This is a genomic window from Achromobacter sp. UBA2119 (assembly GCF_002331005.1).
In the GTDB taxonomy this organism is placed as follows: Bacteria; Pseudomonadota; Gammaproteobacteria; order Burkholderiales; family Burkholderiaceae_B; genus Achromobacter; species Achromobacter animicus.
Genome location: NZ_DCYD01000009.1, coordinates 567,981 through 624,703, shown reverse-complemented (window position 1 = coordinate 624,703; position 56,723 = coordinate 567,981). Strand labels below are relative to the sequence as shown.

Genomic DNA, 56,723 nt, shown 5'->3' with positions numbered 1-56,723 from the left:
TCGTGGCGCAAGAGCCTGAGCTGTTCGTCGATATGACCAAGAACTTCTATCTGCTGCCCATTCTTGGCGGCGAAGAGGTGATGACGGAACAAAACATGCGCGTGCGGGTGCTGAACGTGGCGTCCGTCAGTGCGGCGGATCCCGGGGCCGCAGCCAATGGAAGCCCGGATCAATCGACCGAGCAGGAACGCACGAAACAGATCAAGGAATTCAGTTCGGCGGTGGTCTTTGTCATCGATTCCACCATTTCCATGGATCCGTACATTGAGCGTACGCGCGAGGCGATTCGCAAGGTCTATGCAAAGGTCGAAGCCGAGAAACTGGGCGACAAGGTCAAGTTCGGCCTGGTGGCTTTCCGCTCCAGCACCAAGGCCGTGCCGGGTCTGGAGTACGTGAGCAAGATCTACGCGGATCCGAACAATATCAAGGACGGTGCGGATTTCATGGCCAAGGTGGCCGAATTGAGGCAGGCCAAGGTCTCCAGCAGCCTGTTTGATGAGGATTCGTACGCAGGTGTCATGGACGCCATCAACAGCATCGACTGGCGTCCGTATGGCGCGCGATATGTCGTCCTGATCACCGACGCCGGCGCTATCGATGGCGGCGACAAATTGTCGTCCACGGGCATGAGCGCTAGCCAAGTCCGGCTGGAGGCGGCCAAGCCGGGCGTTGCCATCTACACGCTGCACCTGAAGACGCCTTCGGGTTCCAAGAACCACGCAGCTGCCGAGGCGCAGTATCGCAACCTCTCGACGTATGGCAACAGCAACCTGTCCCTGTACTACCCGGTGAATGCGGGAGATGTGAACGAATTCGGCAAGAAGGTGGATGCCTTGTCGGAGGCGATTACGCAGCAGGTGAAGTCGGCCTATCAAGGCGAGGATGCTGTCGGCAGCGCCGCCAACGCCACGGACCCGGGCAAGAAGCCGGCCAATGCTGACGAAAAGATGCTGCAGGATGCGGATCTTATTGGCAATGCGATGAAGCTGGCTTATCTCGGTGAACGCATCGGCGCCAAGGCCCCTCCGGTGTTCGAGGCATGGATCAGCGATCGCGATCTGATCAAGCAGACCGTACCGACGACCGACGTGCGGGTGTTGTTGACGAAGGGGCAATTGAGCGACCTGAACGACATCATGAAGACGATCGTGGACGCGGCGAATCAGGGCTTGATTTCGCCGACCGACATGTTCAACCAATTGCGCAATGTCGCTGCCACGATGGGCGCGGATCCCAATCAATTGCAGAAGTCCGACAAGAAGCTGGCGGAAATGGGATTCATGGCGGAGTACCTGGAGGGACTGCCCTATCAGAGCGAGGTCCTGAATCTTGACGAGGCGACCTGGAAGAGCTGGGACGGCTTGGCCCAAGAAAAGTTCATCCGCAATTTGTCCATCAAGCTTCGGCACTATCAGGTCTACAACGCCGATGTCGATCGCTGGGTATCGCTTGCGCCAGACAGTGATCCACGTGATTTCGTCTACCCGGTGCCTCTGGAAATGATGCCCTGAGCGGTCGGATGATGCTGGCTATTGACGATTTGCGGTTGCAGCGAGGGCGGGGCGATTCCACCTACGAGGTTCGGCTTCCGCGGTTACGCCTCGCGCGCGGCGAGGTGATGGCGGTCGTGGGAGGCAGCGGATGCGGAAAGAGCACGCTGCTGGAAGGTATCGGCCTGCTCTTGTCACCCGTGCAGATTCAAACCTACACCCTTGGCGACCAGCGTGACGTGGCCGCGTTGATGATGCGCGATGACGAGTCTGCGCTGGCGGCCGTGCGTGCGTCCAGGATCGGCTTCGTGCTGCAGACCGGCGGGCTGTTGCCTTACCTGACGGTGCTGGAAAACATCCTTCTGCCGCGCCAGCTTCTTGGTCTGCCCGCGCACAGTGCGCGCGTCCGTCATGCAATCGAATTGCTCGCCCTTGACGGCTTGCTTGATAAGCGGCCATCCCGATTGTCCATTGGCGAGCGGCAGCGCGTTGCGGTGGTGCGGGCACTTTCGCACGACCCGGATGTGCTGTTGGCCGATGAGCCCACGTCTGCGCTGGATCCGGATAACGCGCGCAAGCTCTTCCAGCTTCTCCTCGACCTGGCGCGCGACGAAAGCATGGCTACGCTGGTCGTCTCGCACGATTGGGACCTGGTCCGCCAATTTGGGCTGCCTTGCTTGACGGCGGAGTTGGAGCCAGGCTTGAGCGTGTTCGGTCTGCGCGAGGCATTTTGATGCGCACCTGGCAGATATCTCGACTGGCAATCAGAGACCTTTGGCATGACCGATTGGTGTCGCTCTGCATGATCGCTACGCTCGTGGCGGTGATTGCGCCACTGTTGCTCCTATTCGGGCTGAAACATGGGGTTGTGAGCGCCATGCAGGACGAGTTGATGCGCGACCCTCGCAATCTGGAAATCCGGATGCTCACCAGCGGCAGCTATGACCAGGCGTGGATTGACGAACTAGCTGGCCAGCCCGGTGTCGGCTTCACGGTGGGTATGACCCGTTCCCTGAATACACAGGCGGACTTCATCCGTAGCGCCTCGAACTTCCTGGAGAATGTGGAAGTCCTGCCCACTGCCCCTGGCGATCCACTGATGAGCGGCGTGGACGTTCTCGCCTTGCCGCATTTCGGCGTGATCTTCAGCGCACAAGCCGCGCAGCGCTTGAAAGCCGTTTCAGGAGATGTACTGCGCATGCAGATCGCGCGTCGCCTGAACGGCGTGGATCAGCGCGCCGTGGTCGAGCTCACCGTCCTGGCCGTGCTGCCGGGTCCAGCCTACGAGCGTGCTGCCGCATTTGTGCAACCCGCCCTGTTGCGAGACATGGAGTGGTACCGCGACGGTTACGCCGTCGCCGCCTTGGGCGCTGCGGACGGCAATGACGTGGAAGCCGCGAAGGTGCGTTTCGCGCGTGCTCGCATGTATGCGAAGGACCTGGACGCCGTGGAAGGCCTGGAGAAGCGCTTGAACGACCGCCGCATCGAAACCAGCAGCCGCCTGGCCGACATACGCAACGTCAAGGCCATCAACCATCTTCTGACGACCGTGTTCGGTGTGATTTCCATCACCGCGGTTGCAGGGTGCGTGGCGGCCTTGGTGGGGGCGTTCCTGGCCAGTGTCCGGCGCAAGCGGCGCGACATCTCGACGCTGCGCCTGTTGGGACTGGGTAGCCGGGACGTCGCCGTCCTGCTTGCGGTGCAGGCAATCGCTTTGACCGTCGTGGCGATGGGCGCAGGTCTCGCCATTTACTTCACGGGAAGCGCGGTGTTCAACGACATGTTGGGCGGCGTCCGGGAGGCTGGCCAATTCGCCTGCCAGATCACGCCGCTGCATGGCGGCATGGCGTTCATGCTTGCCCTAGGCGTAGCGCTGCTGGCGTCGATGATCGGCGCGGCGAGCGCCAAACGAATTCAACCCGCGGAGAGTTTGCGTGAAATTTGAACTGCTGGGCCGTTGCGCCGCACTTGTCCTGCTGGCGTGGCCCTCAAGCCAAGCGGCGCTTGCCGCGGATGCGCCGGCGTCACCCTCGAAATGGGATGCGCGTTTCTATAACCCCAAGCCGGAAGCTGGTGACATTGAATTGCCGCTGCCGTGCAATGGCGCCATCGTCTTCCGAAAAATCGTCGTCCCGGTGGGGGGGCCGCTGGCCGACCTGCCCATTCAGGTGGGCCAGGAAGGGGGAGCCTACTCTTTTGTCGAAAAGAGCAGGCCGGCGTACATCGCAGGCGGCTTCACCGAAATCTCGGCAGACAAGAAGTCCCGATCCAGCTATTACCTGATGGCAAAGTATGAGCTGACCACCAGCCAATATCTTGCTCTGGCGACGCTGGCCAACGGCGATTCGACCAAGTGTCCGGATCCACAGGCCGGCGATGGCCGGTTCCCCATTACAGGGGCGAACTGGTTCGACGCGATGCGGACTGCCCATCTTTACAACATTTGGCTGCGGCAGCATGCCAAGGGGTTGCTACCTCAGGAAGACAAGATCTCCGGCTTCGTGCGCCTGCCCACCGAGGTCGAATGGGAGTTTGCCGCCCGGGGCGGCATCAACGTCAATGCCGCGGAGTTCGCTGAACCGCGTTATCCCATGCGCGACGGGAAGATCACGGAGTATGAATGGTTCGGCGGCACGCAGTCGTCGAACAGCAAGATCAACCGTATTGGCGTGCTTCTTCCGAACCCGCTGGGACTGCACGACATGCTGGGCAACGTGTCAGAGATGACGCTTGATGCATTCCGGCTCAACAAGTTCGATCGCCAGAACGGCTCGGCCGGCAGTTTCGTCATTCGCGGTTCAGACTTCATGCAGCCGGAGTCGGAGCTTCGTGCCGCGCTGCGGCGCGAGGGGAATCTCTACGACGAGGACGGCGAGATCAAGGACAAGACGGTGGGCCTGCGATGGGTGATCGCATCGCGCGAGATGACCAGCGCGAACCATGTCAAGGCGCTTGAAGAAAGCTACAGCAAGCTGGGAGACGGCCAAGTTTCTTCGGACGCAACCAAAAAGGGCGCTTCGGCAGTCAAGGAATTGAACGCGTTGGCAGGCACTGTCACGGATAAGAAACTGAAGGATCAACTGGCTGGCTTGGAAGGCAAGCTCCGCGCAAGCAACCAGCAACAGGAAGAGGCGCGTGACCAGGCAATTCGCGCGAGTCTTAACCTCGGCGCGTTTCTGTGCACCAAGCTCAAGGATGACGGTGAGCACCGCAATCTGCTGCGCAGTGTCTACAAGTCCAATTGCGAGGACGGCAATTCCGACGCCACTTGCGAACGCCGCAAGCAACTGCTTACCAGCCACGAAAGCCGGGTCGAGGGCGTCACACAGTACTACGCCAGCAGCCTTGTCGACGCGGCCACCCTGTACGGCGCCAACAACCTTACCAAGCAGGTGCCGGTCCTGGACAAGATGTTCGAGCAGAACAAGCAGCTTAACGGGTTGCGGCCCTACTTGACGACATATTGGTCGCAACAGAAGGCATACCTGAGCAATAAGAAGATCGACCGCTCGGCGTGGCTGGATTCGTGCATGGCAGTCAACAAATAACAATCAAGGAGTTCTCATGGCTTTATTTGCAAGGAAGTGGAATCGCATTCCGGTCGTTCTCATGATGGTCTGTTCTTTGGCCATTAGTGGGTGCGCCAGCACGGGCAGCTCCTTCCTCAACAATGGCGTGAAGCCCGACCCGCGTCTGACGCAGGGCAGTGATGCCAAGTTTTTCAGCCAGTCTGGTCTGCAGGCCTGCATGATGGGCGCAGCTGCGGGATTGGCGGTAGGGTTGCTGGCCGGAGGCAAGAACAAGGCAACGGCTGCCGTCGTCGGCGCCGTTGCGGCCTGCGGCGTGGGAATGGGCGCGAATTACTATCTGGACGTCCGCCGCAGTCAGTACAAGAACACCTCGGATCAGCTCAAGGCGATGGGCGATGACATCAAGACCGATACGCAAAAAGTCCAGGACCGCAGCAACTCCATCGTGGCAGTGATGGCCGACGACAAGAAGAAGCTTGTGCAGTTGCAAGCCGAGATTGCAACCAAGTCCGCAGACCAGACCGCCGCTCGAAAAGATCTTGCGCAGATCGACGCCAACATCGGCCTCATCAAGAGCGACCTCGATCGGATGAAGGGCGTCGCAGATCAATACCGGCAGGCTGGCGAGCAAACTGGCGGCAGCGCGAAGGACACCAAGGAAATGCAAAAGGAATTGGCCGTACTCGAGAGCAAGATTGCGAAGCTCAACAAAGAGGCGGATAGCTACTTTGCCTTGCGCGGCGCCATCGATCTTGGGGAGCAAAAGGCATGAAGCGCTTGATGACGCGAGTTGCGCAGGTTGCTCCGATCCTGGCGCTGGTCGTTCTGGCCGGTTGCGCAACGACGGCAGCCGATTGTGATCCATCGAACACGAACGCCGGTTTCATCACCAAAATGAACTGCGACGTGGGCGGAGGCTATGGCAAACACGTGGCACAGCGCGAAGACGACATACGGGCGGCTCAAGCCGAAAATGCGCAAGCCAGGCTGGTGCTAGCCGATCTGGAGGCGCAACGGGCGTCAATTGGCAAGTCCTTGGCGGAAAAGACCAAGGCGCGTAACGCGCTGTCAGCATCGGTCCAGAAGTTGCTGGATCAGGCGCGGGCCAAGTCGAAGAACAGCGAGGAGCTCAAGCGGCAATTGGCACAGTCGGAACGGGCACTGAAGACGCCCATCAACGTCAATGTTTCGGATGCCGCCCTGGAAGCGCAGATCAAGGCCAAGCAGGCCGAAGTGCTCAGGCTGCAAAAGAGCATGGGCCTCGTTCCTTGACGCCTCCGTAAGCCCAAACTTCGAGACTATCCATGCAACGCTTCTTGCGGGACCCGCGAGGGAACATGTCGGAGGCGTCGCTGTCCGGCACCTACGGCGAGCTGATCGAGTTGATCCGCAAGCATTTCGCGCCGGGTGTGGCGGCGACGTACGCCGTGCCCCGGCTTGGCGCGGACGGGGTGCTCGAGTGGTGGACTTCCCAGCAGGGGGCGGTGACGCAGTATGCCGCCCTGTCTGAGGACGCCCAGCAGGCGCTGCTTCGCGCCTACGATGCGCATGTCGCCACCCTTGGTGGCCTGGCGGAGGCCATGCGAGCGCGCGGGATGGAGCACCAGGCACAGCAGATAGAGGCGCTGCGGGTTCCGCCCGATCTGGACAAGCTGTATGGGGTGGACGGGCGCCTGCTGATTCGCCTGCAGGAGGCGGCGCCCGCGCTTCCAGCTGCGGGCGGCGCGCCGGCGCCGTCCTTCGCTTTCTGGCGCTGGCTTGCGGTGGGAGGGGCGCTGTTGCTCGCGCTGCTCCTGGCTGGCGCATGGTGGTGGTACCGGCAGCCGGCATCTCCAGGCGTCCCAGCTTTGCCTGCATCCAGCCCTGAGCCCAAAGCAGAGCCGGTTCGCACGCCGGAATGGCCCACGGAACTGGTGTTCGTGCTGGAAACGGCAGCGCGTATGAAGGCAGCGCCGGAAAAGATCGGCGGGCCTGAACGCCGTGTCATTGGCCACGATGAGATTCGACGGATCGTCGACCGATTGCCGGACGTCACCGATACGCGTCTCGTCACGTTCCCAGCAATGCAGTGTGGAATGCCACACAGTCAGGGCGCTTTCCCATCGGCGAACCGAGCGGAACTCCTGCAGGCTCTGAAATCCACGCAGAACGAGGGCAAGGCGGCGTTGGCCGACGGATTGAAGATCGCGGCAGCGACCGTCGATGGCGTCAAGCGCGATGCCCTGATATTCCTGTTCCTGGCCGGCGCGGACGAATGCGGCCAGGATATCTGTGCAACGGCTGTGCAGCTCTCCCGGGACAAGCCGCGGCTGCGGATCAACATCGTGGACTTGAGCGGTACGCACGCGGTGGCGGCCTGCCTCTCCGATCAGTCACGCGTGGGCTCGTACGCCTGGACGAGGTCCAAGCCAGATGGAAAAGGAGTGGATCTGTCACGAGAGGCGTCCAGGATGCTCTGGCCCGCAACGGATTCAGCTGGGTCATCCCAAGGCGCCGCTTCAGCCAAGTAAGCAGCTGGCGCGGCGCCACATCATTACGCCCCCTTCAACCGCTCCGGCACGTCCTCCATATCGCTGCACACGGCCAGCACCTCGGCCGGCTTTCTGCTCAGCGACAGATAAACGTGGCCGATGCTGCTGTCGAAGTACGCCGATTCCAGCCGGTTCAGCACGACGCTGTCGCCGTTTTCGAACTGGATGCGAACCTTGCCCGACAGGACCACGACGAACTCCTGGCCCGGATGGCGGATGTAGTCTTCAAACTCCACGACCTTGCGCGAATCGATCATGGCGACCATCGGCAGCATCTTCTTGCCGGGGTATTCGCCCATCAGCAGGCGATAGTGATAGTTCTCGGTGATGTAGTCGCGGGCGTCGCTGAGCCGGTTCTTGACGAAGGTGGGGGCGACCGCGGCCTGCGCGGCGTCGCGCAGCATGAACATGCGGGTCATGTCGATGTCGAGCGCGCGGGCCAGCGCGGCGAATTTTTCGTAACTGAGGGCGATCTGGCCGAGTTCGGCCTTCGATAGCGTCGACACCGCGATGCCGCTGGCCTTGGACAGCGCCTGCAAGGTCATCTTCCTGGCCTTGCGCTCGGCGCGCAGGCGGGCGCCCATTTCTTCCTTGCCCACGATTTCGGGCGGGGATGTGTTGCCGGTTGGGGCCATGTAGCGGTCTGGCTTATAGGGTTGAGGGCAGGGGCAGGGCCCGCAAGCCCCGCCGCGTGTAGCCGGATTGTACGGGGTGGGCCGGGTCAGGCGGGAGGCTGGGCGCCGGTGCGTTCGACGATCATCCGGTAGTGCTCGGGCCGGCGGTGGGCGGCGAAGTTGAAGATGTTGGCGCGGTAGTGATCCGACACCGACAGGTCGCAGACGAAGTTGATGACCTCGTCCTCCTCGGAGAACGTGCGCACCATGATTTCGCCGGTGGGCGCGACGATGCAGGATCCGCCGATCATGGGATTGCCTTCCTCGACGCCGGCCTTGGCGGCGGCGGCCACCCAGCAGGCGTTCTGGTAGGCGCCGGCCTGCAGCGACAGCAGGTGGTGGTGCATGCGCAGGTGGATCGGCTCGTTCCATTGCACGTAGCCGGAGGGCGTGTTGTACCCGGCCATGACGACCTCCACGCCTTGCAGTCCCATGACGCGGAACGTCTCGGGCCAGCGCCGGTCGTTGCAGATGCACATGCCGATGGCGGCGTCCGGGGTCTGCCAGACGGGAAACCCCAGGTCGCCGACCGCGAAATACTTCTTCTCAAGATGCTGCAAGGGCGCGCCGTCGACGGCCTGCGCGTCGCCGGGGATATGGATCTTGCGGTACTTGCCCACGATCTGGCCGTCGCGACCGACCAGGATGCTGGTGTTGTACTGCACGCCGTCCGCCAGCTCGGCGTAGCCCAGATAGAAGCCGATGCCCTTGTCGCGGGCTGCGTCGAACAGGGGGCGGGTCAGGGGGCCCGGCATTTCGGTTTCGAAGAACGCCTGGACCTCGGCCGGATCGTCGATGGACCAGCGCGGAAAGAACGTGGTCAGCGCCAGCTCCGGAAACGTCACCCAGGCCGCGCCGCGGCTGTGGGCGTCTTCCAGCAGGTCGATCAGCCGGCGAACGACCTGGACCCGGGTGTCGCTGCGCTGGACGGGGCCAAGCTGCGCGACGGCAAGGTGGAGCTTGCGGGCGGTCATGCGGCGCTCCCGGCGTTGCCTGGAGCGGCGATCCCAACGGCGCTCCGCGCCAGGACGCGGCCGGCGTGCTGACCGGTGAAGGCCTGCTCCTCCCATACGGGCGCGCCGTTCACGTAGACCGAGTGAATGCCGGCCGCGCGTTCGGTGGGGCGCTCGAAAGTGGCGGCGTCGGCCACCGTGGCCGGATCGAAGACCACGAGGTCGGCAAAGTAGCCTGGCTGCACCTGCCCGCGTTCGGCCAGGCCGAACTTGGCGGCGGTCAGGCCGGTCATTTTCCAGACCGCGGTTTCCAGCGGGAAGAGACCCAGGTCGCGGGAATAATGGCCCAGCACGCGCGGGAAGGTGCCCCACAGGCGCGGATGCGGGCGCTCGTCGTGGGGCAGGCCGTCCGAGCCGATCATGGTGGGGCCGAACTTCAAAATGCGCTGCACGTCGGGCTCGTCCATCATGAAGTAGATGGCGCCGGCCGGTTGCAGCTCGGGCACCACGTCGAATTTGGACTTGCCGCGCTCGGCGGCGACCTCGTCCAGGTCGCGCCCGCTGAGTTCCGGAAAGGGCTTGCACCAGGTGATGATGGTGCGGCCTGCCAGCAGCACGCGGTCCTGCTTGAGCATGGTGGAGCCGGCCACGTAGGGATAGGCGTCCAGCGAGACGTCCTGCTTGGCCATTGCGGCCTCAATCAGCGGCAGGGTCTCGGCGGAGCGGCCGAAGTTGGGCTGGCCCATGACCTTGTGATGCGAGATCACGACCGGCACGTCCAGTTCGCGGCCGATGCGGAAGGTCTCTTCCAGCGCCGCCACAATGTGTTCGCCCTCGTCGCGCATGTGGGTGGCGTAGATGCCGCCGTGCGTGTTGAGCGGGCGGCAGACTTCGATGATTTCCTCGGTGGTGGCCTGGGCGGCCGGCGGGTAGAACGTGCCGGTGGAGATGCCGATGGCGCCGCTGGCCAGCGCGTCGTCGGCCAGCGTCTGCATGGCCTGCACCTCATCCGGCGTGGCGGCGCGCTGCAGGTCGGGCATGACGGCCGCGCGCAGCGTGGAGTGGCCGACCATGCAGGCGGCGTTGACGGCAGCGGGCGTGGCGCGCAGGGCGTCCAGGTAATCGGAGAAACGTTCGAAGCGATACGAGCCGCCTTCGTCCAGCAGGTCCAGCGGCGCGGGCGGGCTGGCGTGGGCATGCGCCAGCGGCGCCAGGCTGATGCCGCAGTTGCCCGTGACGACGGTGGTGACGCCCTGCGAGATCTTGGGCGTCATGTCGCGGCGCTTGAGCAGGTAGTTGTCGTCGTGGGTGTGCGAGTCGATGAAGCCGGGCGCCACCACTTTGCCCGTCACGTCGATGCGGCGTTGCGCGGCGCTGCCGGACAGGTCGCCCACGGCGGCGATGCGGTCGCCGCGCACGCCCACGTCGGCGCGCTGGCCGGGGGCGTTGGTGCCGTCGATGACGGTGCCGCCGGCGAGGATGTAGTCAAACGGGGTGGCGTCAGGCTGGGACATGCGGTTCTCCGGCTGAGTGGGATCAGGCAATGGGGCAATCAGGCAATGCGGGGATCAGGCAAAGTGGCAGGCGACCTGCTGTTCGGCAGCGACCTGGCGGGGCTGGGGCGTTTCTTCGGCGCAGCGCGGCTGCGCCATCGGACAGCGCGTGCGGAACGCGCAGCCGGATGGAGGCGACAGCGGGCTGGGGATTTCCCCCTTCAGGACCTCGACCGGATTGCGCTCTCCCTGGCGCGCGGACGGCACGGCGGCCAGCAGCGCGCGCGTGTACGGATGTGCCGGGCGGTCAAAGATCGCGTCGCGCGTGCCGATCTCGACGATCTTGCCCAGGTACATCACGGCCACGCGGTGGCTGATGTGGCGCACGACGCTCAGATCGTGCGAGATGAACACGTAGGTCAGGCCCAGGTCGCGCTGCAGGTCCATCAGCAGGTTGATGACCTGCGCCTGCACCGACACGTCCAGCGCTGACACCGGCTCGTCGCAGACGATGAGGCCAGGGTCCAGCGCCAGGGCGCGCGCGATCACGATGCGCTGGCGCTGGCCGCCCGAGAATTCGTGCGGATACTTGTCGGCCGCGTCGGGCCGCAGGCTGACGCGCGCCAGCAGCTGCGCCACGCGCTCGCGGATGGCCTCGCGGCCGTGTCCGAAGTTGCGCAGCGGCTCGCCGATGATGTCGCGCACCCGCATGCGCGGGTTCATCGACGAAAACGGGTCCTGGAAAATGAACTGCATGCGGCGGCGCATGGCGCGCAGCTGGTTGCTGTTCATCTTGGCCAGGTCCTCGCCTTCCAGCAGGATGCGGCCTTCGGTCGGATCGGTCAGGCGGATCAGGCACTTGCCCGTCGTGGACTTGCCGCAGCCGGACTCGCCGACCAGGCTGAGCGTCTGGCCGCGCGGCACCGATAGCGAGATGCCATCGACGGCGCGCAGCACCTTGGCGCCGCGTCCGCTGTCCACAGGAAAGTGCTTCTTCAAGCCGATGACTTCCAGCATGGGCACCGCGGTGGCCGCGGGCGCGGAAGACGCGAGGGGAATGTCGTGCAGATTCATGGCGGGTCTCATGCGTCTCAGGCAGTCAGGGCGGCGGGCGCGGGGGCGTCCTGGCGCGCCCAGCACCAGACGCGGTGGCGCGCGCCGGCGTCGGTGGCGGACGGCGCTTCCTCGGTGCAGCGCGGCAGGGCCTCGGGGCAACGCGCGGCAAAGGCGCAGCCGCGCGACGCGGGTGTGCGCACCGGGACGATGCCGGGCAGCTCGGCCAGCCGGGCAGTGTGGTCCTGGCCGTCGACGAAGTCGGGCAGCGAACGGATCAGCGCCTGGGTGTACGGATGTTGCGGGCGGTCCAGCACGTCGTCCACGCTGCCTTCCTCGACCTTGCGGCCGGCATACATGACGATGACGCGCTGGCACATCTGCGCGACCACGCCCAGGTCGTGCGTGATCAGCACGATGGCCGTGCCAAGCCGCGCCTGGATGTCGCGCAACAGGTGCAAAATCTGCGCCTGGATGGTGACGTCCAGCGCCGTGGTGGGTTCGTCGGCGATCAGCACCTTGGGCTGACAGGCCAGCGCCATGGCGATCATGGCGCGCTGGCGCATGCCGCCCGAGAGCTGGTAGGGATACTCGCGCACGCGGCGCGCGGGGTCGGAGATCTGCACCAGGTCCAGCAACGCCTCTGCCTGCACCAGCGCCTCTTTGCGCGACAGGCCCTGGTGCAGCATGAGCGATTCACTGATCTGCTTGCCCACCGTGATGACGGGGTTCAGCGACGTCATGGGCTCCTGGAAGATCATCGAGATCTGGTTGCCGCGGATGGCGCGCATCGATTTTTCCGGCAGCGCCAGGAGGTCGCGGCCGTCGAATTCGATGCTGCCGCCCGCGACGCGGCCAGGGGCGCGCAAGAGCCGCATGATGGACAGGGACGTGACGCTCTTGCCGCAGCCCGATTCGCCGACCAGACCCAGCGTTTCGCCGGGCAGGAGGTCGAACGAGAGCTTGTCGACAGCCAGCACGGTGGTGTCGTCGCCGTCGAAACAGGTGGTGAGGTCTTGCACGCGCAGGACGGGTTGGGTTTGCATGTGCGCTCCTACAGCTTCTTGGCCAGACGGGGATCGAGCATGTCGCGCAGCCCGTCGCCGACCAGGTTGACGGCCAGCACGGCCACGCCCAGGAAGAGGCCCGGATACAGGATGATGTGGAACGCCACGGCTACGAAGTTGCGGCCTTCGGCCATGATGTTGCCCCAGCTCGGAATGTGCGGCGGGATGCCCACGCCCAGGAAGCTGAGCACCGCTTCGGTCAGGATGGCCGAGGCCGCGATGAACGTGGCCTGCACCATCAGCGGCGCGAAGAGGTTGGGCAGGATATGGCGCATCAGGATCGACGGCACGCGGGTGCCGACCGAGACGGCGGCCTCGATGTACGGCTGTTCGCGGATGGTGAGCACCAGCGCGCGCACCAGGCGCACGACGCGCGGCACTTCGGGCACGACGATGGCGATGATGACGGTACCCAGTCCCCCTTTTAGCGTGGCCATCAGCGCAATGGCCAGCAGCACGCCGGGAATGGCCATCAGGCCGTCCATGATGCGCATGATGAGGGCGTCGATGCGGCGGAAGTAGCCGGCCATCATCCCCAGCACCACGCCGGCCGCGGTGGAGACGACCGCCACCACGATGCCGACCAGCAGCGAGATGCGGGCGCCCCAGACGGTGCGCGAGTAGACGTCGCGGCCCAGCGCATCCGTGCCGAACAGGTGCTCCGCTGACGGCGGCTTCATGCGCGCCATGGGATTGATCTCCTGCGGATCGACGGTGGCCAGCCACGGTGCGGCCAGCGCGATGGCGGCCAGCAGCAGGAGGATGACGCCGCCCGCATACAGCATGGGATGGCGGCGCACGGATCGGAAGGCACGCCGCAGGCGCGGGCGCGCGGCGGGAAGCGGCAGGGTGGTCGTGTTCATGCGTTGCCTCTTCTCAGTAGCGGATGCGCGGATCGAAGAGCCGGTAGCTCAGGTCGACCAGCAGGTTGATCAGCACGTAGATGCCCGAGGCCACCAGCAGCACGCCCTGGATGACCGGGTAGTCGTGACGCAGCACGGCGTCGATGGTCAGGCGGCCCAGGCCGGGGATCGCAAACACTGTCTCGGTCACGACGACGCCGCCGATCAGGAGCGCCACGCCCACGCCGATAGTGGTGACGATGGGGTTGGCGGCGTTCTTCAGCGCATGCCAGACGATGGGGCCGGACGACAGGCCTTTGGCGCGCGCGGTGCGGATGTAGTCTTCGGACAGGGCTTCCAGCATGGTCGCGCGCGTCATCCGCGTGAGCAGCGCCATGTAGACCAGGCCCAGCGACAGACAGGGCAGCACGAGGTGGCGCAGGTAGGGCACGAGGCCGTCGGCCAGCGGCTTGTAGCCCTGCACCGGCAGCCAGCCGAGCTTGATCGAAAAGCCGTACACCAGGCTGTAGCCGATCAGGAACACCGGGACCGAGAACGCACAGACCGCGCCCACCATCACCAGCCTGTCCAGCCATTTGCCGGCGTTCCACGCGGCCAGCACGCCCAGCGGAATCGCGGCCAGCACGGCAAACAGCATCGTGAAGAGCGCGATCGAGATCGTGGGACCCATGCGCTGCGCGATGAGCTGCGACACGGGCATCTGCGTGGACATCGACGTGCCCAGGTCGCCGACGGCGATATGGCTGATCCAGATGACGAACTGCTGCAGGAGCGGCTTGTCCAGTCCCAGGTTCTGCCGGATTTTTTCGACGTCGTCGGCGGTGGCGTTGTCGCCCGCGATGACCGCCGCGGGATCGCCCGGCGACAGGTGTATCAGCAGGAACACCACGACGGCCACGACGGCCATGACGGGTATGACGGCCGCGATGCGGCGCAGGATGAATTTCACGCTGGATTCCCCCCGGCTTGCGGCCGGGCGCGCGCGGCGCCCGGCGTCTGCCTTACGGTTTCTCGATGTTCCACATCACCGGGATGCCGGACTTGATCAGGTCGGTCTGCTTCAGGCCGCGCACCGCGAAGACGGGCTTGAACTCGCCCCACATCACGTAGGGCACCGTCTGGTAGGCGCGCGCCTGGATCTGCGCCGCGATGTCCTTGCGCTTGGCGGCGTCCGTTTCGCGGATCCAGCTGGTGCGCAGCGTGTCCAGTTCCTTGTCGCACGGCCAACCGGGCAGGCTGTTGCCGCAGGCGGCGGACAGCCACGGGTTGGTCACCGGCGTGCTGGCGTCGAAGTAGCCGCCCCAGGTCAGGAAGATGTTCCAGCCGCCCTGGGCGGGCGGATCCTTCTTCAGGCGGCGGCCGGCCAGCGAGGCCCAGTCCATCGACTGCACGTCCACGTTCACGCCGGCCTTCTTCAGGTTCTGCGCCAGCACCATGACGGCGGGGGCGCTCAGGTGATCAGTCGGGTACAGCAGCACCACCTTCTCGCCCTTGTAGCCGGCTTCCTGCAGCAGTTGCTTGGCGCGTGCGGGATCGGTCTTGGCGTAGGGCGCGGCGCCCGCGTCCGTGGCCAGGGGCGAACCGCAGATGTACATGGTGGCGCAGTAGTCCACGCGGTACTTGTCCGGGTAGCCCATCGCGGTCAGCATTTCCTTCTGGCTGACCAGGTAGTACACCGCCTGGCGCGCGAGCGGGTTGTTGAACGGCGGATGCAGCGAATTCAGGATCACCATGCCTTGCGAGGCCACCGACGTGCTCAGCGTGATGTCCGGGTTGGATTCCAGCACCGACAGGAAGTCGGGCGTGACCTGTTCGATCATGTCGACCTCGCCGTTCATCAGCGCGGCCGTCGAGGTGTTGCCGTCGGGGATGTAGACCCATTCCACGCGGTCCACCTTCACGTTCTTGCCGCCCGCCAGGCCGTCCGGCGCTTCGGAGCGCGGCACGTAGGCCGGGTTCTTGACGTACACGACCTTGTTGCCGGGCACCCATTCATCCCGCTTGAAGAGGAACGGGCCCGAGCCGACCATCTCGGTGACCTGGGTGTTCGGATCAGTAGCGGCCAGCCGCTTGGGCATGATGAAGGGCGGCATGCCCGAAGGCTTGGACAGCGCGTCCAGCACGAGGCCGAAGGGCTCTTTCAGCGTCAGCGTGAACGTGTTTTCGTTGGTGGCGGCAAATTCTGCGCCGGCCGCCATCATGGTCTGGCCCAGCGTGTCCTTCTTTGCCCAGCGCTGGATCGACGCAATGCAGTCCTCGGCCGTCACCGGCGTGCCGTCGTTGAACTTCAGACCGGGACGCAGGGTGAAGGTCCAGGTCTTGCCGTCTTCGGACGTGGTCCAGGTGTCCACCATCTGCGGCTTGACCTGGCCCTTGCTGTCCTGCGCGAACAGGGTGTCGAACACCATGTAGCCGTGGTTGCGCGTGATGTAGGCGGTGTTGAAGAGCGGGTCCAGCGTTTTCAGGTCCGCGTGCGGCACGAGGCGCAGCGTCTTGGTCTGGGCGAGTGCACCGGTCGCGGCGCTCATGGCCAGGAGCGCGGCGGCTCCCAGCAGGCTGAAACGTCTGATCATGGATTTCCCCTTGTTGGTTCTATGTGCCCGGGCAGGGCGGCAATGGTTGTCGGATCGGCCCCCGGCTGCGGGGCATGGGCCTCAGCCCTTGAAGGGCCACTTGGGCAACTTGCGTTTAACAAACGGCAGCGTGTTGAGGTCATTCGTGATGGCGCCCGGCGTTTCGACGTAGATGACGTGGCGGCCGACCTTCGAATACGAGGCATAGAAATGCTGCGAAGACTTCACGATGATGAGTTTCATCGCGGCCAGGTCCACGCCGAACTGCGTGAACAGGTCGGTGCCCATGGCCTGGGTGCGCGAGGTGGTCATGACGAGGGTGACGCCGCCGGTGCGCACGACGGCCACGTCGCCCAGCAGCGCGGGCGTGCCGGCCAGACCAGTCATGAGGGCGTCGCGCTTGAGCGCCAGGATCTCGCAGTCCAGGTCCAGCGGCTGGCCGGACACCGGCGCCACCTTGCCGCCCACGCGCAGCTTGATCTGCGCGCCTTCGCCGGCCTCGAAGCACAGTTGCACGGCAACCGGATCCCAGAACGGGCCGGTGGCGACATCGGTGATGCCGCGCGCCAGCACCCGTTCCAGGATGAAGGTCGCGTCGCTGGGCGCGCCGCCGCCGGCGTTGTCGGCCGAATCGGCCAGCACCACCGGGAATTCCTTGTGCGCCAGCGCCTGGTCCAGCGCTTCGTCCGCGCCGGGGTAGGGCGGCGCCAGCTGATCGCGGAAACCGATGATCTCTTCGCCCAGCGTGCGCGCCAGCGCCTCGGCCTGCGCGGCGTCGCCGTCGGTATAGACCAGCACCTTCGAACCCATGTCCGGCGTGTCGCCCCACGGAAAGCCGTGGGCGATGGACACGGACAGCACGCCTTCCTTGCCTTCCATCGCGAGCAGGCGGTCCACGAAGCTGCGCATCGGCTCGCGGCTGGTGTGCATGATGGAGATCATTTCGCAGTCGTAGACCGCACGCGTGGGGTTGATGCGGCCCTCGGCGCGCGCCACGCACAGGTCGACCAGGTCGAACGCGCGTTCCAGGATGTCGGTGTGCGGGTATTCCTTGAAACAGACCAGGAAGTCGGCGCTCTCTACCATCGCGACCGTCAGGTGGCAGTGCGGATCGAGTTCGGCGCCGATCACGGCGTCCGGGCCGACGATCTCCCGCGCGCGGCGCAGCAGGTCGCCTTCGCAGTCGTCGTAGCCGTCGGCGACCATCGCGCCATGCAGGCCGAAGAGCGCGATATCCACCTTGCCCGCGCGGCGCAGGTCGTCCAGCAGCTCATCGCGCAGCGTCTCGTAGGCGTGGCGGGTGGTGATGCCGGCCGGCGTCGCGCCTGCGGTCAAGCCTTCGATCAGCGTCCAGTCCTTGCCCGCGGCGCGCTGGCGCGCGGCCCACAGCGGACCCGAAAACATCTGCATGCGGTCCGGATGCTGGCCGGCGGGGAAGTAGCCGCGCGCCCGGTAGGAAGCCAGGCCGGTCGGAATGGGGGAGAAGGTGTTCGTCTCGGTCGCCAGGGACCCGGAAAAGATCTTCATGAATGACGCTCCGCGCTAGAGAGGGGTTTTGAGGGCGCGGGCAGCGGGGCGCGCGCTGGGGGGTGTCGCCCCGCCAGGCGTGGGCCTGGCGGTGTCATGCAATCGAACGAATACGGCGTCAGGCGGCTGCGGGACCCTTGGGCTGGCTGTCGCCCAGCCAGGCCTGCACTTCGATCTCGACGTCCACGTCCATGGCCAGCTTGGCCTCGACGGTGGAACGCGTGGGGAAATCGGAGGAGAAATGGCTGCGGTAGGCCTCGTTGAACTGCGCGAACAGCGCCAGATCGGTCAACCACACGGTCACGCGAACCACGTCCTTCAGGCTGGCGCCGGCCAGTGCGAGCGTGTCCTTGATGCGCTCGATGGCGGCATTCGTCTGGGCGGTGATATCGCCACGCACGACCTGGCCGTCGGCATCCAGCGGGATCTGCCCGGACAGGAACAAAAAGCCGCCCGCCTGAGTGGCGCGCGAGAAGGGCAGGGGCAGGCTGCTGGGGTATCGGGTGATGGCGGTCATGTCGGGGTCTCGGTTAACGGTGACTGGATCAGCGCAAGCGCTCGGGCCGCACGGCGTCGGCATTGACGCCGTGCGCGTGCAGGTGATCGGGTAGGGGCTGGCGCGTCAGCAGCGCGGCGGCAAGCTCGGACGTGGCGGCGGCGGTCTGAATGCCGTAGCCGCCTTGCGCGGCCAGCCAGAAGAAGGCCGGCGTGGCCGCGTCCCAGCCCACCACGAAATCGCCATCGCGCACGAACGAGCGCAGGCCGGCCCAGATGTGCTTCGGGCGGCGGATCGTCAGCGACGTGGCGGTTTCGATGCGGTAGATGCCGGTTGCGACATCCAGCTCTTCGGGCACGACGTCGTGCGCGTCGACCGGATCGGCATTGGCGGGCGAGCCCAGAAGTTGTCCGGCGTCCGGCTTGAAGTAATAGCTTTCGTCCACGCCGACTACGGCGGGCCAGTGCGAGAAATCGACGTCGTCCGGACCGCTGAAGGTGAAGGCGGTGCGGCGGCAGGGTTGCAGGCCGACGGGGGCGGCTCCGCACAGCGTTGCCGTGTGGTCGGCCCACGCGCCCGCGGCGTTGACGACGGCGCGCGCTCGGATCTGGCGCCCGTCGGCCAGCGTCAGCGTCCAGACCTCGTTCTCGAACGCGGCGCCGGTCAATTCGGCATTGTTGTGCAGCACCGCGCCCTGGCGGCTCATGCCGCGCAGAAAGCCCTGATGCAGGGCATGCACGTCGATGTCGCGCGCGTCGGGTTCCTCGATCGCGCCGCAGAGCTGGTCTTCGCGCAGGCAGGACACGCGGGCCACCGCTTGCGCGGCGTCGATCAGCGTGACGTTGGGCGACTGGCGATGGAAGTCTTCGAACACTTCCTGCAGCAGATCCTTCTGGTCCGGCGTTGCGATGTACAGCACGCCGCGCGGGCTAAGCAGCGGATGCTCGCAGAAGCCTTCGGGCGGATGCTCGTAGAAGGCGCGGCTGGCGCGCGTAAGCGCCTTGATCTGCGTGGTGCCGTAGGTCTCCATGAACATGGCTGCGGAGCGGCCGGTGGAGTGATAACCGGGTTGGGACTCGCGTTCCAGCACTGCCACGGACGCCGAGGCGCTGAGGCGGTAGGCCACGGAGGCGCCGGCGATCCCGGCGCCGACCACGGCAAAGTCGTATAGGGTTTCAGCAGTCATTTTGTCGGAAGCGAGAATTCTCTTATTTGATAATTCTCGAATACGATAGTTTTTTGACGCGGCTGGAGTAATAGGGGAATGCCCGCATGGGCGCAAAAGGCGCGCGCGATGCGGCGCAGCCTTGCGCGGAGAGGGAAGCCGCGCTACCTGTCCATGGGTGCGCGATGGCGGGCCGCGCTACCCCAGCTTGCCCAGCAGCCCGATCAGTTTTCGCCGATCCGCCGCGCCCAGCTTCCCGCTGATACGCGCGTCGTGCGCCTGCACGGCCTCGGTGATGGCGGCCAGCGCGGTGTGGCCGGCCGGCGTCATGGCCAGCGCGTAGGCGCGCCGGTCGCGTTCGGCTTCCTGGCGCTCCACGTAGCCCAGGTCCTGCAACTGGTTGACGATCTGCACCGCGCCCGAGCGCGCAATGCCCAGGATGCGCGCCAGGTCGGTGAGCTTGAGGTTTTCATTGGCGGCGATCAGCGTCAGTGCCGAATAACGCTGCGGCGTGATGTCCCACGGCGCCAGCGCGGCCAGGAAGTCCTCGTAGATCAGGATCTGCGCGCGGCGGATGGCGTAGCCCACCAGATCGTCCAGCGCGCCGTACTGAATGCCGGGCACATGCGGATCGAAGTGTTCGCCGCGGGCAGCAGGGCGGCGAGGGCGTGGGGCGGAGGCTCTGGACATCGGGGGCAGATCGTGAAACGGGGCCTCAACACTAATGCACGCGTCGCCGCCGCGCCACCGGATTGCGGGAAATCCCTCGTGCGAAACGCGGGGCGATTTTGTTATGTTGCATAACAAATAAGACCAGGAGTAGACATGCAAATCGTCATTGCCGGGGCCGGGATCGGCGGGCTGACCCTTGCGCTGATGCTGCATCGGCGCGGCATCGGCTGCCGCATCTATGAAAGCGCGCAGGAATTGCGGCCATTGGGCGTCGGCATCAATCTGCTGCCTCATGCGGTCAGCGAGATCGAACAATTGGGCCTCATGCCCCAGTTGGCCGAACGCGCCATCGAGACCTCGCAGCTTCACTACTACAACAAGCTCGGCCAGCCGATCTGGCGCGAGCCGCGCGGCCTCGAGGCCGGTTATCCGCTGCCGCAGTTTTCGGTGCATCGCGGCGAATTCCAGATGCTGCTGGCAGAGGCCGTGCGCGACCGGCTCGGCCCGGATGCCATCGTGCCGGGCATGGTGCTGGAATCGGCCAGCCAGGATGCGGCGGGCGTGCACGCGCAGTTCCGCCGCCGCGCGGACAACGCGCTGCAGGCCGTGCGCGGCGACATCCTGGTGGGCGCCGATGGCATCCACTCGGCACTGCGCCGTCAGCTTCATCCCGTCGGGGACGAGCCCCGGTTTTCCGGGCGCATGCTGTGGCGCGCCGTGACCGAGGCGCCGCCGTATCTGGACGGGCGCAGCATGTTCATGGCGGGTCACCAGGACCAGAAATTCGTCTGCTATCCGATCTCCGAACCGCTGCGCAAACAAGGCCGTTCGCTCATCAACTGGATCGCCGAGCTGTCGATCCCCGGCGCGGAACTGCCCGCCACCGACTGGAATCGCAAGGTCGATAAGTCCGTCTTCGCGGACCGCTTTGCCGATTGGCGCTGGGACTGGATCGACATCCCTGCCATCATCGACGGCGCCCAGGCAATCTACGAGTTTCCGCTGGTGGACCGCGATCCCTTGCCGCGCTGGACGCGCGGGCGCTTTACGCTGCTGGGCGACGCGGCGCATCCGATGTATCCCATCGGCTCGAACGGATCGGCCCAGGCGATCCTGGACGCGCGCTCCCTGGCCGACTGGCTGGATCAGGCGGTGCAGGGCAAGGCGCGTTCAGCAGAGATCGCGCTGCTGGAGTACGAAGCCGAACGTCTGCCGCGCACCGCCGGCATCGTGCTGCGCAATCGTTTGAACGGCCCCGAGCAGGTGATGCAGTTTGCCGAAGAGCGCGCGCCCCAAGGCTTTGCGAACATCAACGACGTGATATCGGGCGAGGAGCTGGCGGCGGTGTCGCTGCGCTACAAGCAGCTGGCGGGTTTTGACCCCGCCGCGCTGCGCCTTGCCCGCGGAGAAAAGCCATGAGCGGCGCCGATGCCATCAACGAACCCCACGCGCCCCGGCTGGAACACGTGACCACCGTGGTGGTCGACGTGGGCGCGCCGCAGGAAGTGGGCGATACACCGCAGGGCCGGCGCCGCGTGATCCCGATCACAGGCGGCACGGTAGAAGGCCCGCGCCTGTCCGGCAAGGTGCTGCCCGGCGGCGCGGACTTCCAGATCATCCGCTCGGCCACATTCACGGACATCCACGCACGCTATGTGATCGAGACGCCCGAAGGCGAGCGCGTGTATGTCGAGAACACCGGCATCCGCACGGGCAGCGCCGAGGACATCGCGCGGCTGGCGCGCGGCGAAGCCGTCGATCCGGCGCGCATCTACTTTCGCAGCTATCCCCGCTTTGAAACGTCGTCGCCCGCGCTGGGCTGGATGAACGAAAGCCTGTTCATCGGCACCGGTGCGCGCTATCCCGACCGCGTCGAATTGCGCTTCTATCGCATTTGCTGAACCCGCGGCAGCCGCCGCGGCATTAAAAAAACCAGGAGACAACCATGCAAACGATGCTGCGCCGCCTGCTGGGCGGCTTCATGCTGTGCCTGCCGCTTGCGGCAGCCGCCCAGTTTCCCAATGGGCCGGTGCGCCTGAACGTGGGCTTTCCGCCCGGCACGGGGCCGGACATCGTGGCCCGCACGTTGTCCCAGCACATGGGACCGCTGCTGGGCGAAAGCGTGGTGGTGGAGAACAAGGTTGGTGCGGGCGGGCAGATTGCCGCCCAGAACGTCGCGCGCAGTCCGGCGGACGGCCAGACGCTGCTGCTGGGCGAGGTCGGCTCGATCAGCATTTCGCCTGCCACGTACCGCAACCTGAACTACGATCCGCCGCGCGACTTCGCGCCGATCTCCGAGGTGGTGCGTGCCGACTTCGTGCTGGTGGTGCCGGCCAGCTCGCCGTACAAGGACCTGCCGGCGTTTATCGACGCCGCGAAGAAGGCGCCGGACCGCGTGAACTTCGCCACCTTCGGCGCGGGTACGCCCGGCCATTTCGGCGCGGAGCTTTTCGCGCGCGAGGCGGGCCTGAAGATCGAAGCCATCCATTACCGGTCGACGGGCGATGCCGTGTCGGGACTAGTGTCCGGCGGCGTGCAGGCGGCCTTCGTGACAACGGCCCTGGCCGCGCCCCAGGTGCAGGGCGGCAAGCTGCGCGCGCTGGCCACCACCGGCGCGAAGCGCTCGTCCGCGTTGGCTGACGTGCCGACCTTCGCGGAGGGCGGCCTGCCCGCGGTCAATTTCGGCGCCTGGTTCGCGTTGTTCGCGCCGGCCGGCACGCCGGAGGCTGTGCTGACTCGCTTGCAGGCTGACAGCGCCGCCGCGCTGCGCCAGCCTGCCGCCGTGAAGACGCTTGGCGAAGCGGGATTTGTCGTCGTGGGCTCGGACCGGCAGGCGCTGCAGGCCTTGCTGACCGCGGAGTCCAAGCGCTGGGCCGATGTGGTGAAGGCGACGGGGTTCCGCGCCGACTGATGGACCGAGGGATCTGGCCGGCCGTACGTCGCCGGCCATACGTCGCCGGCCACAGCGATTGCTATAGTCTCGCGCTCATCAATCTTCGCGCTTCACTGGAGACCCGCTGCATGTCCGATCCCACGTTCGATCACGTTCTGTCCCACCCGCCACGCTGTCTGGATGGCGTGCGCGTGACACCCGCGCCCTTGATCGTGGAAGACCGTGGCGAGGTTGCGGTCGCATTCCGCCTGCTGGGCGCCGGCGGCGCGCAGACGGGCGAAATCCTGGGCTTTGACCTGCGCGACTACAACGAACACGTCCAGGACTACGAATTCGTGTCGCCGCTGGCCGTGAAATGGGACGACGCATCGGAGGATGTCGTGGTGTTCGACAGCGACATCCACGGCTATCACGGCGAGCTGGATTGCTCAGCCAAGATCCGCGGCGAGGGGGCGGCGCAGGCCTTTGCCTGCCCCGCCTGCCAGGGCACGCGGTTCAGCGTCTTCGCCCAGTTCGACTACGACGGCACGGACGAACTCTGGGACGAAGATCCGGACACCGTGCAGAACTTCTTCAGCAATCTCATCGTGGCGGGCCAATGCACGTCCTGCAACACGGTGACGCGCGTCCTGGACATGGACCTCTGACCAAATCAAACGTTTGAACGCGGCCGTCTGAAGGCGGCCGATTGCTCGCGCGGATCGCACAATTCGGCCGCTTTGGCACCATCAGTGGAACAGTATGTTCCAGCCAAAGTGCGTTTGAACGGGTATTCGCGTCATGGTCGAGCCGGTAGAATGCCTCCCATCGTCATCTCTATCTACTGGTCGAAAGGTCAAATAATGAGCAACGCATATCTCGAAGCGCTCAAGCAGCGCCGCACGCAGTATTCGCTGGGCCGCAACCTGTCGGCCTCCAAGGAAGAACTGACCACGCTGATCCAGGAAGCGATCAAGCACAGCCCGTCCTCCTTCAACTCGCAAAGCTCGCGCGCCGTGATCCTGTTTGGCGCCGAAAGCGACAAGCTCTGGAACCTGGCTACGGAAGAAGTGCGCAAGGTTGCGCCCGCCGAAGGTTTCGACAAGACCGAAGCCAAGCTCAAGAGCTTTGCCGCCGGCGTGGGCACCATCCTGTTCTTTGAAGACCAGGACGTCGTGCGCAGCCTGCAGGAAAAGTTTGCGCTGTACGCCGACAACTTCCCCGTCTGGTCCGAGCAATCGGGCGGCATGGCCCAGTTGTCCGTGTGGACCGCGCTGGCCAACGCCGGTGTCGGCGCCAGCCTGCAGCACTACAACCCGCTGATCGACGCCGCCGTCGCGCGCGAATGGAACGTTCCCGCCTACTGGAAGCTGCGCGCGCAGATGCCGTTTGGCTCGAACGAAGCCGGTTTCGGCGACAAGGCTTTCATGGACGACGCCGAGCGCTTCCGCGTGTTTGGCTGATCGAATCTGGGGGCGTGCCGCGCACGCCCCGCATGACCGCGGTATTCAGGCCCGCATTGCCCCACACGGCAATGCGGGCCTTGTCATTGGCGGGCTGGCTGAATGGGCAAGCCGGCAATGCGTTCCGGTGGTATCCGTTTGACCGAGCCCCCATATCGCCTGCAGCGGATGGCGCTATAGTCGACCGATCCCCACCAGTAAGGAGATGTCATGCAGACCAACGAGATCCATCGCGGCCGTCTGATCGATCACATCCAGCTTGTCGTGCGCGATCTGCCGGCCAGTCAGCGCTTCTACCAGGCGGTGTTCGATGCCCTGGAGGTGCCGATGGGCGGCACGGCCGACGACTACTTCTGGGCGGACGAGCTCTTTGTCTCGTCGGCTGACAGCCAGGCCGCACTGGGTCAGTTGACGGGACGTCAACATCTGGCGTTCCAGGCGCGAGATCAGGCGATGGTCGACGCGTTTTACAAAGCGGCGCTGGCTCACGGCGGCAAGGACAACGGCGCGCCGGGATTCCGCGAATACCATCCCGGCTACTACGGCGCCTTCGTGCTGGATCCGGACGGCAACAACATCGAAGCCGTGTTCCATGGCGAGGCCCGGCGCAGCGCGCCGTCAGTCAAGGTGACGTTCTGACCGGAGCGTTTCCGTGCAACTGCGCCATCTCCGGTACTTCGTGAAGATCGTCGAGGCGGGCAGTTTTTCCCGCGCGGCGGCGCTCATTCCGGTGGCGCAGCCGGCGCTCAGCCAGCAGATCGCGGCGCTGGAAGAAGAGCTGGGCGTGACGCTGCTGCATCGCAGCGCGCGGGGCGCGCGTCCCACGGCCGCGGGCGCCGCGCTCTACACCGAAGCCGCTTCCATCCTGAGCCGCATGGAGCGCATTCCGCAGATCGTGCGCTCGCTCAGCGGCGACATCCAGGGCGTCGTGCGCATCGGCATGTCGTCCACGCTGGCGTCGTTTCTGGCGGGCGAACTGATGGAAAAATGCCGGGCGGCGCTGCCCAAGATCAGCCTGCGTTTCAGCAGCGATGCCAGCGGCCAGCTGGGCGCCCGCATCCGCGACAGCTCGCTGGATCTGGCGCTGGTGTTCGAGGACGAACCGACCACGGGTTTTGCGCGTCAACCGTTGTTCCGGCAGCGGCTTTTTGTGATCAGCCCGCGCAAGCCGGGGCGCCGGCCGTCCGCCATGCGCTTCGAGCAACTGGCCGACATGCCGCTCATCCTGCCCGCGCATCCCAACATGACGCGCAATCTGCTGGACCGGCTGTTTTCCGAGGCTGGAATCGCGCCGCAGGTGGTGGCGGAAACCGAAGTCTTTTCCGGCATGCTGTCGGCGGTGCAGGCGGGCATCGGCCATACCATCCTGCCGCTGGGCGATTTCTCGGGGCAGCCGGGAAACGCGATGGTGTCCGCCGTGCTGATCGAGCCGCCCGTCTATCTGACGGCGGCAGTCATCGCGTCCAGCGACGTGCCGCTGGCGCCGCCCGCCGAGGCGGTGCGCACACTGCTCAGCGAGTTCGTGATGCAGCAGGTGCAGGAAAAAGGACTGGCCGGCGCGGAGCCGCTGCCTTCCTGACGCGCCGCTAAAGGCCATATCCGCGGGCGATACCCGCATATCGACATAGTATTTTTCCAGCTTCGCCGGCAGGCGCAATCTTCACTCCCATGCAGCAACCGCAATGTCTGCGGCCTGCAGAACTGGAGAGTGATGATGGCAAAGCTGGTTTATCGCGTGGTGTCCGCGTGCGGCGCGTTGGGATATGGATTTCCCCGTGAATCGCTGCAAAAGGCGCTGGAAGGGCGGATCGACGCCGTGATCTCGGATGCGGGATCGATGGATGCCGGCCCCTATTACCTGGGCACGGGAACCGAGTACTTCGAACGCGAGGCCGTGAAGGCGGACTTTCGCCACATGGTCGAGGCGGGCGAACGCATTGAGGGTCCGGTCATCCTGGGAAGCTGCGGCATGGCGGGCGGCAACCGCAACCTGGATTGGATGATCGACGTCGCCAAGGAAGTGTTTGACGAGCTGGGCGTGAAGGACCGCGCCGTGGCTGTCATCCGGTCCGAGCTGGACCCGGCCAGTGTGATCCGCGAATTCCGCGCGGTTGCGCTTCGGCCCACGGGCGCCGGGCCGGAGCTGGATGCAGCGGCGCTCGAAGAGAGCACCATCGTGGGTCAGATGGGCGTGCATCCGCTCATCACTGCGCTGGAAAGCGGCGCGAAGTACGTGCTGGCCGGCCGCTCGTGCGACATTGCACTGTTCGCGTCCGACATGATCCGCCGCGGTATCGATCCGGGTCTGGCGTACCACGTGGGCCACGTGCTGGAATGCGGCGCGCTGGCCTGCGACCCGGGCTCGCCGTCGGATTGCCTGATCGCCGAAATCTACGACGACGGCACGGCGCTTTTCGTGGCGCCGGACTCGGGACGGCGCTGCACGCCGTATTCGATTGCGGCGCATTCGCTGTACGAGGAAAGCCATCCGCAACTGCAGTTCTATCCCGAAGGCATCCTGGCGATGGAACACACGGAATTCTTCGCGCGCGACGCCCGCACCGCCGGCATCCGCAACAGCCAGTTCGTGCATGCGGGCAAGCCATGGCCGTGGAGCATCAAGCTGGAAGGCGCGCGGCGGCTGGGCAAACGCAAGGTGTCGCTGGTTCATCTGGATCCCGCGGACCTGCCGCGTGTGCCTGGCGACGTGCTGGTCTATGGCCGCAACGGCGTCCAGGCCGTGCCGCTGCGCGAGGGCGAAAAGGAGCTGGGTCTGATCGTGGAAACCTGCGCGGCGACGCCGCAGGCGGCCGAAACGCTCGCCAGCCTGCTGACCCACTATCTGATCCATTACGGTTACGCGGGGCGCAAGGCCACCGCCGGCAACATTGCCTATCCGCTGTCGCCCAATCTGGTGAGCTTCCGGCATGAAGATGGGCAGTACGGCGCGGTGGTTCCCAGCGGCACGCGCGATCCGGTGTTCCAGGCCAATTACCCGATGATCAAGGACGCGGTCATCACGCTGGTTCAGGCGGAATTTCCGGACGCGCTGCGCGCCGCCACCTGGAAAATCCATGAGGCCGACGCGAGCCATCCGGTCGCGCTCGTGCGCACCATCGACCGCGATCCTCGTGTGCTCGCCGACCGCCATCACGCCGAGCTGCAACGCCTGCTGTCGCTGGCCGCCGCGCGCGACGGCTCGCGGCTGGACATGGATGCGGGCGATGCCTACGAATGGACGCTCTACCACCTGCTGCTGAACGAGGACATCATCAAGAACCGCATGTTCCCGATCACGTACTTCCGCGCAAACGGCGCGGCGTGGACGGAAAGCGGATCCGCCCGGCCGCGGTATTACGACATCGGCATCACGGACTACACGGGCAACCTGGACGATCGCACGCTGTCCCTGATCGCCGACGTGCCCCCTGAAGGCACGCCCCAGCGCGAACAGCCGCTGCTCGACATGGCCGTGGTGGTCCGCAGCAAGGACGCGGGCATCAACCGGCTGACGTTCGACATCGTGTTCAACTCGGCCGCCGATTACGAGGCCGCGCTGCGCTCGAACGTGTTCTGCCCGGCCAATGTGGCGCGGGTGCTGGGCGTGGCGCCCGAGCGCGTGGTTGGCACGTTCTTCGTGGATAGCTGCAACGCCATCAAGCTGACCATCGACCGTCCGAACATTTCTGCTTCGCCGGATGAGCGCGACGTGTTCGGGGCGCAGCAGCAGGCCGTCATCGAGCGTCTGTCGATACCGCATTACGCGGAGCGGCTGGCGATGGCCTCGGCGCTGTAGCGCGCGTTGAGGCCGCCGCCGATCGCGAACGGGAAGGGCGATCGGCGGCGTGCGTCTGTGGGGTCGTCCCCGGTTTCGTGCCAGAATTGCAGGCTGTTCAACCGCCATCGAACCCGAGAAGAATCAGATGAAACCTGGAATTCCCGCCCTACGGTTGTTGTCCCTGGCTGGCTTGTTCGCCTTGTCCGCGCCCGCGCTGGCCATCGATTGCAAGAAGGCATCCACCGGCGTCGAGAAGCTGATCTGCGCCGACCGCGGCGCGGTGTCCGCCGACGCGGAATTGAATCGCAGCTACAGCGCACTGTTGAAAGCCGCGCCCGATGCCGAGATCCGCGCCATGCTGGTCGACGGCCAGAAGCGTTGGCTGGCGGCGCGCGACAACGCACTGGAAAGATTGATCGAGTCGCCCGACCTCCTGCCCGACGGCAAGACCCCCGCGCAGGCCGCGCGCAGCCTGATCCAGGCGCGCAGCGCCCAGTTCAAGGAAAAGGCCAAGGGGTCTGATACGCCGGTCCTGATCGCTCGGGCGCTGGATCAGCGCAAGTTCCGGGCGCAATTCACCGGCGGTCCGTTTGCCGGGTTTGCGTCGTCGTGCGACGTGCTGCCGCCCGACTACAACAACTACTCCTGCTTCGCGACCCGCCACTACCAGCACAATGACCGCGTCTGCTCGGTGGACGAGTATTGGGCGTCCGGCGGCGTCTACACAAAACGGTTCGTGGCCGACGTGGTGAACGGCAAGCCCAAGGTCATCGCGTCGTGCTCGTTCAGCAGCGCCGACGAGGCGTGCGACGACGGCAATGGCAAGACCCACTGGAACCGGTCGCCGGCAGCGCCCGATTTCAGTTATGCCGACAAGCCCCTGCCGAAGATCGACGGCGAAATATTCGATACCGACGACTACGAATGGGCGCAGGCTTGCCTGGCAAGCCCGGTGTATCCCGCTGCCAAGTAGCGCGTTCAGGCCTGCGCGGCCGTGCGTGGGCCTGACGGGGAAGGTGTCAGACTGTAATCGCGCCCGCGCTGGCCGTGAGGGCTGGACCGCGCCCGCCGGATGACAATTTCCCATGCGGGGCACACGGCGCGCGGACGGTTCGATCACGCCGCCCGGGGCTTGTCGGCCGCAAGATTTGGAAACGGACTGCGCCGCGCAGCGGTAATTTCGTCCACGGCACGGACGTAGAATCCCGCTTTTCGTCAATGCCACGCGGCCGTCAGGAACCAATCATGAAAAAAACCATCCTTCTTGCATCCGTCTGCGCGGCGCTGCTGTCTGCCTGCGCGCCCACGACCTCACCCCGCGAAGGATCGTCCGCCATGCCTGATTCCGCCACCACGTCCGCCGAAGCTCAGGCCGGCCTGAGCGCCTACCATTGGCGCCTGACCGCCGCCACCGATGCCGCGGGCAAGTCCATCGCGGCGCTGCAAAAGGGCGTCGAGCATCAGGTGCGCCTGACGTTCAAGGACGACGGCGTGAACATCCGCGGCGGCTGCAATGCGCAATTCGGCGGGTACACGTACAAGAACGGCGTGCTGACCATCGCGAATCTCGCGTCGACGATGAAGGCCTGCGAACAAAGCCTGATGCAACTCGATGCCGAGATCGCCCAGCGCCTGAAAGGCGATCTGCGCGTGTCGATGTCGGGCGACAAGGCCGAGCCGACGCTGGACCTCACGACGCAGGACGGCAGCGTGCTGAAGTTCGTCGGCGAACCCACGCCGGAAACGCTGTACGGCAGCGCGAGCCAGATCATGTTCCTGGAAGTGGCGGCCAAGCGCGCCGAATGCAGCCATCCGATGATTCCGCACTACCAGTGCCTGATGGTGCGCGAACGCAAGTTCAATGACGCGGGCATCGCGCTGCCGGCGCCGGACAAGTGGCAGCCGCTGTACCAGTCGATCGAAGGGTTTGAGCACCAGGAGGGCGTGCGCACCGTGCTGCGCGTCAAGCGCTACGACTGGAAGAACCCGCCCGCCGATGCGCCCTCCAAGGTCTACGTGCTGGACATGGTGGTGGAGCAGGACGCCTCGGGCAAGCGCAAGTAAACGGGGAGTTCGCGTGGAGGTTCGCGTGGAGGGGCGTTAGCGCGATCCGCGCGGTTATCGCCCTGTTCGCGGTTAGCGCCCTTGGCCCGGTCACCAGGTGACGTAGAACATCGCCTTGGCCAGCACGACGATGGCCAGCATGTGGCAGAACACGCTCAGGTGCAGACGCCCTTGCAGCGCGCCGGTGAGCTTGCGCTGCCTGGCCAGCACCAGCGCGGTCGCCACATGAATCAGCACGCTGATGGCCAGCGCGATCTTGATGGACAGCAGCAGGCCGAACGATGAGGCCAGCGGCGCGGACAGCGCGCCGCGGTGCTGCCACGCCAGCCCCAACCCCGCCAGATACAGCACTACCACCGACCACGGCACTACCGAACGCACGCGCGGCCCGAGCTGGCTGCCCAGCGCCTTGCGCACGTCGGGTGGCAGACGCCGGTGCACCGGTTCAAGAAACAGCACCTCGAACGTGACAGTGCCGACGAACAGGAAGGCGGCAAGCAGGTGCAGGATGAGCAGCACGGGGTAGAGGGTCATGAGGGCATTCTCCGCCCGCGGATCGCGGCGCGAAATGACAAACATCAAGGGTGCAAGGTCCGGGTTGAGTCCAGCGCATCATCGACCCAAGCAAGCAGCCCGATAAAAAAGCCGGGCCGCGCTCCCTCGCAGGAAGTCGCAGCCCGGCTTGTCCATCCCCGGAACTCAGGTCACTTGCCCGCCGGCTGCAGCGTCAGCGTATCCGACCGCTGGCTATCCACCTTGGCCCGGCTGAAGGCCATCGGGAAGTACTCGCCCGTCGCCCAGCCCTTGATCAGGTCCTGGTAATGCGGGCTGCGCGGATCCGCCGATTGGCCCGGCACGTTCTGCACGCGCGAGTTGTCCCAGTCGGACACGTCGATCACCTGGCGGTACGACGCACCGCTGGTCACGCGGTAGTCGCTCTTGCGGAACGTCGCGCGATGCACCGTGTCGTTGTCGCCGCCGACCGGATAGCGCGGCGTGCCCCACGCCTTGGCGGTGTCGGGCGGCAGCAGGCTGGCCAGGCTGTGATCGAACTGGATGTGGTGCAGCTTGCCCCACTGCCACTGCTTCGAATCCGGCCCCATCTTGGCGGTGAGCTGCGTCAGACCATCGGCCAGCGCCTGCAACAGCAGGGCGTCGCGGCCCTGATCCGGGCGAGGTCCAAAGGCGGCATCGGGCGTGGCCAGCTTTTCCAGTGTCTTGCGGGTGGAAAGCTCGCCGAATGCCGCGCGCCCGTTTGCCGGCACATACAGGTCGGTTACGCGCTTGACGACCTCGGGCAGCCAGAACGCATAGACGGTGGCAGCCCGGGAGTCCGTGGCCATGCGGTAGTCCCAGTCCTTCAGCAGGCTCAGCGCTTCGCCGACCTTCGCGTCCGCCGAGTTCAACGACTTGGCGTAGCCGCCCAGCGTGCGGGCAGGAATCGACAGATTGTCGAACTGCAAGTCCTGCGACTGCTGCACGGTCAGCCCCTTGCCGTCAGCCACCACCTCGCGGATTCGCTGGATGCGGAAGGGCTCGGCCCAGGTGCGCGCCGACATGTCCTTGTACGGATAGTTGGCGGGCAGGTTGTACTCGTTGGCCGTGGCGACATAGCCTTCGGGCGGATTGAAGACGCGGGGCAGGGCGTTGCCGGGCAGCACGCCGCGCCATTCGAAGTCGCCATTGCCCGGCACGGGCAGCATGCCGGACCAGTCGTTGCGCGGACGGATGGGCGCGATGCTGCCGCCGAACCAGCCGATGTTGCCGTCCACGTCCGCGTAGACCATGTTCTCGCTGGGCGTGTAGTGCTTTTCCATGCCGGCCACGAACTCGTTCCAGTTCTGCGCCTGATTCAAGCGCAGGCTGGCCAGATAGGCGGCCGTACCCGGGAATTCCAGGTAGGCGGCGCGCAGGGCGTAGGCCTTGCGGCGCACCGGGTCTTCGTGGATGACGGGACCATGACGCGTGAACTTCAGGCTGCGCATGGCAGGCGACGCGCCGCGCACCGGAATGCTCTCGTCGATCTGGCGCATCTTTTCCCAGCGGCCCTGGTAGCGGTATTCGCCGGGGTTCGCGGGGTTGGTGTCGTAGACGTACAGGTCTTCCTCGTCGCCGAACGCGAAGATCGTCAGGCCGAACGCGATGCGGTCGTTGTGGCCCATCGACACCCCGGGCAATGCCGGTTCGCCCGCGCCGATCACGTTCCAGCCCGGCGCATTCAGGTGGACCATGTAGCGCAGCGACGGCATGGTGATGGACCGGTGCGGGTCGCCTGCCAGGATGGGCTTGCCGGTGGCGGTGCGCTCGCCGCTCAGCGTCCAGTTGTTGCTTTCGTAGCGCGGCGCCAGCGGATCGAAGGCCGGGTCCAGCGACGCAAGCCGCCCCTCGGACAACGCGCTCGCCAGCTTGGCGCGTTCCTCCGCGGCAAGCGGGCTGCGCGGGAAGTCGCCCGCCTCGAACTTCTGGCCGTCACGCGCCAGCCGGTAGGTGGCCAGGACGGACTTGTTGATCTGGCGCACGTCCAGGCCGGCAGGCACCTGCAGCGCCAACGGCGGCTCGAAGGTGCTCAGCCCCTGCACGTTGTTCAGGCCCAATGCGGCGATCTGCTCGGACATCCGCACTTCCTCGCTGACGTTGCGCGTCAGGCCGTAGATGCGGATCAGGGACGTCTCCGGACTCCAGTAGCCCGGCTCGGTGCCGGTCAGCTTGAACTCCGGCGGAAGCTGGTCGGGATTGGCCTTGACCCAGTTCACGTAGGCGTTGATGCCGTTGGCGAACGCGGTGAGGATGGCCTGGCCTTCGGGGTGGTAGCTGGCGAATTCCGCCTGCATGTCGCCCCGGTACAGGAAGAGACGCGCGGCGCGGTCCTGTTCGATGAAGCGCGGGCCGAACTGTTCGGCCATCTTGCCTTCGCCCTGGCGGCGCCACAGATCCAGTTGCCACAGGCGGTCGCGCGCGGCCGAAAAGCCCTGGGCAAAGAACAGGTCCGCCTGGTTCTTGGCGTAGATGTGAGACACGCCGTGCTTGTCCCTGACGATTTCCACGGGCTGCGAGAGCCCGGGCATGGCAATCGTGTCCTTCTTGCCGCCTGGCGAGGCGCAACCCGCCAGCACTGCGATCAGGCCGCTTGCCAGGAATGCGGCGGCCCTGCGCTTGAACGTACGCATAGACTTCTCCTCCGGTTATTGATCTTTTCTCTGCCGGCAGTACGTCAAACGCTGGAAGCCGCGCCGAACGCAACACCATGCAGCGACTAGAACTAAAGCAGAAGCGTGGGGAGAACTGTTTTATTTGATTAGATCTGGCAGGACTTGTAACGCTTCGTTGAAGTCTGACCGCTATGGGAAAGCGCACCTGGCCGACATCACGTCGTTTAAAGCCGCGATCAGGCATGAAATTTTTGGTCACGACATCGCGCTGCGGCCGGTAAACTCGGGCGCCCTGAATACCGCGGGCGCGCTTGCTGTTCGCCGTCCTCACCCATAGCCGTACCTTCATGCCGATCTCCGACCTCGCACGCAGCCTGTCCCGTCCCATTCTTGCCGCCGATGACCTGGCGTCGATGGAGCAATTCTTCAGCCGGCCCGAGGTTGGCGCCTTTCTGACCCATGCCCGCAACCCGGCGAACACTGCTGCGGCCCTGCGGGATTGCGCCGATCTTCTGCCGCAACTGCATCCCTCCCATGCCGCAGCGCTGGCGCTGATGGGCGGTTCGCTGGTGGAGGGCGGCGCCGATCCGGCCATTCTGTTTCCCACGCTGCACGCGCTGCTGCGCGACTGGCTGCAACGCCTGCGCCCGTTCTGCGCGCAGGAAGTCGAAGAAGACGACGACGAGGTCGAGGAGACCGACCGCCAGGCTTGGACGGACGCGCAGGCCAGGTTGGCAGCGGTGCCGCAGGACGCGTTCTGGGAGGTCGAAGCCCTGCAGGCCGCCGTGGACGTGCTGGTGCTGCCCATGATGACCATGCTCTTGCGTCACCGCGCCAATCACCAGGCGTTCATCGCCGACGACGCGCTGATGGCCTTGCTGTATGCCATGACCTCGCTCAACGACAGCCTGCCTTTCGACCAGCTGCATTTCCTGTGGCTGGCGTCGCGCGTGAGCTACGAAGACGAACTGGTGGTCGTGCTCCCAGCGTCCGGGACGGGCTTCATTGCCGAGGCGCATGCCATCAACAACACCTTCCACGCCCTCACGCTGCTGCAGATCCTGATCCGCGAACACGCGCAGGCGCTGGGCGTGCGGCGGGACCTCGCGCCGCGCACGCCGGACATGGATGGCGACACGGCCGACTTCCAGTGGTTGCAGGCCGGCGCCTATGCCGGAGGCGAACTGAAGAACATGCTGAAGTGGGCATGGGGCGAGGCCGCGCTGCGCGACCATCCGTCCCGCCACGGCAAGCGTGTGCTGATTGCGTTGGAAACGGACGAGGGCACCAAACGCAACTGGTCGGGATTCAACGGCGTGATCCACGAGGCGCAGCAGCCGTCGATGACATTCAAGCGCTATCTGACGCCGGAGGAAGTGGCGTCGTACCTGGCGTGAGCCGGCGCTCGCCCGCCTGCAGCACGCAGTTCCAGCGGCGCAGCAGGCGCGTCAGTACGCTGTCCGATGGGTTGGCCGCAATGGCGGCGTCCTTGCGGGCGCGCGCCATGGTGTCCGCCAGCAGGCGCGCAAGGTCTTCGTCCAGCGTCTGGATCAGGATGTCGGCGGCGAGTTTCTTCAGCGCCTGGGCGTGGGTGATGGCAGTCATGGTGTCGGTCATGGCCGCGCCGCCGGAGCCGGCGCGGGCCGAGCGGGCGGCGGAGGATCAAGCCCGCAGCGTGTCCCGCACCTGCATGAGCGCGAAGCCCAGCAGGTTCAGGCCGCGCCACAGGTTGGGATTGGCGATGTGTTCGGCGTCCTGCGCCATGCCCACGCCCCAGATGCGGTCAACAGGGCTGGCTTCGACCAGGACGCGGTTGCCGGTCTGGAGCAGGAACTCGCGCAATTCGGGGTTCTGGCCGAATTTCGCCTCGTTGGCGCGCACGACGATGGCATAGCGGTTTGCCAGCCAGGTCTCGTCGTTAAAGCCCATGACCTGCCGGCCCAGCGCCTTGGCCGCGCCGGGATTGGGCGCCGCGAACACGAGCGCGCGTGTCGCCTCGTCGCCAAAGAGCCGGGCCTTCTCGGCCATCATGTAGTGTTCCGCGGTGGGGTAGCGCTGGCCTTCGATCTCGAAGGGCGCGCCGTACCACTGGCTGAAGCACGAGGCCGTGATGCCGTGCTTGGCGGGCTGGTGGCCCCAGAAATTGACGAACTTGAGTTTGGCGCCCGCGTTGTAGCGGCGGCGCAGGTCTTCGATGTAGCGGGTGTCGGTCATGCCGGAAGGCGGGGTCCGGATAAGGAAGAGGCTGGAGGATAAAGGGGATGGTATCCCGCTCGTTACCAGATGCAAGCCGATCCGCCGATTATTTGCCAAATGGCGTCGCGCGGCGGGGCAGGCAGCCCCGTTGCCGCGCGAGGTCATCGTGCTGCAGACATCACCACCTGCGCTCCGACCCGCTTGTGGGCTGCGCTGCCGATTGGCCCATGCCGCCGGTCCGGACGGTGGATTCGTATTTCTTGTAGTCCTCGATGTACGTGGGCGAGTTGACGTTCGGGCTTTCCTCGCCAGCCCATTGTTCTTCCAGCCCGGCTTCGCGCCATGCGGCCAGGTCGCGTTCGACGTCGGCCCGGGTGGGCGTGAAGTCAGAGGAAGGCGCCGCGGTGGCCGGCGCCGTTGAGGCGGATTGCGCACCCGCGGGGCTGGACAGCAGGGCAAATGCCGCCAGCGCAGCGGGGATGAGGGCGCGGAATGGCAGGACAGGGTTCATGAATGGCTCCTTGGGGATGCGTGGGGGCGCAGCGTTGGGACCGGTGCCGTTCGGGGCGCGCGCGATAGCGCTACGCGGCCGAGAGCAGCTGCGGGACCGGATGGGCGAAGTCATGGTCCGGCGGGCTCAGGCGCCGGTTTGCGGGCCTGCGGATCGCGAGCGCAGACGGGGTGGTGACCCGACAGGCGCTTGGAGGCCCGGGTCTCATGCCTTCGTGCTCATCGTAGGGCCGCATGGGTTCAGGCCGCATACTCAAATCTGAGTACACCAAGCGGCGCACAGGCCTACAACAACGACGCCAGGCGGACCAGTTCGGATTGGCGGCTGCACTCCATCTTGGTCAGCAGAGACGCCACCTGCTTGCGCACCGTCAGGACCGAGGCGTGGCGCAGCGTGGCCACTTCCTCGACGCTGTGACCGGCGGCCAGTCCGGCCAGCACCGCGGCTTCGGCATGCGTGATGGAGAACACCGATTGGAGCTTGGTGACGTCCGGCATGGCGAATGCGCTCTTCTTGCGCATCCGCATCAGCAGCATCCGGCCGCCGATGAGGCTGAGCGCAGGCGGCGCGGCGCTGATGTCGACCCAGAACAGCTCGCCCCAACCCGAGGCCGTGGCCATCGAACGCATCTGGCCGTCACGCGCCACGGCGGCACAGTGCGCATCCAACAGCCGCTGCACCTTGGCGTCCGCGTGGCGCAGCCGGCGGCCATGTAGCGTCCAGCCGTTGACGTCGTCGAGAAAACCCACGGCAAGCGGCGACAGTTTGTCGACGATGCAATCCACGCTGATCAGCAGCACGGCTTCGTTGACATCGGAAAACGCGCTTTCCAGCGACTTCCATCCGATTGCGCGGTTGCGCTCGCGTTGCGACAAGTGGTGGCGCAGCGCGCGGAAATAGCGGGCGTAGTCGCCGGATTGCAGCCGGTCGCTGGCCTTCGCGTCGATGGACGAACGCTGAAAGCCGATCGCGGCGTGCAGCACGGTGTTCGATTCGATGATGAGCGACAGCACTTGCGCCATGCGATGCCGGGCCATGAAGTCCGCATAGAACTCGGTGCGCTGCAACTGCGCGGGTTCGTACATTCGAGTGGTGTCCAGCCAGGTGCCGGCGGGGGCATTGCGCCCCTCCTGCTCAACGATGTCGCAGTTGCAGTAGTGCTCCTGGTAATCCGAGACGCACGCGTCGGCAAAACCGATGGCGGTCAGGGTCAGCAGCTTGTTCCTGGCGTCGAACACGATAAGCGCGCCGCTGTCGGCCCCGACAAGATCGCGGGCGGTGCCCAGGATGTCGCGCCACGGCGGTTCGGGGTCGGTCAGGTGGTCGACGGCCTCGACGGCGCGGCGCAATGCGATTCGATGATCGGGCATGGCGAGCCTCCAACTCTGGTTCAAACGTAATCGCTGCTACGTGTCACAGATGGTGGTAGGTGGCGCCGGCCGGCAAGACATGGCGGCGCACCGCTGCTGCGGATCAAAGCGGAGAGCGCGTCGCAGGGAGCGTACAGGGATAGCGGCGGGCCCAGCGCAGATTATCGTCGCAAATTTGCGGGCGATGATGATTTTGCTGCGCTTTCCCGCAAGGAAAATGGCGTGTTGATGCGGCGATACCAGGAAAATTCAACTGGCGCGAAACCCCTGCATATCGCCGCGTGACACCGCCGCGCTTATTGCGCCAGCAGTTGCAGCAGCAGCGCCTTTTTCGGTTCGTCCGCTTTGCGCGCCAGTGCCGCCAGCTTCTTGTCGGATCCGAACAGCCGTTCGCGCACATGCGCCCTCAGGTGCTCGGGCAGTGCGGCCAGTGCGTCAGCCAGCAGCGCAAGCAATGGCGCATCTTCAATCGTGAACCCCGCGGGCGGCTTGAAGCCGTCGGTGCAGACGCACAGGCATGTCACGACGGTGGCAAGGGTCTGCGGCGTCAGCCCATGCTGTTCGAGGAACACGGTGGTGTAGCGGTCCTGCACTGACTGATGTTCGTCGTCCACCAGATCCATGTAATGGCGCAGCAGCGCAAAGTGGCTGGCGTCGGCCAGACCCAGCGCAAACGCCGCATACGTGCCGGACAGGCAGGCCTTTTCGGCCTCCGCATCCGAATACCATTCGTAGGGCTGGATGGCGGCGTGCGCATAGCGCGCCAGCGCATCGTGCGCCTCGGGATGCTGCGCGGCGTTGGCAAAAAAGCGATGCGTGTCGGACTTGGCCAGGCCCTTGATGGGCAGGTAGTGGCGTGCACGGCTTTTCAGTTCGATGCGGTAGCCGGCCGGAAAGCCCGCGCGCAACAGGCTGGCGAGAAAGTCCAACGCCTGGCAGTAGGCCGCCGGCGACTCCTGCCGGATCGCAATGGACACGGTGGCTAGTACGTCGTTGGCGGCGCAGGTGACGGTGTCGGTCGCCAGGCGTGCGCGATCGGCGGGAATGGCGCCGCTGCCGCTGGCCAGCATGGTTTCGGCGCGCGCGCTGCCGACGTCGCGCGCCAGTTCCAGAAAGGTCAGGCCAAGCGGCCGCGCATAGCCGGGTTCAAAGCGCAGGATCAGCGTTGCCGCGTACAGCAGCAGGTCGATGCCGCGGTCGTTGGCATCCAGCGTTGCGCCGGGCTTGAGCGTGTAGGTGTTCGTGCGGAAGGCGTTCTGCGACACGTCGAAATAACGCGGCAGATACTGTTCCTCGGACCAGCGGCGCAGCGCGTGGATGATGGAGCCCCGCTGCTCGGCCAGCGACTCCTGGCCCGCGTTCAGCGCCAGCACGCGCGTGAAGACGGCAATCAGCCAGGGGTAATCGAACTTGGGAAACAGGCGTTCGTCCAGCAGATGGCGGCACAGCAGGCTGATGTGCAGGCGGCCGGTGGGTTGGGCGCCGTTCAGCACTTCCTGGTCTACGTATTGCGCGACGCGTTCGCGCAGGCCTTGCTGCTTGGCCTCGTCGGTGTGGTCCACCAGCGTCAGGCGCAGCCGGCCCTCGGTGGTGGGGAACTGCGCGCGAAAGCGGAAGTGGTGGTCCAGGTGCGGTTTGCCGGCAAGCCGGGCGATGCGTTCAAGCACGGCCTCGCGCAGCACGGGCGCCAGCGATTCGTGGACGGCATCGGGACTGAGCGGGCCGTTACGGCCTTCGGCGCGCAGGCCGTCTTCGTCGTCGGGCTCCCAGCTGGGCATGACGTCGAACATGATGCGCGAGGGCTCGTACTCCAGCAGGATCTCGCTGTGGATGCCGGCCTGCAGCGGTGTGCGGGCCACGATCGCGTCGATGTCGTCGCGCGCTTCCAGCTTGTCGAACCATCCATGAATGGCGGCCAGCGTTTCATCCTGGATCTGCTGGGCGGTCTTGTGATGCAGGCCAATGGCGCGGGACTCGTGGGACATCGTGATTCTTGAGGGTGGCAACAGGTGCGCCGAATGCTACACGATGAGGCGCCGCGCCCGCGTCAGTGCCGGGACGCGAAATCGCCGATGGCGGCCGCGGGCGACAGCGCGAACGACGCCTTCATATCGCGCACTTCCTCCACAGGCGTGCGGCCAAAGAATCGCTTGAACTCGCGGCTGAATTGCGATGCGCTTTCGTAGCCGACGCGGGCCGAGGCCGACGCGGCGGTCAGGCCGTCGCGGATCATCATGAGGCGCGCCTGATGCAGCCGCGTGGACTTGATGTACTGAATGGGCGAGGTCTGCGTCACCGCCTTGAAATTGACGTGAAACGCGGGGACGCTCATGCCGGCCTCCTGCGCCAGGTGCGTCACGTCGAGCGGCTGGGAATAGTCGGTATGGATGCGGCGCAGCGCGCGGGCAACGCGGCCGAAGCGGCCCGGATGCGCCAGGGCGGCGCGCAAGGCGCCGCCCTGTTCGCCGCTCAGGACGCGAAAGCAGATTTCGCGCACCAGCGCCGGGCCGAGGATCTCGGCATCGAGCGGATGGCACAGCGCGCGCAAGAGGCGCACGGTGGCGTCGGCCAGTTCATGGGACAGGGGGGTCGAGGCGATGCCGAGCGGCGCGTCGCCGTTGTGGGCGCCCGCAGCGGCTTCGGGACCTGCGCCCGAGCGGTTATCGATCGCCACCACCAGATCGGCCACCGTCGCCAGATCCATCCGTATCGACACCGCGAGCATGGGCTCTTCCTTGCTGGCCTGCGTCTCCGTGGAAAAGGGCAGGGGCACGGACAGCACCAGAAAGTGCTGGGCGTCGTAGACGTAGGTTTCGTCGCCCAGAAAGCCGAGCTTGCGACCCTGGCACACGATGACGATGCCGGGCTCGTAAAGCACCGGCGTTCGGCCCAGCGGCCGGTCCGAGCGCATGAAGCGTACGCCGTCCAGCGCGGACAGGCTGTAGCCCTCGTTGGGCGCCAGGCGGTCGATGAGGGCAATCATTTCGCGCGACAGCGGATTGGACGGCAGCGTCATGGGGCATCCGTGGTTCGGTTCCGGTGGGGGACATTCTACCGGCGCCCATCGGGGCGGAACAGGGTGCGCAATAGGAATGGGCAAGGGTGCGATAGACGCAGGTATTCGCGCGCGGGGCCGCAATCCTTAGCATTTCAGTCACGTCAACGACTTGGAGAAATGACCATGACTGCAACACAGAACCGGCAATCCAAAGTGGTGCTGATCACCGGCGCCAGCAGCGGCATCGGCGAGGCCACGGCGCGGCTGCTGGCCGCGCAGGGCCACCGCGTGTACGTCGGGGCGCGCCGCACGGACCGGCTGGAAACACTGGTGCAAGAGATTCGGGCAAACGGCGGTACGGCAGCGTTTCGCGCGCTGGACGTCACGTCGGCCGAGGACATGCGGGACTTCGTGCGCGGCGCCGAGGCGGCTTACGGGCAGGTGGACGTGATCGTCAACAACGCGGGCGTGATGCCGCTGTCGCCGCTGAGTTCGCTGAAGGTGGACGAGTGGGACCGGATGATCGACGTGAACATCCGCGGCGTGCTGCACGGCATCGCCGCCGTGTTGCCAGGCATGGAGCGCCAGGGACACGGACAGGTGATCAACGTGTCTTCCATCGGCGGACTCGCCGTGTCGCCGACGGCGGCGGTGTACTGCGCGACCAAGTTTGCGGTGCGCGCGATCTCGGACGGCTTGCGCCAGGAGACCGACAAGATTCGCGTAACCGTGGTTTGCCCCGGCGTCGTTGAATCGGAGCTGGCCGACACGATTACCGACGACACAGCGCGCGTGGCGATGCAGTCGTTCCGCCGCGTTGCTCTGCACCCGGACGCCATCGCCCGCGCCATTGCCTACGCCATCGAACAGCCCGACGACGTGGACGTCAGCGAAGTGGTGGTGCGCCCGACGGCCAGCCCGCATTGAACCTGCAACCATAAGGAATCGAACCATGACGGCAACGACTATTTCTGACCAACCCTTTTCAGACCAACCCTTTTCCGGCCAGACCGCCGTTGTGACCGGCGCCGCCAGCGGCATCGGCCTGGCCACCCTGGAACTCCTGCACGCGCAGGGCGCCCGCGTCGTGGCGGTGGACCGGGATGAGGCCGTGCGCGCGCTGGCGCGGCCCGGCGTCGAGCCCCTGGTGGCCGATATCTCGCGGGAAGACAGCGCCGAACGGGCGGTCAAGATAGCGATGGACCGCTTCGGCAGGCTGGACATCCTGGTGAACAACGCGGGCGTCATCATCAACAAGCCGGTGATCGACATGACGCTGGACGACTGGGAAGGCATTCTTGCGGTGAACGCCACGGGCGCTTTCCTGTTTTCCCGTGAAGCGATGCGCGTGATGGTGCCGGCGGGCCGTGGCGCGATCGTCAACGTCGGCTCGTACGCCTGCTACCAGGCCTTTCCGACCATCGCGGCCTACGCGGCTTCCAAAGGCGCGCTGGCGCAGCTGACGCGCGCGTTGTCGCTGGAGGCCATCGAGCACGGCATCCGGGTGAACGCCGTGGGGTCGGGCGACGTGGTCACCAACATCACCAACCACATCCATGCGGACGGTCCGGGCTTCCTGGCCGAGCACGGCAAGAACGCGCCGATCCGGCGGGCGGCCGAGCCGCGCGAGATCGCGGAGGTGATTGCGTTCCTGGCATCGGACAAAGCCAGCTATATCGTGGGCGCGGTGGTGATGGCCGACGGCGGCATGAGCGTGGCGCTGCGCTAGGCGCAAAGCGTGTGCGGGGTCAGCGCGGCGGAAAGATCGCCACGCGCCACAGGTCCAGGAAGTGACGCTTTTTCAGCGGGTCCAGGTACACCAGCAGGCCGACGCCCAATGCCACGGGCCGCACGCCGGCCGCGGGCACGACCGATGCGCTGACCGGCCGCATGCCGGACTCGCGTGCCAGCGCATCCTGCCCGCGCGCCGACAGCAGATAGTCCAGGAACAGCGCGCCCAGGTCGCCGCGCGGCGCCTGCTTCGGAATGATGGCCGAGCGCGACAGCATCAGCGTGTAGTCCTGCGGGTAGATGATGGCGAGCGGCGCGCCGTTGTCGATGCGGTGCCGGGTATAGGACTCCAGCAGGTTGTAGGCCAACGTAACGTCGCCGCTTTCCAGCTTGTCCAGCGCGTGTTCGGTGGACTCGTGGATGGACACGCCGTTGCGGCCGAAGGCGCCAAGCAGCGCGCCCGCCATGCTGTCCAGCCGCGTGTCCTGCGTGGCCGCCAGATAGCCGATGCCGCTGCCCTGCACGTCGTAGGTGGAGATGCGGCCGGCGAGCGGCTGGTCGGGCGCCTGCAGCAGCGACAACAGTTCGCGGCGGGTGTGCGGCACGCGCGCGGCATCGAGCTTGCGCGTGTTGTAGACCATCACGATGGGGTCGGTGCCGATGCTGAAGACCTCATCGCGCCAGTTGGCCCAGCCGGGCAGGGCGCGCGTCTGCGGCGATATGTGCACGCGCGCGTAGCCGTCGTTGACCAGCTTGGTCTGCAGGTCCATGGCGCTGCTGATGACGATGTCCGGCCCTGACGGGACGCCGGGCGCCGTGGCAGCGCGGGCCACGGTGTCGCTGTAGAGATCCTGCGTCGACAGCTCGGTGTATTCCAGCCGGACAGATGGGTTCAACCTGCTGAAGTCTTCCAGCACGCCGCGAAACACCTGCACGCTGTTGGACGCGTGCACGACCAGCACGTTGCTGCTGTCGGCCGGTCCCAGCGTGAGGCCGCTGCCGCTCACTTCGGCGGCGTGGCTGATCGCGGACAGCGTCAGCGCGGCGGTCGCGGCCAGGCCGCGCAGGATGGAGCGGGCGTCATGCATGATCGGCTTTCGCGGGCAAAGCGGTTGCGGGCAACGTGATGACGGCGTCCAGCCCGCCGCCCACGCGGTTGCTCAGGCTGAGCGTGCCGCCGTGGATGTCGACGACGCGCTTGATGATGGACAGACCCAGGCCGGCGCCTGGCGAGCGGGGATTGGGGCCTCGCGCAAACCGTTCGAAGGCCGTGTTGGCCAGGGCCGGCGGAATCCCCGGCCCCTGATCGGACACCGTGACGCGCCAGCCACCGTCGTGCGGATCCAGCCGCACGTCGATGTGGCCATCGTCATTGGCGCCGTGCCGCAAGGCGTTGTCGATGAGGTTCTTGAAGGCCTCGCGCAGCATCAGGTTGTCGCCCATGACGCGCGGCGGATTGCCGCCGTTGGCGGACGGCAGATGCAGCCGGACATCAGGCTGCGGGTCCGCCTGCGGGACGGTGTCGTACACGGCCTGGCTCAGCAGCTCGGCCACGTCGACGGGCTGGAACTGCCGGACGTTGCTGCGATGGATGACGCTGGCGTCGCTGAGCAGCTGGTTGACCAGGCGCGACAGCTTTTCGGCGTTGCGCAGCACGGCCAGCAGGCTGCGCCGCTGTTCGGCCGGATCGTCCTCATCCAGTGCAAGCTCCATCTGCGCATGCAGCGCGGCAAGCGGGGTGCGCAGCTGGTGTGCGGCCTCGGCGATGAACAGGCGCAGGGTGTCCAGGTTTTCCGACAGCCGGCCCATGAATCCGTCCAGCGAGTGAACCAGCATGTCCAGTTCCTCGGGCACCGGCGCAGCAATGGGATGCAGGTCCGATGCGGTGCGGCCGGCCAGTTCGCGCTCGACCCGCTGGATGGGCGACAGCGACCGCTGCAAACCCCAATACGCCAGCGCCAGCGCAGCGGCGGTAAAGCCAATCAACGCCAGTGTGCCTTGCCACAGGATGCGGTCGGCTAGCGCATTGCGCGCCTCGCGCGTCTGGGCGACCTGGATGATCGCGGTCTCGGTCTCTTGCGGGCCGGCTACCTTGCGTTCCATCCAGGCGACGCGCACCGGTTCGCCCTGGTATTCGGTTGCATAGAGCTGCGGCGTGCTGGGGTCGGCATTGCCGCGCGCGGGCGGCGCGGGCAGGTCACCGTACCCCGAGATAAGCGCCCCGCGCGCCGAGGCCACCCGGTAGAACACGCGGTCGCGCGGCGCCTGTTCCAGCAGCGCAAGCGCCGCGTAGGGCATGTCCATTTGCCACTCTCCCTGCACGAGCTGCAGGCTGTCGGCCATGGACAGCACCGAGGCGCGCAGCAACTGGTCGTACGTGGTGTCGGCGGTGTGATGCGCATAGCCGCGCACCAGCAGGTAGATCGCCCCCAGCCCCACCGCGAACAGCGCGCCGAGCACGGTCAGCAGGCGGCGGCGCACGGAAATGCGGCGGGGCTGCTCGGAACGCGGCCGGTTCATGGCGTGGCGGACCGCTACGGTAGCGGCGGGGCCGAGGGCTCGCCGTCCGTACCTTCCGCCGCCGTCAGCAGGTAGCCGGTGCCGCGCTGCGTCTCGATGCGCAACGGCGAGCCTTCCAGCTTGCGGCGCAGCCGGGCGATGTAGACCTCGATGGCGTTGGGCGCGGCGTCGTCGTCAAACGCGAACAGCTTGTTTGCGATCTCCGACTTGCTGACGGCGCGGTTCATGCCGGCCAGCAAGATTTCAAGCAGGCTGAATTCACGCTTGGGCAGGTCGATGCGCCGGCCGGCCAGCGTGACCTGCCGCGCCGCGCTGTCGATGACCAGGTCGCCAAAGCGCAGGGTGCCGGTGGCTTGCGGGCTGGGACGGCGCAGCAGCGCGCGGCAGCGGGCTTCCAGTTCACGGAAATCGAAGGGCTTGGCCAGGTAGTCGTCCGCGCCGGTATCCAGGGCGTGCACGCGGTCTTCGATGTCGATGCGCGCGGTCAGCGCCAGGACGGGCGTCTTGCTGCCGCGATCGCGCAGCCGGTGCAGGATGTCAAAGCCCGACATGCGCGGCAGGCCGATGTCCAGGATGACGAGATCGAAGGTCTCGTACTGCAGCACGCCGTCGGCGTTCAGGCCATCGTTTTGGCTGTCGACGGCATGGCCGAGACGGCGCAGCCGGCGCACAAGTGCGTCGGACAAATCCTCATCGTCTTCGATTACCAGGATGCGCATCAGGCGATTGTCGCATGGCAAGTTGACGGGGCGCGCCCAACAAAAACGACAGGTTCCAGACAGCTTTTCTTCCTAGTCTTGCGTACCCGCTTCCCCAGCCGGAGGCAGGCACACATAACAACGACTAGCTGGAGATAACCCTCATGCTTCTGACCCTGCTTGGCTTCGGCATGGTGATCACGTTCATGACGCTGATCATGACCAAGCGCCTGTCGCCGCTTGTCGCCCTCATCCTTGTTCCCATTATCTTTGCGCTGCTGGGCGGTTTTGGCGCGGGCATCGACAAGATGATGCTGGACGGCATCCGCAAGATCGCGCCGACCGGCGTGATGCTGATGTTCGCCATCCTGTATTTCGGCGTGATGATCGATGCGGGCCTGTTCGACCCCATCGTCGGCCGCATTCTGCGCGCGGTGAAGGGCGATCCGCTGAAGATCGTGGTGGGCACGACCGTGCTGGCGCTGGTGATCTCGCTGGACGGCGACGGCTCCACCACCTACATGATCGTGGTGGCGTCGATGCTGCCGCTGTACCGCCGCCTGAAGATGAACGCGCTGTCCATGACCTGCCTGGCGATGCTGGCCAGCGGCGTCATGAACCTGACGCCATGGGGCGGACCGACCGCGCGCGCCGCCAGCGCCCTGCACGTGGACGCGGGCGACATCTTCGTGCCGCTGGTGCCGGTGATGGGCGTGTCCATCGTGGCGATCCTGATCCTGGCGTTCTTCCTGGGCCTGCGCGAGCGCCGCCGGCTGGGCGTGCTGGCGCTGCCGGAGGGCGCGTCGCTGCATGCCGGCTACGACGAGGACGGTCCGAAGAACCTGCCCGAGATCGAGGTCGACCACGACCTGCGCCGTCCCAAGCTGTTGTGGGTGAACGCCGGCCTGACGCTGGCGCTGATGGTGAGCCTGGTGCTGGGCGTGCTGCCGCTGCCCGTGCTGTTCATGATCGCCTTCGCGATTGCGCTGATCATCAACTATCCGAACCTGGCCGAGCAGCGCCGCCGCGTGGCGCAGCATGCCGGCAACGTGCTGTCGGTGGTGTCGCTGATCTTCGCGGCGGGCATCTTCACAGGCATCCTGTCCGGCACCGGCATGGTCGAAGCCATGTCGCGCAGCCTGCTCGCCGTCATTCCCGACGCGCTGGGACCGTATCTGGCGGGCATCACCGCGCTGGTCAGCCTGCCGTTCACATTCTTCATGTCGAACGACGCCTTCTACTTCGGCGTGCTGCCCATCCTGAGCGAAGCCGCGCAAGGCTACGGCATCACGCCCGTCGAGATGGCGCGCGCCTCGCTGATCGGCCAGCCGGTCCATCTGCTCAGCCCGCTCGTGCCGTCCACCTACTTGCTCGTCGGCCTGGCCGGCGTGGAGTTCGGCGACCACCAGCGTTATGCGCTGAAGTGGGCCACGATGGTCTGCATGGTGATGCTTGCGGCCGCCCTGGCGTTCGGCCTGTTCCCCCTGGTGGGCGCGGCCGCCTGATTCCCCGCGGCGCCAGCCGCATGACTTTGAAAGGAAGCACCATGGCTTTGCGCATCGCTTACGTCACCAGCGGCATGGGACACACCGGCACCGCGATCTGCCAGGCGCTGCACCGCGCCGGCCATCGCGTGGTCGCCGGCTGCGGTCCGCGCTCGTCCCGCAAGGACCACTGGTTGAAGGAACAGAAGTCGCTGGGTTACGACTTCATCGCCTCGGAAGGCGACGCCACCGACTGGGCGTCGACCGAGGCGGCCTTTGCCAAGGTCCGGCGCGAGGTCGGCCAGATCGACGTGCTGGTCAACAACGCCGGTTCGATGCTGGACATGCGTTTTCGGCAGATGAGCCACGCGGACTGGTCGGCCGTCCTGCGCAGCAATCTGGATACGCTCTTCAACAGCACCAAGCAGGTCGTCGACAGCATGGCGGACCGCGGCTGGGGGCGCATCATCAACATCGGATCGGTGGCAGCCGAGAAAGGCCAGATCGGCCAGATCAACTTTGCGACCGCCAAGGGTGCGGTTATCGGCTTCACGCGCTCGCTCGCGCAGGAAGTCGCGGCGCGCGGCGTGACGGTGAACCTGGTGTCGCCGGGCTTCATCGCCGACGACACGGTCCGCGCCTTCCCGCCCGCGCTGCTGGACCGCATCGTGGAAAGCGTGCCGGTGGGCAGGCTGGGCACCGCGCAGGACCTGGCCGGGTTGTGCGTTTGGCTGGCCTCGGACGAAGCTGCGTTTGTCACCGGCGCCAATTACGCCATCAATGGCGGCGTTTACATGAGCTGATTCCGGGACAGCGGGAGGCCGCCAGCGGCCGCTCGCGCCCGGCATTGTTTACATCATTGCCGCGCAGTTCGTCCGCACTTCAGTTCGTCACCACCTCAGTTCGCCAGCTTCACCGCGCCGCTGTCGATCAGGGCCTTCCATTTGGCGTTGTCCGCCTGGATGAATTTCAGCAGGTCTTCCCGCGACCCGCCGCCGGCCAGCATGCCTGCGTTGTCGACCGCCGCCTTGAATGCGGGCGTGGCGACGGCGGCGCGCAGCGCGGCGTTGATGGGTTCAAGCTGGTCGCTCGTGATGGCATTGCTGGCCGCCACCGAAAACCATTGTGTCGCGGCGTAGCCCTTGAACCCTGATTCCTCCACTGTGGGTACGTCGGGCAGGCTGTCCAGGCGATAGGGCGTGGTCACGGCGTAAGCCTTCAGTGCGCCGGACTTGATCTGCGGCATGACCGGCGCGGATCCCAGGATGGCCAGCGGAATCTGTCCGCCGGCAACGTCGGCCACCGCCTGGCCGCCGCCCTTGTAGGGCACATGCACGATGCGGGTGCCGACGTATTGGTTCAGCAACTCGCCCGCCAGATTCTGCGAGGTGCCGTTGCCCGAGCTGCCATAGCTCCAGGCTTCGGGTTGGCGGCGGGCATCGGCCAACACGTCCTGCAGGCTGTTCTTGGCGTTGCGGGCCGGGCCCACGATGACCATGGGGCCTTGCGCCATCAGCATCACGGGGGCCAGCTCGCGGCCGATGTCGGGTTGCGGCGTCGGGTAGATGAGCGGTCCCGGCACGGTGAGCAGATGGCCGTCGGCGGCCTTGCTGCGCGCGACCAGTTGAAGCGCGATCGCACCCGAGGCTCCGGGACGGTTCTCCACGATGACGTTCAGGCCGGTCTGGCGCGCCAGCTCCTGCGCCGCGATGCGGGTCAGCACGTCCGCCGTGCCGCCGGGCACGAAGCCCACCACCCACGTGATCTGTTTGGCCGGCCATTGAGAATTGCTGTCGGCCGCCGTGGCGGCCGCGGCGGGCATGGCGATGCTTAGAAGCATCGCGCAGCATTGGATAGCGAATTTCATGTTTTCCCCTTGATTTCTGCTATCGGTGATTCGTCTTTCGCTCAGCCGGGATCCCGCTTGCCGGGCGGCGTGTTCGGATGTTCGGCGCACGACTGGTTGAACGCCTGCACCATTTTCAGGATGGGGCCGAGCACCCACGTATTGAAGATGAGAATGTCGCTCTCCTCCTTGGGGTCCTGTAGCAGATTGAACAGGTACGGGGATTCCAGTTTGCCCTTGCCCTCGTTGACCTCGGGCTCCCAGTAGAAGTGCAGCTTCCAGTCGCGCCATTTCACGGCGCGCAGGTCGCCCTTGATGTAGAACAGGAACCCCTCGCGCAGGGATTTCGGGCTGGCTCCGGTAAAGAAGTCGGTCTGGTCGATGCCGTCGATGGGCCGGTCCTGCGGAATATCTGCGCCGCCAATGCGGGACAGCGTCGTGTACAGATCGGTCACGTGGACCATCTCGTTGGACACCTGACCCGGCTGCACGCGGCCCGGCCAGCGGATGATGAAGGGCACGCGCAGGCTGCCTTCCATGGCGGTATGGTAGGTGCCGCTCCAGGGCCCTGCGGTGCCGCGATAAGGCTTGCGGTATTCGGGGCCGTTGTCGCTGCAGAAGATGAACACGGTGTCCTCGCGCAGGTTCAGCTCGTCTACGGCCTGCACGATCTGGCCGACGCGATGGTCCATTTCGACCATGGAGTCCGCGAAGTCGCCCGCGCCCGTGCGCCCGGCAAAGTCGGGGTGCGGCAGGGTGGGAAAGTGCAGATGCACCAGCGGCAGATACAGGAAGAACGGGCGCGCCGCCTCGGCATGCTTGCGCATGAATCCGATGGATCGGTCCACCAGTTCGGCGTCGATGCCGCGCCGCGTGTCCAGATCGTAGACCTTGACGTTCTCCGACGGCCCGCCGGCTTCGCCTTGCATGATGTGCGGAATGTCCGCCACCGTGGGATCGAAGCCGATCGACGACGTGAACTGGCTTTCGTCGGTGGTGCGCGGGATGCCGTACCACTCGTCAAAACCCCTGTCGCTGGGATAGCGGCCGGGGATGTCGCCCAGATGCCATTTGCCGAAATGCGCGGTGGCGTAGCCCTGGCCCGACAGTTGTTGCGCCAGCGTGATCTCGTCGCGCGCAAGCCCTTGGGGCAGGCCGGGCGGGACGGATTGCAGGCAGCCCGTCCGGATGGGGTGACGCCCGCTCATCAGCGCCGAGCGCGTGGGCACGCAGTCGCTTTCCACGTTGAAGTTCTGCAGCAGCAGGCCCTCGGTGGCCAGGCGGTCGATGTTCGGGGTGGGTGCGCCGCGCAGAGCGCCGCCGCCATAACAGCCAAGTTCTCCCCATCCCAGATTGTCGGCCACGATCAAGACGATGTTCGGCTTGTGTTCCATTGTGCTCTCGCCTCGGTGAATGCTCGGGTTGATCCCAGGATTCTAGGAGGGCAAGGTCGCCGTTATATTCCCGAAAGTACGTAAATGAATGAACTTTGGTTATGAATCTGTCGCTGCGGGATATCGAATATTTCCTCGCCGCCGTCGAGTACGGCAACCTGGAACGCGCCGCCGCGTCGTTCGGCGTCAGCCAGCCGGCGCTGTCGAAATCGCTGCAGCGCCTGGAGGCCGATACGGGGCTGGCGTTGCTGGACCGCAGCGGCCGTGGGCTGCGCCTGACGTCCGCCGGGCTGGTGTTCCTGGAGCATGCCAAACGGCTGTGGGCCGAGTACCGGGACGCCATGCGCCACGCCGCGGAATTGCGGGTGGGCCAGGCGGGTTTGCTGCGCGTGGGGGTAACGGGCGCGACCGTCGACAGCGTGGCGATGCCCGCGATGCGGCACCTGCTGCCGCGCCGGCCGGCGCTGCGGGTGCAATTGACGCAGGGGTTATCGGATGACCTGAACGAGCAGGTCGCCAGCGGCAAGCTGGACCTGGCCGTGACGCCCATCTATGCGGACGTGCCTTCGACCCTGCACCATGAACCGATCATGGAAGACCGCCTTTGCGTGGCGGCCAGCCGCCACCATCCGCTGGCCACGCGCCGCAAACTGGCATTGCGCGATCTGGCGGACCTGCGGTGGATTCTGCCCAAGCCTTCCTCGATTGCCCGCAAGGCCCTGGATTCGCGGTACGCGGAAAGCAATCTGCCGTTGCCCGCCGCGGCGCTGGAGGTCGAGCACTTTTCCAAGGGCACGCTCGAGCTGCTGGCGCAGACGGATCTGCTGGCGCTGCTGCCGCAAAGCGCGTTGGAGACTGAGGCGGACGTCGTCGCGCTACCGGTGGCGCTTGGCCGGCCGCTGCCCCGCGCCATTGCGCTGATCTCCCGGCAGGGGACCGCCTGGTCGCCGCTGATGCATGAATTCCGGCGCGCCATTCTGGATTGCGCAGCGGGCATGGCCTGAGCACGGCGACTGGCGCAATGGCGGTTTTCGGCTGTGCCACAATGGTCCGCTTTCAATTCATCAGGAGCGGGGTTCATGGCTGGAACGTCATTGCGGGTTGCGGCGGGCGCGGGGCTGCTGTCGCTGGCGGCGCTTGCCGCGTGCGGCAAGAAAGACGCCTATCCGCCCGAGGTCCAGCGCGAGACCTACAGTTCGTGCGTCGCCGGTTTTAAATCCCGGGTCCAGGCGTCGCCGGAAGTCGACGCGAAGGCCGCCAGTTATTGCAATTGCATGGTCGACGGCTTGCAGAAATCCGTGCCCTACGAGGAATTCAAGCAGCTGGACCAGCTGCTGGCGACCAAGAGCGCCACGCCGGACAGCGAAAGGCTGAGCAAAGGCGTGACCGATGTGGTCAATGCCTGCTTGAAGCGCGAAATGCCCAAGGGCTGACGGCCCGAAATGCCCAGGGGCTGACGGCCCTATTACCGAATGCAGTTGCCGAGCGGGCGTCAGGTGCACTGCCAAAGGTGCCCGCTGACGCGGCAGGCGGCGCACCAGAAGGTGTAGTTGCCGCCGCCGCTGCCCCACAGCCATTCACCGCCGTCCTCTTGCGGCAGGCCGGAGTCCAACTGCATGGCCAGGGGCATGTCCTCGCCGCAGTCGGGACACGCCGGGTAGTCGGCGGATTGCACCCAGCTCGGTGCGCCGCCGACCCGGCTGAGGTTCTGGCGGCCATTGGACTCGCCCCAGTCTTGCCAATGCCAGCGCGCCGGCGCCTTGAACAGCGTCACGTCGGCTTCCAGCAGCGGACTTGCGACGAAGTCCGGCGTCAAGGGGGCGTCGCGCTGCTGGCCGGGGTGCATAAGCGGCGCGCCGTCCTCGGCGTGGCGAAAGAAAAGGGCGCCGTCGGTTTCCCAACCCTGGCACGACAGGCAGGTCGAGAATTCGATGGCGCTGTGACTATCGATACCTGCTGCGGCGGCATCCTGAATCGCCAGCAGCCGGTGCAAAGGGCTGTGGCACAAGCCGCAGCGGCTTGCCGACGTGCCGCCCATGCGCGCTTGCACACAATCCGTTGATTCGGGCTTCCAGGTGGGATGCGCGCGCTGCACCTCGCGCCGCCATGCCGGCTGTTGCGCCAGCATGGATTTTCTTTGCGCAGCGCTGAAGCCGATGTGCAGCGGCTGTTCGCCGTGCAACGCGCGCAAGCTCCCTTCGTGTTCCGCGAAGCCCGTTTGCTGCAAGCACGATGCGGCATCGGGGTGGCCGTCGTCTGGGAACAGTCGACGCCAGGCGGCGTACACCGTCTGCGGCCGGCGCGACCGCAGCAACGCAATGGCGCGCGCGCGGCCTGGACTGCCTTCGGCGAGTTCGTCGTCCAGCCGGTGCAGCCAATCGTGCAGCGTGGCGTCGTCAAGGGCGCGCCATGCGTGATCGGCCGCGTACTCCGGGCTGCCGTCGTCGTCTTGCACGGCGGTCAGCAGCCGCTCCCATTCCGGAGCAAAGGCTTCGGGATGCTGGACCGCTGCGGAATCCAGGATCGCGCGCGCCAGTTCGGAATCCGCGCCGCGCCGCCAGACTTCGCCAACCGTAGCCACGTAGGCCGCGTCGTCCATCATGTCCAGCGCGGCGTCGACGAAGGTGGCGTGCTTGATCGGCCTGTCCAGCGCCTGCAGGACCAGATCGGCCAACGCGGCGGGCGCATCCCGCCGCAATTGCAGCATTTGCGCCATGGGGTCGTTGTTCTTCCAGCCCAGGCGCTCATAGGCGTCAAGAATCTCGGTGGCGGTTTTCATCGGCCGGTCCAGAATTGATCGAGCGGGGAGGGTATCCGATGGCATCGCTTGCCGCGGACCCGGTGACGCAGGCCGGAATTCCGCTCGGGGTTTAATTGGTTACTCATTAAGCACAAAGCGCGTTGACTTCGCCCTGCGCGCCGACCATAGTGGCTTTGAGTCTTTTCGAGCATCGTGATTTTCGTCCGGTCTTGCACCCTTCGTGGGGCGCCTCATTGTTCGCGATCCTTTCCTTGACGGGTCTCATGTCGCGGGATTACCCGCATTAAAAGGAAAGCATCAATGGAAACCGGAGTTGAAAATCAGCGTGTCAGCTATGTGACCGCGCAAGGCGCCAAGGGCCCTCACGCGACGCAGATCCGCGCATTGTGACCGGCGGCCGCAAGGCTTATCGGTCAGACATTGGAGGTTCCATGTTTCAGAACAATATGGTCTACAAGGGCTATCGGCTCACCGCGAGCGTCTCCCGGGTTGCAATCGGGAACGCGCGCCGGCCGGCTTTTACGGCAACCGTGGCCGTGGAATTGGCGGGCAATCATGATCGGCTCAGCGAGCCGCATGCCGTGCCGCTTTTCGTCTCCGGCGGGTTCGTCGCCACGCCCGGCATGGCGGTCGATGCGGCGATCACCCATGGCCGCTTGATGGTGGATGCGCATTCCCGGGCAGATTGACGGCGCGGTGCGCGCAGCCGGGCAGCGCCCGTCGCTGCCGATGAACGGCGCAATAGTCAGACAGGGCCGCCCTCGTTACGTGGGGCGGCCCGTTTTCATGTTGGGCCGCGGTGGTGTCAGCGTGAGTCGGTGCGCACAGACGCTTGAGGACGCTCTCCGGCCAACACGCCGGCCGCCAAAAAAATACGGTGAGCCGCCTCAGGCCTTCAAGCCCAGCCGCCTTGCCAGCTTGTGCAGGTTGCTGGGGTCCACATCCAGCGCCCGCGCCGCCACCGCCCAATTGCCTTGGTTTGCATCCAGCGCCCGCCGGATGACCTGACGCTGGCAGGCGTCCACCGCGTCCCGCAGCGATTGCAAGGGCGCGCTTGCATCGGGCGTCTCGGCCGCATCATCCTCCAGCGACGCCGGCATGTCGCCATCGGACAAATCCAGCAGCTTGGCCCCCAGCGTGACAATCTCGTTGCGGCTGGCGCCGTGGCTGACGGCCTTGATGGCCGCGCGGCTGATGACGTGTTCCAGTTCGCGCACGTTGCCTGGCCAGCGGTAGCGCCGCATCATTTCCTCGGCCTCGGGCGACAGCCGCAGGCTGCGCAGACCGAGCCGCGCGCGGTTCAGTTCCAGATAGCGTCCGGCCAGCAGCAGGATGTCGTTGCCGCGGTCGCGCAGGGGCGGGATGGGAATGGGATAGACCGACAGCCGGTGATAGAGGTCGGCGCGGAAGTCGCCCGCGCGCACCAGGTCGCGCAGGCTGCGGTTGGTGGCCGCCACGATGCGCACGTCCACGGTGCGCGGGCGGTCGTCGCCCAGCCGCTGGATCTCGCCGTTCTGCAGGGTGCGCAGCAGCTTGGCCTGCACCAGCAGCGGCAGTTCGCCGACTTCGTCCAGGAACAGGGTGCCGCCATTGGCGGCTTCGAAGCGGCCGGGGCGGTCAGCGACGGCGCCTGAAAAGGCGCCTTTCGCGTGGCCGAACAGTTCGCTTTCGGCCAGCGATTCGGGCAGCGCGGCGCAGTTTACGTGCACCAGCGGCCGGTCGCGGCGGCGCGACAACCCGTGCACGCGATGCGCGAACAGCTCCTTGCCCACACCGGTCTCGCCCAGCAGCAGGATGGGCAGCTCTGAATCGGCCACGACTTCGATCTCGTGCAGCAGCCGGCCGATGGATTCGCTTTGGCCCAGGATGTCGCTGCTGGCCGGGGCGGCGCTGTCGGCCGGCGCCTGCCCGCGCGCCACGCGCAGGGCACGGATCTCGGCTTCAAGGCGCGTGGTGCGGAGCGCCGCTTCGAGCAGCACGATGTAATCGCGCAGGTCGGCCTGCGCCTCCATGTCGAACGTGCCGACCTCCAGCGCGTCCAGCGTCAGCACGCCCCAGGTCTTGCCCTCGATGTGCAGGCTGGTGCCCATGCAGTCGTGCACCGGCAGCGGTTCGCCCGCCATGCCATTGATGAGTCCGTCATAGGGATCCGGCAGCGTGCTGTCGTGGTGAAAGCAGGTGACGCCGCGCCGTCCCAGGATGGCCGCCAGCCGCGGATGCTGCTGCACGGCGAAGCGGCGGCCCAGTGCGTCCTGGGTCAGGCCATCCACCGCGATGGGGCGCAGATGGTCTTCTTCAAGCTGCAAGAGTGCGACCGCGCCGCAACGGAAATGGGTGCGAAGGCTGGAGACCAGTCGCTGAAGCCGGATGGCGGGCGGCAGGTCGGCGACCAGGTCCGCAAGCAGGAGATTTTGCATGGGGTGAATTCTACCGTTGCAAGGTGAATAGAACCCTCCTGTTGAAGGGTGATATCTACCCTTTAAATCGCAGGTGGTTGATAAATCGCAAGTTTTTCCTGGCACGGATTTCGCGAGTAGAGAAGCACCGCAATGATCTTTGGAGAGACGCGATGAGCATGGTTGAGCAATCCCTGGGCCAGTTGGCCCGCAGCATTCCCGGCGCCACGCAGGTGTTTCACGAGTTCGATCTGGACTTCTGCTGTGGCGGCAAGAAGAGCCTGGCCGAGGCGGCGGCCCAGCGTTCGCTGGACCCTGCGCAGATCGAGGCCCGTCTGGAGGCCCTGGCGCAGAATCCGCAACACGAAACCGACTGGGGGCTGGCTTCGCCGGCAGAACTGGTCGACCACATCCTGGCGCGCTACCACGAGGTGCATCGCCAGCAGTTTCCGGAACTCATCCGCCTGGCGCTGAAGGTGGAACAGGTGCATGCCGACAGCCCGGACTGCCCGACCGGCCTGGCCGACCACCTGCGCACCATGCAGCAGGAACTCGAAAGCCACATGCAGAAAGAGGAACAGGTGCTGTTTCCCATGCTGGCCCGCGGTCACGGCGCCATGGCGACCATGCCGATCATGGTGATGCGCATGGAACACGACGACCACGGCGTCGCGCTCGAACGCCTGATGGCGCTGACCAACAACGTGACGCTGCCGCGCGCCGCCTGCAATACCTGGCGCGCGCTGTACCTGGGCATCCGGCAGTTCAAGGAAGACCTGATGGCGCACATCCACCTGGAGAACAACATCCTCTTTGAAAACGCAGGCGCGCGCGCGCCGGCCTGACGGGCGCGGCAAGGAAGGGCGGGGCCCGCCGGCCCCGCGGCATCAGCAGGGAAGGTTTGTATGAACATCGACAAATTCAAGCAGCAGCACGTGGATATCCTGGAAGGCATCGCGACGCTGCGCAGGCTGGCCCTGGCGGGCGTGGCGCGCAACGCGGCCGAAATCGCCCAGGGCATCGTGGCCATGAGCGCCACCATCAAGCTGCATCTGGCGGTCGAGGACCGGGCGCTGTACCCGGCCGTGGCGCGCAGCGCCGACGCAGAACTCGCGCGCAAGGGGCGGGAATTCCAGGAAGAGATGGACGCCATCGCCGCCGCCTATGAAGGCTTTGCCAAGCGCTGGAACAACGCGCGCAACCTGGAACTGGACGAGCGCGGTTTCCGGGACGACGCCAACACCGTGCTGCGCCGCGTCCACGAGCGCATGCAGCGCGAAAACCGCGATCTTTATCCGCGCATCGAGGCGATGTAGCAAACCGGTCCGATCCGGACACAAAAGGAATGAAAAGCGCCATCTCCGTTGCATGAAACCAGCGACCGCCGCCTGTACACTCGGAACAC

General features: G+C 65.8%; 54 protein-coding genes (1 of these 54 only partly in view). 27 read left to right on the top strand and 27 right to left on the bottom strand.

The genetic code is table 11. From position 1 onward, the window contains the following. The 7 genes from B3098_RS08060 to B3098_RS08030 all read left to right on the top strand — a co-directional run. Positions 1–1,511, top strand: the 3' portion of a protein-coding gene (locus B3098_RS08060; RefSeq protein WP_217467845.1) for a vWA domain-containing protein. Its footprint begins 454 nt before the window's first position; 1,511 of the gene's 1,965 nt are visible here — the last part of the coding sequence; its start codon lies beyond the left edge, outside the window; it ends in the stop codon at positions 1,509–1,511. A gap of 8 nt (positions 1,512–1,519) precedes the next feature. After that, on the top strand, positions 1,520–2,224 hold the full coding sequence (locus tag B3098_RS08055; protein WP_286894417.1) for an ABC transporter ATP-binding protein: 705 nt from the start codon (positions 1,520–1,522) through the stop codon (positions 2,222–2,224). Between the two features lie 68 nt (positions 2,225–2,292). After that, complete coding sequence (locus B3098_RS08050; protein ID WP_246282850.1) at positions 2,293–3,435, top strand: ABC transporter permease; 1,143 nt, start codon at positions 2,293–2,295, stop codon at positions 3,433–3,435. Continuing rightward, positions 3,425–5,038 carry a formylglycine-generating enzyme family protein gene (locus B3098_RS08045; protein WP_279971900.1) on the top strand — a complete coding sequence of 538 codons (1,614 nt, stop codon included), beginning with the start codon at positions 3,425–3,427 and terminating at the stop codon, positions 5,036–5,038. Before B3098_RS08050 ends, B3098_RS08045 begins: the two co-directional genes overlap by 11 nt. Positions 5,039–5,054: 16 nt before the next feature. Further along, positions 5,055–5,792: a hypothetical protein gene (locus B3098_RS08040; RefSeq protein ID WP_279971898.1), complete on the top strand. Its 738-nt coding sequence runs from the start codon at positions 5,055–5,057 to the stop codon at positions 5,790–5,792. Then, positions 5,789–6,292, top strand: a complete 504-nt coding sequence (locus B3098_RS08035; protein WP_175137256.1) for a hypothetical protein — start codon at positions 5,789–5,791, stop codon at positions 6,290–6,292. The genes B3098_RS08040 and B3098_RS08035 overlap by 4 nt, the downstream gene beginning before the upstream one ends. A 32-nt stretch (positions 6,293–6,324) precedes the next feature. After that, a complete protein-coding gene (locus tag B3098_RS08030; protein ID WP_286894414.1) occupies positions 6,325–7,530 on the top strand; it encodes a hypothetical protein in 1,206 nt (401 codons plus the stop codon). Positions 7,531–7,553: 23 nt separating this feature from the next. Here B3098_RS08030 and B3098_RS08025 read toward each other — a convergent pair whose 3' ends face one another. From B3098_RS08025 to B3098_RS07970, 12 genes are all read right to left on the bottom strand, one after another. Next, complete coding sequence (locus B3098_RS08025) at positions 7,554–8,186, bottom strand: helix-turn-helix domain-containing protein (RefSeq protein ID WP_063954138.1); 633 nt, start codon at positions 8,184–8,186, stop codon at positions 7,554–7,556. An 86-nt stretch (positions 8,187–8,272) separates the two neighbouring features. Next, positions 8,273–9,199, bottom strand: a complete 927-nt coding sequence (locus B3098_RS08020) for an N-carbamoyl-D-amino-acid hydrolase (RefSeq protein WP_175184178.1) — start codon at positions 9,197–9,199, stop codon at positions 8,273–8,275. After that, entirely contained in the window at positions 9,196–10,692 is a 1,497-nt protein-coding gene (locus B3098_RS08015) for an N-acyl-D-amino-acid deacylase family protein (protein WP_279971891.1), read from the bottom strand. The genes B3098_RS08020 and B3098_RS08015 overlap by 4 nt, the downstream gene beginning before the upstream one ends. 54 nt (positions 10,693–10,746) lie before the next feature. Further along, positions 10,747–11,745, bottom strand: coding sequence for an ABC transporter ATP-binding protein (locus tag B3098_RS08010; protein ID WP_218344852.1), 999 nt, complete (start codon positions 11,743–11,745; stop codon positions 10,747–10,749). Between the two features lie 17 nt (positions 11,746–11,762). Beyond that, positions 11,763–12,770 carry an ABC transporter ATP-binding protein gene (locus B3098_RS08005; RefSeq protein WP_239213123.1) on the bottom strand — a complete coding sequence of 336 codons (1,008 nt, stop codon included), beginning with the start codon at positions 12,768–12,770 and terminating at the stop codon, positions 11,763–11,765. Positions 12,771–12,778: 8 nt separating this feature from the next. Further along, a complete protein-coding gene (locus B3098_RS08000) occupies positions 12,779–13,654 on the bottom strand; it encodes an ABC transporter permease (protein WP_286894411.1) in 876 nt (291 codons plus the stop codon). A 13-nt stretch (positions 13,655–13,667) separates the two neighbouring features. Next, positions 13,668–14,603, bottom strand: coding sequence for an ABC transporter permease (locus B3098_RS07995; protein ID WP_175123077.1), 936 nt, complete (start codon positions 14,601–14,603; stop codon positions 13,668–13,670). Positions 14,604–14,655: 52 nt separating this feature from the next. Beyond that, positions 14,656–16,227 carry an ABC transporter substrate-binding protein gene (locus B3098_RS07990; RefSeq protein ID WP_286894409.1) on the bottom strand — a complete coding sequence of 524 codons (1,572 nt, stop codon included), beginning with the start codon at positions 16,225–16,227 and terminating at the stop codon, positions 14,656–14,658. Between the two features lie 81 nt (positions 16,228–16,308). Further along, entirely contained in the window at positions 16,309–17,754 is a 1,446-nt protein-coding gene (locus B3098_RS07985) for a M81 family metallopeptidase (RefSeq protein ID WP_286894407.1), read from the bottom strand. 118 nt (positions 17,755–17,872) lie between these two features. Beyond that, complete coding sequence (locus B3098_RS07980) at positions 17,873–18,271, bottom strand: RidA family protein (protein WP_175123074.1); 399 nt, start codon at positions 18,269–18,271, stop codon at positions 17,873–17,875. A gap of 28 nt (positions 18,272–18,299) precedes the next feature. Then, positions 18,300–19,436, bottom strand: coding sequence for an NAD(P)/FAD-dependent oxidoreductase (locus B3098_RS07975; protein ID WP_286894405.1), 1,137 nt, complete (start codon positions 19,434–19,436; stop codon positions 18,300–18,302). A gap of 177 nt (positions 19,437–19,613) precedes the next feature. Continuing rightward, complete coding sequence (locus B3098_RS07970) at positions 19,614–20,105, bottom strand: MarR family winged helix-turn-helix transcriptional regulator (protein ID WP_239213119.1); 492 nt, start codon at positions 20,103–20,105, stop codon at positions 19,614–19,616. A gap of 135 nt (positions 20,106–20,240) precedes the next feature. Here B3098_RS07970 and B3098_RS07965 point away from each other — a divergent pair, with 135 nt between their 5' ends. From B3098_RS07965 to B3098_RS07920, 10 genes are all read left to right on the top strand, one after another. Continuing rightward, positions 20,241–21,506 (top strand): flavin-dependent oxidoreductase, encoded by a 1,266-nt coding sequence (locus B3098_RS07965; RefSeq protein ID WP_286894404.1) that lies wholly within the window; start codon positions 20,241–20,243, stop codon positions 21,504–21,506. After that, positions 21,503–21,988, top strand: coding sequence for a DUF3237 domain-containing protein (locus B3098_RS07960; RefSeq protein WP_286894402.1), 486 nt, complete (start codon positions 21,503–21,505; stop codon positions 21,986–21,988). Before B3098_RS07965 ends, B3098_RS07960 begins: the two co-directional genes overlap by 4 nt. A 44-nt stretch (positions 21,989–22,032) precedes the next feature. After that, the gene (locus B3098_RS07955; protein ID WP_175184184.1) at positions 22,033–22,998 is read left to right on the top strand and encodes a Bug family tripartite tricarboxylate transporter substrate binding protein; all 966 of its coding nucleotides are present in this window, start codon (positions 22,033–22,035) and stop codon (positions 22,996–22,998) included. 110 nt (positions 22,999–23,108) lie between these two features. Beyond that, a complete protein-coding gene (locus B3098_RS07950; RefSeq protein WP_279971874.1) occupies positions 23,109–23,627 on the top strand; it encodes a hypothetical protein in 519 nt (172 codons plus the stop codon). A 195-nt stretch (positions 23,628–23,822) separates the two neighbouring features. Then, a complete protein-coding gene (locus tag B3098_RS07945; protein WP_175123067.1) occupies positions 23,823–24,422 on the top strand; it encodes a nitroreductase family protein in 600 nt (199 codons plus the stop codon). Positions 24,423–24,632: 210 nt separating this feature from the next. Further along, positions 24,633–25,061: a VOC family protein gene (locus B3098_RS07940; RefSeq protein WP_286894398.1), complete on the top strand. Its 429-nt coding sequence runs from the start codon at positions 24,633–24,635 to the stop codon at positions 25,059–25,061. Between the two features lie 13 nt (positions 25,062–25,074). Next, positions 25,075–26,001 (top strand): LysR substrate-binding domain-containing protein, encoded by a 927-nt coding sequence (locus B3098_RS07935; protein ID WP_279971873.1) that lies wholly within the window; start codon positions 25,075–25,077, stop codon positions 25,999–26,001. Between the two features lie 132 nt (positions 26,002–26,133). Next, on the top strand, positions 26,134–28,218 hold the full coding sequence (locus B3098_RS07930) for a DUF4387 family protein (RefSeq protein WP_286894396.1): 2,085 nt from the start codon (positions 26,134–26,136) through the stop codon (positions 28,216–28,218). 127 nt (positions 28,219–28,345) lie between these two features. After that, the gene (locus tag B3098_RS07925) at positions 28,346–29,173 is read left to right on the top strand and encodes a lysozyme inhibitor LprI family protein (RefSeq protein ID WP_286894395.1); all 828 of its coding nucleotides are present in this window, start codon (positions 28,346–28,348) and stop codon (positions 29,171–29,173) included. 362 nt (positions 29,174–29,535) lie between these two features. Beyond that, positions 29,536–30,264: an META and DUF4377 domain-containing protein gene (locus B3098_RS07920; RefSeq protein ID WP_286894709.1), complete on the top strand. Its 729-nt coding sequence runs from the start codon at positions 29,536–29,538 to the stop codon at positions 30,262–30,264. A 90-nt stretch (positions 30,265–30,354) separates the two neighbouring features. Here the strand turns inward: B3098_RS07920 and B3098_RS07915 are convergent, their stop codons facing one another. After that, entirely contained in the window at positions 30,355–30,798 is a 444-nt protein-coding gene (locus B3098_RS07915; RefSeq protein ID WP_239213104.1) for a CopD family copper resistance protein, read from the bottom strand. Between the two features lie 170 nt (positions 30,799–30,968). Continuing rightward, complete coding sequence (locus B3098_RS07910) at positions 30,969–33,431, bottom strand: penicillin acylase family protein (protein ID WP_286894391.1); 2,463 nt, start codon at positions 33,429–33,431, stop codon at positions 30,969–30,971. Between the two features lie 329 nt (positions 33,432–33,760). Here B3098_RS07910 and B3098_RS07905 point away from each other — a divergent pair, with 329 nt between their 5' ends. Beyond that, the gene (locus B3098_RS07905) at positions 33,761–34,810 is read left to right on the top strand and encodes a hypothetical protein (RefSeq protein WP_191576838.1); all 1,050 of its coding nucleotides are present in this window, start codon (positions 33,761–33,763) and stop codon (positions 34,808–34,810) included. On the opposite strand, the gene B3098_RS07900 is transcribed toward B3098_RS07905, so the two are convergent. The 6 genes from B3098_RS07900 to B3098_RS07875 all read right to left on the bottom strand — a co-directional run bounded on the left by B3098_RS07900 (position 34,764) and on the right by B3098_RS07875 (position 40,506). Continuing rightward, positions 34,764–35,030, bottom strand: coding sequence for a hypothetical protein (locus B3098_RS07900; RefSeq protein ID WP_286894388.1), 267 nt, complete (start codon positions 35,028–35,030; stop codon positions 34,764–34,766). The genes B3098_RS07905 and B3098_RS07900 overlap by 47 nt on opposite strands. 45 nt (positions 35,031–35,075) lie before the next feature. Then, entirely contained in the window at positions 35,076–35,627 is a 552-nt protein-coding gene (locus tag B3098_RS07895) for an NADAR family protein (RefSeq protein WP_286894387.1), read from the bottom strand. A gap of 160 nt (positions 35,628–35,787) precedes the next feature. Continuing rightward, positions 35,788–36,120, bottom strand: coding sequence for a DUF4148 domain-containing protein (locus B3098_RS07890; protein ID WP_175123057.1), 333 nt, complete (start codon positions 36,118–36,120; stop codon positions 35,788–35,790). A 284-nt stretch (positions 36,121–36,404) separates the two neighbouring features. Next, positions 36,405–37,490 (bottom strand): LuxR family transcriptional regulator, encoded by a 1,086-nt coding sequence (locus tag B3098_RS07885; protein ID WP_279971863.1) that lies wholly within the window; start codon positions 37,488–37,490, stop codon positions 36,405–36,407. Positions 37,491–37,786: 296 nt separating this feature from the next. Next, positions 37,787–39,475 (bottom strand): DUF6138 family protein, encoded by a 1,689-nt coding sequence (locus tag B3098_RS07880; protein ID WP_286894386.1) that lies wholly within the window; start codon positions 39,473–39,475, stop codon positions 37,787–37,789. 62 nt (positions 39,476–39,537) lie between these two features. After that, positions 39,538–40,506: an AraC family transcriptional regulator gene (locus B3098_RS07875; RefSeq protein WP_286894385.1), complete on the bottom strand. Its 969-nt coding sequence runs from the start codon at positions 40,504–40,506 to the stop codon at positions 39,538–39,540. Positions 40,507–40,671: 165 nt separating this feature from the next. Here B3098_RS07875 and B3098_RS07870 point away from each other — a divergent pair, with 165 nt between their 5' ends. Together B3098_RS07870 and B3098_RS07865 are read left to right on the top strand one after the other, a co-directional pair. After that, entirely contained in the window at positions 40,672–41,415 is a 744-nt protein-coding gene (locus B3098_RS07870; protein ID WP_286894383.1) for an SDR family oxidoreductase, read from the top strand. 25 nt (positions 41,416–41,440) lie between these two features. Continuing rightward, entirely contained in the window at positions 41,441–42,217 is a 777-nt protein-coding gene (locus B3098_RS07865) for an SDR family NAD(P)-dependent oxidoreductase (protein WP_286894381.1), read from the top strand. Between the two features lie 19 nt (positions 42,218–42,236). Here the strand turns inward: B3098_RS07865 and B3098_RS07860 are convergent, their stop codons facing one another. The 3 genes from B3098_RS07860 to B3098_RS07850 are packed head-to-tail and all read right to left on the bottom strand — an operon-like array spanning position 42,237 to position 45,458. Next, the gene (locus B3098_RS07860) at positions 42,237–43,307 is read right to left on the bottom strand and encodes an ABC transporter substrate-binding protein (protein ID WP_286894379.1); all 1,071 of its coding nucleotides are present in this window, start codon (positions 43,305–43,307) and stop codon (positions 42,237–42,239) included. Then, positions 43,300–44,739 (bottom strand): sensor histidine kinase, encoded by a 1,440-nt coding sequence (locus tag B3098_RS07855; RefSeq protein ID WP_286894378.1) that lies wholly within the window; start codon positions 44,737–44,739, stop codon positions 43,300–43,302. The genes B3098_RS07860 and B3098_RS07855 overlap by 8 nt, the downstream gene beginning before the upstream one ends. 14 nt (positions 44,740–44,753) lie before the next feature. Beyond that, positions 44,754–45,458, bottom strand: coding sequence for a response regulator transcription factor (locus B3098_RS07850; RefSeq protein ID WP_286894376.1), 705 nt, complete (start codon positions 45,456–45,458; stop codon positions 44,754–44,756). A 143-nt stretch (positions 45,459–45,601) separates the two neighbouring features. Between B3098_RS07850 and B3098_RS07845 the strand changes: the two genes are divergently transcribed. Together B3098_RS07845 and B3098_RS07840 are read left to right on the top strand one after the other, a co-directional pair. Continuing rightward, on the top strand, positions 45,602–46,942 hold the full coding sequence (locus tag B3098_RS07845; protein WP_175123048.1) for a CitMHS family transporter: 1,341 nt from the start codon (positions 45,602–45,604) through the stop codon (positions 46,940–46,942). A gap of 41 nt (positions 46,943–46,983) precedes the next feature. After that, positions 46,984–47,724 (top strand): SDR family oxidoreductase, encoded by a 741-nt coding sequence (locus tag B3098_RS07840; protein WP_175123047.1) that lies wholly within the window; start codon positions 46,984–46,986, stop codon positions 47,722–47,724. Positions 47,725–47,819: 95 nt separating this feature from the next. On the opposite strand, the gene B3098_RS07835 is transcribed toward B3098_RS07840, so the two are convergent. Together B3098_RS07835 and B3098_RS07830 are read right to left on the bottom strand one after the other, a co-directional pair. Next, positions 47,820–48,788, bottom strand: a complete 969-nt coding sequence (locus B3098_RS07835) for a tripartite tricarboxylate transporter substrate binding protein (RefSeq protein ID WP_286894374.1) — start codon at positions 48,786–48,788, stop codon at positions 47,820–47,822. 41 nt (positions 48,789–48,829) lie between these two features. Continuing rightward, positions 48,830–50,161: an arylsulfatase gene (locus B3098_RS07830; protein WP_286894372.1), complete on the bottom strand. Its 1,332-nt coding sequence runs from the start codon at positions 50,159–50,161 to the stop codon at positions 48,830–48,832. A 101-nt stretch (positions 50,162–50,262) separates the two neighbouring features. Here B3098_RS07830 and B3098_RS07825 point away from each other — a divergent pair, with 101 nt between their 5' ends. Further along, positions 50,263–51,165: a LysR family transcriptional regulator gene (locus B3098_RS07825; RefSeq protein ID WP_175184202.1), complete on the top strand. Its 903-nt coding sequence runs from the start codon at positions 50,263–50,265 to the stop codon at positions 51,163–51,165. A gap of 75 nt (positions 51,166–51,240) precedes the next feature. Next, entirely contained in the window at positions 51,241–51,594 is a 354-nt protein-coding gene (locus B3098_RS07820) for a hypothetical protein (RefSeq protein ID WP_286894369.1), read from the top strand. Positions 51,595–51,653: 59 nt separating this feature from the next. Here B3098_RS07820 and B3098_RS07815 read toward each other — a convergent pair whose 3' ends face one another. Beyond that, positions 51,654–52,940 (bottom strand): hypothetical protein, encoded by a 1,287-nt coding sequence (locus B3098_RS07815; protein ID WP_286894367.1) that lies wholly within the window; start codon positions 52,938–52,940, stop codon positions 51,654–51,656. A gap of 413 nt (positions 52,941–53,353) precedes the next feature. Between B3098_RS07815 and B3098_RS07810 the strand changes: the two genes are divergently transcribed. Beyond that, positions 53,354–53,611, top strand: coding sequence for a hypothetical protein (locus tag B3098_RS07810; protein WP_279971847.1), 258 nt, complete (start codon positions 53,354–53,356; stop codon positions 53,609–53,611). Between the two features lie 198 nt (positions 53,612–53,809). On the opposite strand, the gene norR is transcribed toward B3098_RS07810, so the two are convergent. Next, entirely contained in the window at positions 53,810–55,339 is a 1,530-nt protein-coding gene (norR, locus tag B3098_RS07805) for a nitric oxide reductase transcriptional regulator NorR (RefSeq protein ID WP_218344823.1), read from the bottom strand. A gap of 152 nt (positions 55,340–55,491) precedes the next feature. Between norR and ytfE the strand changes: the two genes are divergently transcribed. Both ytfE and B3098_RS07795 read left to right on the top strand, forming a co-directional pair. Then, a complete protein-coding gene (gene ytfE, locus B3098_RS07800; protein ID WP_286894364.1) occupies positions 55,492–56,163 on the top strand; it encodes an iron-sulfur cluster repair protein YtfE in 672 nt (223 codons plus the stop codon). Between the two features lie 60 nt (positions 56,164–56,223). Further along, positions 56,224–56,634, top strand: coding sequence for a hemerythrin domain-containing protein (locus B3098_RS07795; RefSeq protein ID WP_175123037.1), 411 nt, complete (start codon positions 56,224–56,226; stop codon positions 56,632–56,634). Positions 56,635–56,723 lie beyond the last annotated feature (89 nt).

Coding starts and splice junctions, on each gene's coding strand:
- B3098_RS08055 (WP_286894417.1), top strand. CDS start 1,520: ATGATGCTGGCTATTGACGATTTGCGGTTGCAGCGAGGGCGGGGCGAT.
- B3098_RS08050 (WP_246282850.1), top strand. CDS start 2,293: ATGATCGCTACGCTCGTGGCGGTGATTGCGCCACTGTTGCTCCTATTC.
- B3098_RS08040 (WP_279971898.1), top strand. CDS start 5,055: ATGGCTTTATTTGCAAGGAAGTGGAATCGCATTCCGGTCGTTCTCATG.
- B3098_RS08035 (WP_175137256.1), top strand. CDS start 5,789: ATGAAGCGCTTGATGACGCGAGTTGCGCAGGTTGCTCCGATCCTGGCG.
- B3098_RS08030 (WP_286894414.1), top strand. CDS start 6,325: ATGCAACGCTTCTTGCGGGACCCGCGAGGGAACATGTCGGAGGCGTCG.
- B3098_RS08025 (WP_063954138.1), bottom strand. CDS start 8,186: ATGGCCCCAACCGGCAACACATCCCCGCCCGAAATCGTGGGCAAGGAA.
- B3098_RS08020 (WP_175184178.1), bottom strand. CDS start 9,199: ATGACCGCCCGCAAGCTCCACCTTGCCGTCGCGCAGCTTGGCCCCGTC.
- B3098_RS08015 (WP_279971891.1), bottom strand. CDS start 10,692: ATGTCCCAGCCTGACGCCACCCCGTTTGACTACATCCTCGCCGGCGGC.
- B3098_RS08010 (WP_218344852.1), bottom strand. CDS start 11,745: ATGAATCTGCACGACATTCCCCTCGCGTCTTCCGCGCCCGCGGCCACC.
- B3098_RS08005 (WP_239213123.1), bottom strand. CDS start 12,770: ATGCAAACCCAACCCGTCCTGCGCGTGCAAGACCTCACCACCTGTTTC.
- B3098_RS08000 (WP_286894411.1), bottom strand. CDS start 13,654: ATGAACACGACCACCCTGCCGCTTCCCGCCGCGCGCCCGCGCCTGCGG.
- B3098_RS07990 (WP_286894409.1), bottom strand. CDS start 16,227: ATGATCAGACGTTTCAGCCTGCTGGGAGCCGCCGCGCTCCTGGCCATG.
- B3098_RS07985 (WP_286894407.1), bottom strand. CDS start 17,754: ATGAAGATCTTTTCCGGGTCCCTGGCGACCGAGACGAACACCTTCTCC.
- B3098_RS07980 (WP_175123074.1), bottom strand. CDS start 18,271: ATGACCGCCATCACCCGATACCCCAGCAGCCTGCCCCTGCCCTTCTCG.
- B3098_RS07975 (WP_286894405.1), bottom strand. CDS start 19,436: ATGACTGCTGAAACCCTATACGACTTTGCCGTGGTCGGCGCCGGGATC.
- B3098_RS07970 (WP_239213119.1), bottom strand. CDS start 20,105: ATGTCCAGAGCCTCCGCCCCACGCCCTCGCCGCCCTGCTGCCCGCGGC.
- B3098_RS07965 (WP_286894404.1), top strand. CDS start 20,241: ATGCAAATCGTCATTGCCGGGGCCGGGATCGGCGGGCTGACCCTTGCG.
- B3098_RS07960 (WP_286894402.1), top strand. CDS start 21,503: ATGAGCGGCGCCGATGCCATCAACGAACCCCACGCGCCCCGGCTGGAA.
- B3098_RS07955 (WP_175184184.1), top strand. CDS start 22,033: ATGCAAACGATGCTGCGCCGCCTGCTGGGCGGCTTCATGCTGTGCCTG.
- B3098_RS07950 (WP_279971874.1), top strand. CDS start 23,109: ATGTCCGATCCCACGTTCGATCACGTTCTGTCCCACCCGCCACGCTGT.
- B3098_RS07945 (WP_175123067.1), top strand. CDS start 23,823: ATGAGCAACGCATATCTCGAAGCGCTCAAGCAGCGCCGCACGCAGTAT.
- B3098_RS07940 (WP_286894398.1), top strand. CDS start 24,633: ATGCAGACCAACGAGATCCATCGCGGCCGTCTGATCGATCACATCCAG.
- B3098_RS07930 (WP_286894396.1), top strand. CDS start 26,134: ATGATGGCAAAGCTGGTTTATCGCGTGGTGTCCGCGTGCGGCGCGTTG.
- B3098_RS07925 (WP_286894395.1), top strand. CDS start 28,346: ATGAAACCTGGAATTCCCGCCCTACGGTTGTTGTCCCTGGCTGGCTTG.
- B3098_RS07920 (WP_286894709.1), top strand. CDS start 29,536: ATGCCTGATTCCGCCACCACGTCCGCCGAAGCTCAGGCCGGCCTGAGC.
- B3098_RS07915 (WP_239213104.1), bottom strand. CDS start 30,798: ATGACCCTCTACCCCGTGCTGCTCATCCTGCACCTGCTTGCCGCCTTC.
- B3098_RS07910 (WP_286894391.1), bottom strand. CDS start 33,431: ATGCGTACGTTCAAGCGCAGGGCCGCCGCATTCCTGGCAAGCGGCCTG.
- B3098_RS07905 (WP_191576838.1), top strand. CDS start 33,761: ATGCCGATCTCCGACCTCGCACGCAGCCTGTCCCGTCCCATTCTTGCC.
- B3098_RS07900 (WP_286894388.1), bottom strand. CDS start 35,030: ATGACCGACACCATGACTGCCATCACCCACGCCCAGGCGCTGAAGAAA.
- B3098_RS07895 (WP_286894387.1), bottom strand. CDS start 35,627: ATGACCGACACCCGCTACATCGAAGACCTGCGCCGCCGCTACAACGCG.
- B3098_RS07890 (WP_175123057.1), bottom strand. CDS start 36,120: ATGAACCCTGTCCTGCCATTCCGCGCCCTCATCCCCGCTGCGCTGGCG.
- B3098_RS07885 (WP_279971863.1), bottom strand. CDS start 37,490: ATGCCCGATCATCGAATCGCATTGCGCCGCGCCGTCGAGGCCGTCGAC.
- B3098_RS07880 (WP_286894386.1), bottom strand. CDS start 39,475: ATGTCCCACGAGTCCCGCGCCATTGGCCTGCATCACAAGACCGCCCAG.
- B3098_RS07875 (WP_286894385.1), bottom strand. CDS start 40,506: ATGACGCTGCCGTCCAATCCGCTGTCGCGCGAAATGATTGCCCTCATC.
- B3098_RS07870 (WP_286894383.1), top strand. CDS start 40,672: ATGACTGCAACACAGAACCGGCAATCCAAAGTGGTGCTGATCACCGGC.
- B3098_RS07865 (WP_286894381.1), top strand. CDS start 41,441: ATGACGGCAACGACTATTTCTGACCAACCCTTTTCAGACCAACCCTTT.
- B3098_RS07860 (WP_286894379.1), bottom strand. CDS start 43,307: ATGCATGACGCCCGCTCCATCCTGCGCGGCCTGGCCGCGACCGCCGCG.
- B3098_RS07855 (WP_286894378.1), bottom strand. CDS start 44,739: ATGAACCGGCCGCGTTCCGAGCAGCCCCGCCGCATTTCCGTGCGCCGC.
- B3098_RS07850 (WP_286894376.1), bottom strand. CDS start 45,458: ATGCGCATCCTGGTAATCGAAGACGATGAGGATTTGTCCGACGCACTT.
- B3098_RS07845 (WP_175123048.1), top strand. CDS start 45,602: ATGCTTCTGACCCTGCTTGGCTTCGGCATGGTGATCACGTTCATGACG.
- B3098_RS07840 (WP_175123047.1), top strand. CDS start 46,984: ATGGCTTTGCGCATCGCTTACGTCACCAGCGGCATGGGACACACCGGC.
- B3098_RS07835 (WP_286894374.1), bottom strand. CDS start 48,788: ATGAAATTCGCTATCCAATGCTGCGCGATGCTTCTAAGCATCGCCATG.
- B3098_RS07830 (WP_286894372.1), bottom strand. CDS start 50,161: ATGGAACACAAGCCGAACATCGTCTTGATCGTGGCCGACAATCTGGGA.
- B3098_RS07825 (WP_175184202.1), top strand. CDS start 50,263: ATGAATCTGTCGCTGCGGGATATCGAATATTTCCTCGCCGCCGTCGAG.
- B3098_RS07820 (WP_286894369.1), top strand. CDS start 51,241: ATGGCTGGAACGTCATTGCGGGTTGCGGCGGGCGCGGGGCTGCTGTCG.
- B3098_RS07815 (WP_286894367.1), bottom strand. CDS start 52,940: ATGAAAACCGCCACCGAGATTCTTGACGCCTATGAGCGCCTGGGCTGG.
- B3098_RS07810 (WP_279971847.1), top strand. CDS start 53,354: ATGTTTCAGAACAATATGGTCTACAAGGGCTATCGGCTCACCGCGAGC.
- norR (WP_218344823.1), bottom strand. CDS start 55,339: ATGCAAAATCTCCTGCTTGCGGACCTGGTCGCCGACCTGCCGCCCGCC.
- ytfE (WP_286894364.1), top strand. CDS start 55,492: ATGAGCATGGTTGAGCAATCCCTGGGCCAGTTGGCCCGCAGCATTCCC.
- B3098_RS07795 (WP_175123037.1), top strand. CDS start 56,224: ATGAACATCGACAAATTCAAGCAGCAGCACGTGGATATCCTGGAAGGC.